We start from the raw sequence: 55,789 nt of genomic DNA, 5'->3' as shown, positions 1-55,789 counted from the left end.
GTGGACCGGGGGCGCATCGTCCGCGAGGCGGTCGCCGTGGTCCTCGCCGACCTGGAGAGCCGCGGGGACGCCAGCATCCTCGTACGACGACTTCGCGGGCGGTAGCGGTAGCCTGCGGGGGCCATGACCTCGAACGACGTTCCCGTCCCCGGCCCCGGCGCAGCAGCCGGCCGTCGGCGTGCGCTGGGGCGGGGGCCCGGGACGTCGCCGGTCCCCGCCGAGCCGGAGCCCGAGGCGGCCGAACGGGACGCGGACCCGGACCCCGTCGTGCCGGAACCCGCCGTACCGGAGTCCGTGGACCTGCAACCGGCAGGCCCGGAGTCCGTAGACCCGGGACCGGCAGGTCCGGGACCCGTCGTGTCCGTGCGGGCGTCGGAATCCGTGGGCGCGGAGCCCGTTCGTGAGTCCCATGAGGCTCCCGACGGGGTCTTCAAGGTCCGCCTCGCCAACTTCGAGGGGCCCTTCGACCTGCTGCTCCAGTTGATCTCCAAGCACAAGCTGGACGTCACCGAGGTCGCGCTGTCGAAGGTGACCGACGAGTTCATGGCGCACATCCGGGCGATGGGGCCCGACTGGGACCTGGACCAGACGACCGAGTTCCTGGTCGTGGCCGCCACCCTGCTCGACCTCAAGGCGGCCCGGCTGCTGCCTGCCGCGGAGGTCGAGGACGAGGCCGACCTGGCCCTGCTGGAGGCCCGGGACCTGCTGTTCGCCCGGCTGCTCCAGTACCGGGCCTACAAGCGGGTCGCCGACGTCTTCACGCACCGGCTGGAGAGCGAGGCCCGGCGCTACCCCCGTACCGTCGGTCTGGAACCGCACCACGCCGAGCTGCTGCCCGAGGTCGTCATCAGCATCGGCCCGGAGGGGTTCGCGAGGCTCGCGGTCAAGGCGATGCAGCCCCGGGCCAAGCCGCAGGTGTACGTCGACCACATCCACGCGCCGCTGGTGAGCGTGCAGGAGCAGGCCGGGATCGTCGTCGCGCGGCTCCGGGAGCTCGGCGAGGCCAGCTTCCGCACGCTGGTGGCCGACACCGAGGACACCCTCACCGTCGTGGCCCGCTTCCTGGCGCTCCTCGAGCTGTACCGGGAGAAGGTGGTCGCGCTCGACCAGGAGACCGCGCTCGGTGAGCTGCTGGTGCGTTGGACCGGCGGGGACGGGGACGTCCAGCCGGTGGTCACGGACGAGTTCGACCGGCCGCCCGAGGAGCCCGAGAAGGAGACGAAGACGTGACCGAGCAGAGCGTCGCCGCACTCGACCTCAAGCCGGCCCTGGAGGCCGTCCTGATGGTCGTCGACGAGCCCGCGACCGAGGAACACCTCGCGAAGATCCTCCAGCGGCCCCGGCGGAAGATCGCCGACGCGCTGCGCGAGCTGGCCGACGAGTACACCGTGCAGGGGCGTGGTTTCGAGCTCAGGCTCATCGCGGGCGGCTGGCGGTTCTACAGCAGGCCCGAGTACGCGGCGGCCGTCGAGGGCTTCGTGCTGGACGGCCAGCAGGCCCGGCTCACCCAGGCGGCGCTGGAGACCCTGGCGGTCGTCGCGTACCGCCAGCCGGTCAGCCGCAGCAGGGTCTCCGCGGTGCGCGGAGTGAACTGCGACGGCGTGATGCGCACCCTGCTCCAGCGCGGTCTGGTCGAGGAGGCGGGCGCGGAACCCGAAACAGGTGCGATCCTGTACGTGACGACGAACTACTTTCTGGAGCGGATGGGCCTGCGCGGTCTGGACGAGCTCCCGGAGCTCGCGCCCTTTCTCCCCGAGGCGGAGGCGATCGAGGCCGAGATGCTGGAAGGGGTCCCGTCGTTCGATCCGGACGCACCGGACGCAGATGCAGACGACACGACGACGACGGAACTTTGATGCGAAGCAGTGGCAGCGGCAGTGGCAGGAACAACGGGCGCGGCAAGCCCCGGGGGACCGGCGGGGGCGGTTCCCAGCCGAGGGGTGGCTCGGGAGGCCGCGACGACAGGTCGAGGGGCGGTTCCGGAGGCCGCGACGAGCGGTCGAGGGGCGGTTCCGGAGGCCGTGACGACAGGTCGAGGGGCGGTTCCGCGGGCCGTGACGGCCGGTCCACGGGCGCGGGGGGCCGCGACGACGGGCCGAAGCGTCCGAGCAATCCCCGTCCCGAGGAGCGTCGCTACGACGTGGGCCCCGGCGCCACCCATGAGGGCCCGAAGGCCGGGCGCGGCGGTGCGGCCCGGGGCGGCGCCAAGGGCGGTCCCAGGCAGAGCCAGCAGCGTGGCGGACGCACGGAGCCGGCGCGCTCCCGCGAGTACGAGACGCGGGCCGAGGAGCGCAACCGGGACCGGTACGCCGAGAAGAAGGACGTCAAGCTGCCCAAGACCTTCCCGGGCGCCGAGCAGGAGGGCGAGCGGCTTCAGAAGGTCCTCGCGCGCGCGGGCTACGGCTCCCGGCGTGCCTGCGAGGAGCTGATCGAGCAGGCGCGGGTCGAGGTCAACGGCGAGATCGTCCTGGAGCAGGGCAAGCGGGTCGACCCGGAGAACGACGAGGTCAAGGTGGACGGCCTGACGGTCGCCACCCAGTCGTACCAGTTCTTCTCGCTGAACAAGCCGGCCGGCGTCGTCTCCACGATGGAGGACACCGAGGGCCGTCAGTGCCTCGGCGACTACGTGACCAACCGCGAGACGCGGCTGTTCCACGTCGGACGGCTCGACACCGAGACCGAGGGCGTCATCCTGCTCACCAACCACGGCGAGCTGGCCCACCGGCTGACCCACCCCAAGTACGGCGTGAAGAAGGTCTACCTCGCGCACATCGTGGGTCCCATCCCGCGTGACCTGGGCAAGCGGCTGAAGGACGGCATCCAGCTGGAGGACGGGTACGCGAAGGCGGACCACTTCCGGGTCGTCGAGCAGACCGGTAAGAACTACCTGGTCGAGGTGACCCTGCACGAGGGCCGCAAGCACATCGTGCGCCGGATGCTGGCGGAGGCCGGCTTCCCGGTCGACAAGCTGGTCCGCGTCTCCTTCGGTCCGATCACCCTGGGCGACCAGAAGTCGGGCTGGCTGCGACGGCTGTCCAACACCGAGGTCGGCATGCTGATGAAGGAAGTCGAGCTTTAAGGATCCCTGGGGCTCCCAGGGCTTGTGCGTGACCGCACCCCCTTTTTATAGTCGTGGTGACTATTAAAAAGGGGGTGCTCGGCGTGCGGGGTTACGACAAGTACGCCCACGAGCCCTTCGCCGTCACCGTCGACCTCGCCGTCCTCACGCTCCGCGCGGGCACCCTGCACGTCCTGCTCGTCGAGCGCGGGCAGGAGCCGTACGCCGGGCGGTGGGCGCTGCCGGGGGGCTTCGTGCGGCCGGACGAGTCCGCGGAGACGGCCGCCCGGCGCGAACTCGCCGAGGAGACCGGCCTGAAGGACGTCTCCGGACTGCACCTCGAGCAGGTGCGCACCTACAGCGAACCCGACCGCGACCCCCGGATGCGGGTCGTCTCCGTCGCCTTCGCCGCGCTGCTGCCCGACGCCCCCGAGCCGACGGGCGGCGGCGACGCGGCCCAGGCCCGCTGGCTGTCGTACGACGACGCGAAGCCGCTCGCCTTCGACCACGACCGGATCCTGGCCGACGCCCACGACCGGGTCGGCGCCAAGCTCGAGTACACCTGCCTCGCCACGGCCTTCTGCCCGCCCGAGTTCACCCTCGGCGAGCTCCAGCAGGTCTACGAGACGGTGTGGGGGACCGGCCTCGACCGGCCCAACTTCCGTCGCAAGGTGCTCGCCACCCCGGGCTTCGTCGAGCCCGTGCCCGGCGGCGCGCGCCTCACCGGCGGCCGCGGCAAGCCCGCCGCCCTCTACCGTGCGGGCGCCGCCACCGCGCTCCACCCGCCCCTGCTGCGACCGCCCCGGGAAGGACGCTCCGCATGACCACCTCGACCACCGTCAGGAAGCGCGCCACCGGGTCCCTGCTGGGACTCGCGCTGGGGGACGCGCTCGGGTTTCCGACCGAGTTCAACGACATTCCGTCGATCCTCGCCAAGTGCGGGCCCTGGCGGGAGATGGAACTGCCGAAGCGCGCCTTCGTCTCCGACGACACCCAGATGACCCTGGCCGTGGGGCGGGCCATGCGGACCGCCATGGACCGGGGGCTGCTCGTGCCGACGGCGCTCGCGCGCCCGCTGCGCGCGGAGTTCGTCGACTGGTACCAGTCGCCGGACAACAACCGGGCCCCGGGGCGGACCTGCCTGAAGGCGTGCAACCTGCTCAAGGACGAGAAGCGCGACTGGGCGGACGCCAGCCAGATCGGTTCCAAGGGCTGTGGCGCCAACATGCGGGTGGCTCCCGTCGGACTCGCCCCCGGGCTCAGCGACGAGCAGCGTGCGGGCGCCGCCCAGCTCCAGTCCGCCCTCACCCACGGGCACCCCACCGCGCTCGCCGCCTCCGACCTCACCGCCCACGCCGTACGGCTGCTCACCCAGGGCGCCGAGCCGGCGGCCCTGGTCGGGCTGCTGAGGGCCTACGCCGTCGACAACCGCTCCCGCTACCACCACCGTTGGCTCGGCGACCTGTGGACCCGCAGCCAGGACCCCACCCCGGAGCACTTCATCGAGCGCGGCTGGGACGAGTGCCTCGGCGTGCTGGAGCGGCTCCGGGAGGCGCTGGGCGACCCCGCGCCCGAGACCGACCCGTGCCTGGCCACGGGGGCGGGGTGGATCGCCGAGGAGGCCATGGCGACCGGTCTGCTGTGCTTCCTGCTGTTCCCCGACGAGCCGGTGACCGCGCTGCGCCGGGCCGCCTGCTCCTCCGGGGACTCCGACTCCATCGCCTGTCTGACGGGCGCCTTCGCGGGCGCGTACGCCGGGGCCGACGCCTGGCCGACGGCGTGGGCGGACCGGATCGAGTACCAGGGGGAGCTGGTGACCCTCGGGGCGCTCTGGGACCACTGACCCGCCCCGGGCTCAGGTCAGTCTGATCGCGCCGCCCTCGACCGTGATCTGCTCCTCGGGCAGCGGCTTCGGCGCCGGGCCGCCGGCCACCGAGCCGTCGGCGATGCGGAACTCGCTCTTGTGACAGGGGCAGTGGATGATGCCGTCGGCGATGCTGCCGACGGTGCAGCCCTGATGGGTGCAGACCGCGGAGAACGCCTTGAAGTCGTCCTTCGTCGGCTGGGTGACGACGACCTTCTCCTCCGCGAAGATCTTGCCGCCGCCGACGGGGATGTCGGTGGTCTTCGCCAGCTCCTGGCCGGCGGAGGCCTTCGGCGACTGCTCGGACGAGGAGCCGTTCTCGTTGCCGTACTCGCCGCAGCCCGTGGCGAGCGCGGCTGCCGCGCCGCCCGTCGCCAGGAGGACCGTGCGCCGTGTCGCGGGGAGGGTCATGTCGTCACTCCGAAAGTGCGGAAGAACCAGAGGGCCGAGGTCAGCCAGATGATCGTGAGCACGGCGAAGACGAGCCCGCCGACGATCGGCAGCAACCATCCCGGAAGTCGCTCCGAGCGGAGCAGCAGCATCTTGGCACTGAATGCGCCGAAGAAGAAGCAACCCAGGAGGGAGTGCCACATAACACGCGTTTCGTATGTCTGATAGCCAAGCGCGTACAGGCAGTGCACCGCAACCGGGACCGCGATCAGAAAGGCGGCCCGGCCCGACCAGCGGTGCAGCGTGCCGGACCAGGCGGGCCCCGGCAGCTTGCCGTACAGCATCGAGGCCGAGACGAGCTGGACCAGCGCGAAGAACATCGCGGTCGTCGCCAGCCAGGACTTGACCGCGCCCGTGCTGCTGAAGCCGGCCAGGTTGAAGGCCGTCCCGGCCGGGTCGTGGACCTTGCCGTACACGCCCAGGGCGAGCGCCACGGCGGCGGCGACCAGCGCCGGGACGAGGTAGCGGGTGGGGTGCGGGCCGCGCCGCGCGGGATCGGGGCCGGGGAAACTCTGGGTGGCGGCGTTCGGGTCGACGGTCATGGTGGCTCCCTGCTCGAAGGGGTCAGGGCGTGGCGGGGCGGGCCGTGAGCTGCTGTCCGTCGACCGTCACCGCGCCGGTCTCCGGGTCGATGCGGGGCGCGGGGGAGGGCTTGCCGTCGCGGGTGAGGATGCCGACCTGGCTGCCGTCCTTCAGCACGATCCAGCCGCCGTCGATCTTCGCGGAGCGCACGGTGGCCGTTGCCTTCCACAGCCCGGACGGCTTCTTCGCCCGGTCCGCCGCGAAGGCATGCCGCCCACCGCCCACGGTGACCGTGCCGTCGATCCGCCTGCCGTCCTGGAGCGTGCCGTCCAGCTTCGCGCCGTTCTCGCCGGTCAGCCGCAGCGTGCCGTCGTCCTCGACGTCGCCCTTGAGCCAGGACTCCTCGGTGTGGCCGTCGCAGTAGTACGCGATCGCTTTGCCGTCGCGGACGGAGACGGCGATCGCCGCCGCGTCGTCGTCCGTGCGGCCGGCGTAGTCGGCGGCGGCGGCCGGGACGCGGGAGGGCGTGGGCGTGGGGGTGGGCGCGGTCGAGGGGGCGCTCCGGGCGGGGGCCGGGCTCGGTGACTTCTCCTGGTACGAGGACGAGGCGGTCTTCGTCCCCGTCGTCGCGTTGAGCGTCAGCAGGAACAGGCCGAGCACCAGTCCGGCGAGAAGAGTGAGCAGGGGTCCTGGACGCTTCATGTCGGGCCTTCCCCGATGAGGGTGTCCTGCCGTCAGAGTGTCATGAGAGCGCAGGTCGCACCCGCCGTAAAGGGCGTGCGGGGGCGTTCTCGTCTCGGCACTCGGGCGGCACGCACCGGACCGGCGCGGGCTGACTAGGCTGGCTGCGTCAGGAGCCGTAGTCGGCAGTCGGTACTTCAGCAAGGAGCAGCGCCGTGGCGGTACGAGCGGTCCGGGGAGCCGTCCAACTCGAGCGGGACGAGGCCGGCCACATGGACGAGCAGGTCGGAGCCCTGCTCACCGCCGTCCTGGAGCGGAACTCGCTCGGCGCCGACGACCTGATCAGCATCTGGTTCACGGCCACGCCCGACCTGCACAGCGACTTCCCGGCGGCCGCGGCCCGCAAGCTCGGCATCGTCGACGTGCCGCTGATCTGCGCCCAGGAACTCGACATCGCCGGCGCCATGCCGCGGGTCGTGCGCATACTCGCGCACGTCGAGACCGACACGGCGCGCGCCGACATCAACCACGTCTACCTCGGCGCCGCGGCCGCCCTGCGCCGGGACATCGCCCAGTGAGGACCGCGCTCGTCATCGGAACAGGGCTGATCGGCACGTCCGCCGCGCTGGCCCTCGCCCAGCGGGGTGTCGTCGTCCACCTCGCCGACCACGACCCCGGGCAGGCCCGTACGGCTGCGGCGCTCGGCGCCGGCACCGACGCGGAGCCCGAGGGCCCGGTCGACCTCGCGATCGTCGCCGCTCCGCCCGCCCATGTGGCCGGTGTCCTCGCCGACGCGATGCACCGCGGGGTGGCCCGCGGCTACCTCGACGTGGCCAGCGTGAAGGGCGGCCCGCGCCGCGAGCTGGAGGCACTCGGCCTCGACCTGTCGGCGTACATCGGCACCCACCCCATGTCCGGCCGGGAGAAGTCGGGGCCGCTGGCGGCGACCGGCGACCTCTTCGAGGGCCGGCCCTGGGTGCTGACGCCGACCCGGGACACCGACACCGAGGTGCTGAACCTTGCCCTGGAGCTGGTCTCGCACTGCCGTGCCGTCCCCGTGGTCATGGACGCGGACGCCCACGACCGCGCGGTGGCGCTGGTCTCCCACATGCCGCACCTGGTCTCCAGCATGGTCGCGGCGCGTCTGGAGCACGCCGAGGAGGCCGCCGTACGGCTGTGCGGGCAGGGCATCAGGGACGTCACCCGGATCGCCGCCTCCGACCCCGGCATGTGGATCGACATCCTGTCCGCCAACCCGGGGCCGGTCGCCGACCTGCTCACCGACGTCGCCGCCGACCTGGAGGAGACGGTCCGCTCCCTGCGCGCCCTGCAGTCCTCCGACGACGCCAAGCGCCGCGAGGGCGTCGACGGCGTCCAGGACGTGCTGCTTCGCGGCAACGCGGGCCAGGTCCGGGTCCCCGGCAAGCACGGGGCCGCTCCGCGGGCGTACGAGGTGGTGGCGGTGCTCATCGACGACCAGCCCGGTCAGCTGGCCCGCATCTTCGCCGACGCCGGACAGGCGGGCGTCAACATCGAGGACGTCCGCATCGAGCACGCGACCGGCCGGCAGGCGGGTCTGGTGCAGCTGATGGTCGAGCCGAAGTCCGCGGTGGTGCTGTCCTCGGCGTTGCGCGAGAGGGGCTGGGCGATCCGGCAGTAGGGCGTTCCCGCGGCCCTGGCGCCCGGCGCGGACCAGGTACCGGCCGGACGAGTGACGCGCGGCCGGTAACCTTGTGCGGGGCGCGGTCGCGTCCCGCACATCCACCGCCTCGCACCAGGAAGGTGTCCCCCCGTGGAAAACGGCGCCGCCCAGCCCGTGATTGTCGCCATCGACGGCCCCTCCGGCACGGGCAAGTCGAGCACGTCCAAGGCCGTGGCCGCCCAGCTCGGGCTGAGCTACCTGGACACCGGCGCCCAGTACCGGGCGATCACGTGGTGGATGGTGACCAACGGGATAGACATCGAGGACCCCACGGCGATCGCCGCCGTTGCCGGCAAGCCGGAGATCCTCTCCGGCACCGACCCGGCCGCCCCGACGATCACGGTCGACGGCATCGACGTGGCCGGCCCGATCCGCACCCAGGAGGTCACCGCCAAGGTCAGCGCGGTGAGCGCCGTACCCGAGGTGCGGGCCCGGATCACCGAGCTCCAGCGCTCGCTGGCGACCGCCACCGAGAAGGGGATCGTCGTCGAGGGCCGCGACATCGGCACGACCGTGCTGCCCGACGCCGACCTGAAGGTCTTCCTCACCGCCTCCGCGGAGGCCCGTGCCGCCCGGCGCAGCGGCGAGCTGAAGGGCGCGGACGTCCAGAGCACCCGGGAGGCGCTGATCAAGCGCGACGCGGCCGACTCCTCCCGCAAGACCTCCCCGCTCGCCAAGGCGGACGACGCCGTCGAGGTCGACACCACCGAGCTGACGCTGGACCAGGTCATCGAGTGCGTCGTCACCCTCGTCGAGGAGAAGCGGGCCGCGAAGTGAGCGCCGGGTCCACACCCTCCGAGAAGGGCGCCGAGGTCGGGCGGCGCATCGGCGTCGGCCTGATGTACGGGCTGTTCAGGCCCCGGGTGCTGGGCGCCTGGAAGGTGCCGGCGAGCGGCCCGCTGATCTTCGCGATCAACCACTCGCACAACGTCGACGGCCCGATGGTGATGGGCGTGGCGCCCCGGCCGACGCACTTCCTGATCAAGAAGGAAGCGTTCATCGGCCCCCTCGACCCGTTCCTGACCGCCATCGGCCAGCTCAAGGTCGACCGGGACACCACCGACCGGACGGCGATCACCCGCGCGCTGGGCGTGCTGGAGAACGGCGGGGTCCTCGGGATCTTCCCGGAGGGCACCCGCGGCGAGGGCGACTTCGCCGCCCTGCGCGCCGGGCTCGCGTACTTCGCGGTGCGCGGCGGGGCCCCGATCGTGCCCGTCGCCGTGCTGGGAAGTTCCGAACGGCGCGGACGGTTGATAAAGGCACTGCCCCCGCTGCGCTCCCGCGTCGACGTCGTCTTCGGCGATCCTTTCGACGCGGGCGACGGCAGCGGACTGCGTACCCGCAGGGCGCTGGACGCGGCCACCGAACGCATCCAGAAACAGCTGGCCGAACACCTGGAAAACGCCAGGCGCCTGACCGGGCGCTGAGCGACACTGGACACCGAGTAGTGGATCAACCCGAACAAAACGGCTGCTCCACCGATCACCACGAATGAACGACGAGGTACGGACTTCATGAACGACCACATCCAGCCCGACGGCTCGGAAGCCTTCGAGCACGATCACGGGGCGCTCGGCGACGCCGAGTACGCGGAGTTCATGGAGCTCGCCGCCGTCGAGGGCTTCGACGTCGAGGACGTCGAGGGGGCGATCGAGGCCGCCGGGCACGGGCCGCTGCCGGTGCTCGCCGTCATCGGCCGCCCGAACGTCGGCAAGTCGACCCTGGTGAACCGGATCATCGGCCGCCGCGAGGCCGTCGTCGAGGACAAGCCGGGCGTCACCCGCGACCGCGTCACCTACGAGGCCGAGTGGGCGGGCCGCCGCTTCAAGCTCGTCGACACCGGCGGCTGGGAGCAGGACGTCCTCGGGATCGACGCCTCCGTGGCCGCGCAGGCCGAGTACGCGATCGAGGCCGCCGACGCCGTCGTCTTCGTCGTCGACGCCAAGGTCGGCGCCACCGACACCGACGAGGCGGTCGTACGGCTGCTGCGCAAGGCCGGCAAGCCCGTCGTGCTGGCCGCCAACAAGGTCGACGGCCTGAGCGGCGAGGCCGACGCGACCTCCCTGTGGTCCCTGGGCCTCGGCGAGCCGCACCCGATCTCCGCCCTGCACGGCCGTGGCACCGGCGACATGCTGGACGCCGTCCTGGAGGCGCTCCCGGAGGCCCCCGCGCAGACCTTCGGCACCGCGGTCGGCGGCCCGCGCCGCATCGCGCTCATCGGCCGCCCGAACGTCGGCAAGTCCTCGCTGCTGAACAAGGTGGCCGACGAGGACCGGGTCGTCGTCAACGAGGTCGCGGGCACCACCCGCGACCCGGTCGACGAGCTGATCGAGCTCGGCGGCGTGACCTGGAAGTTCGTCGACACGGCGGGCATCCGCAAGCGCGTCCACCTCCAGCAGGGCGCCGACTACTACGCCTCGCTGCGCACCGCGGCCGCCGTCGAGAAGGCCGAGGTGGCGGTCATCCTGATCGACGCCTCCGAGTCCATCTCGGTCCAGGACCAGCGCATCGTCACCATGGCCGTCGACGCGGGCCGCGCCCTGGTCATCGCCTACAACAAGTGGGACACCCTCGACGAGGAGCGCCGCTACTACCTGGAGCGGGAGATCGAGACCGAGTTCGCCCAGGTCGCCTGGGCGCCCCGGGTGAACGTCTCGGCGCGCACCGGCCGGCACATGGAGAAGCTGGTCCCGGCGATCGAGGCCGCGCTGGCCGGCTGGGAGACCCGCGTCCCGACGGGCCGTCTCAACGCCTTCCTGGGCGAGCTGGTCGCCGCCCACCCGCACCCGGTCCGGGGCGGCAAGCAGCCGCGGATCCTGTTCGGCACCCAGGCCGGAACCAAGCCCCCGCGGTTCGTCCTCTTCGCCTCCGGCTTCATCGAGGCGGGCTACCGGCGCTTCATCGAGCGCCGTCTGCGCGAGGAGTTCGGCTTCGAGGGCACGCCGATCCACATCTCGGTGCGGGTGCGCGAGAAGCGCGGCGCCAACAAGAAGAAGTAGCGGCGAAGAAGTACCGGCGACACGGCTGGAGGGCGGCACCCGTCACGGGTGCCGCCCTCCAGCCGTGATCGGCGATCAGAAGGTCCTGCGGGGGGCCGGCGGGAGCGCCGCGGGGATGTGGTGCATCGCGGTCGGCGCGGGCTGCTGGCCGAGCTGCCCGACCCGCTGCCACTGGGACTGCTGGCCCACCCGCGCGCTCTGCGCCCCCGCGCTGTAGGCGCTGTAGGAGCTGCTGAACGACCCCGGGCGGGGTGCCGGGTAGGTGCTCGGGCTGTGCGGGATGTTCCCGAAGGCGGTGAACCCCAGATCGTCCTCGCCGCTGCGGTCGCCCGGCAGCGAACGGAACGTCTTGACGTACTCGGCGTAGAGCGCGTCGTAGATCGGGGTGGCCGATGGGCCGCCCTGAGCGTCCTGAGCCAGTCGTGCGGACGGGATCGACTGGAAGGACGGGCGGCGGGGAACGTCGTAGGTGTGCACGTATGTCCAAACGACGCGGCACGGGAAGAGATGCGGCTCGACAGGCCTCGTCAGGGGGGCGCGGGGCTGCGTCCATGGACGGCCTTTCAGCCGCCGTACGACCGCAGTCCCCGCCCGGTGGGCGAACTCAGGTGCCGGCGAGCGGAAGCGCCGCCCCGACCAACTGCCCGTTGGCCGCGGCCTTGTCCAGCGCGCCCCGCAGCAGGTCCTCCCGGGGCTGACGCCCGATCGAGCCCACCGGCGCCGCGAACATCAGCACCTGCTGGTGCTTGTTGGCGGCGGCCCGCCACCCCTCCGTCACCTGCAACGGCTGGTGCGCCTGCCACCAGGCGACCGGCTGCCCGCCGTTCACCGAGGGCTGGAGCACCGCGTGCAGCTGGCCCATCGCGAGCAGCACGGACCAGCCGTGCTGCACCGGCGGCACCTCGGTCAGCTCGGACAGCGGCATGAAGCCCTGCTCGATGAGCAGCGGCAGGAAGTCGTCGCCGGCGCCGGTCGTGCCGGGCCGCACGATGGGCGCGGTCGGCTCGACGACCAGGGCCGGGTGCAACTCCCCGGCGATCAGGACGAGTCCGCTGGTGACGCCGAGCACCGCCTGCTCGGGTGCCACCTTGTCGGGGTCCAGGTCGACGGTGTCGCCGCTGATGGAGCGGACCGCGCCCTGGAGCTGCTCCTCGGTGACCTGGACGACCTGTGAGGGTAGGCAGGTGGAGTGGGCGAAGGCGAGGACGGCGGTCTCGTCCCCGATGAACAGGACGGTGCTGGTGCGCTCGTTCTCGGAGTCGCCCGGGGTGCGGCAGGACGTGCAGTCGTAACTGCCCGGGGCGTTGTCTCCGGCGAGCAGCCGGTCGGCTTCTTCGTCGCCGATCTCGGCGCGTACCTCGTCGCTGACGTCGAGCATGCGCGGCACGGGTGGCTCCCTCGGATGCGGTGCGTGGGCGAGGCGGGTGGCCCCCGGCTCGTGGTCCGGGTCGGTCCCCGGCTCATGAAGAAGACAACGGGCGATCTGTGGCCAGGGTCACGCTGGACGGCGAACGGAATCGAACCATCCTGCGCGCGCAGTCACGATGTGTGCGGAATCCGCCACTCCATGTCAAGTAACGGGGAGGTCACGGAAGTTGATCCGGTGAGCTGACTCACAGTCCGCTCGGGCGAGTGGTCGACAAATCCAGAAATGAGGGAACGAAGTAGGTGGCCGAAATTCGCCGCTACCTACGGTAACTGCTAACTGGCCTGGGACAACGGGGAGTTGGTTGATAACGCCTCGTCAGCTGCCTAGATTGCTCCGCCGTGTGCAACGAGCACCGCTCGGGTACGTCCGCCGGCCGCGCAGAGTCAGACAGCGCGGAGCACCACCGCCGACGGACGGGGCCGGGCGCGACGACCGCGTCCCGCGCGGCCGACGCGCCCCGGCCAGGGGGAGCCCGGGTTCGTAGAGAGGGATCTACATGTCCGAATGTGCCGATATCCGCACCCGCACCTCGTCGCGAAAGACGGCGGTCCTCGCCGGGGCGATCCTGCTCGCCCCCCTCGGACTGCTCTCCGCGACCGGGGACGCCACGGCGGCCGACAGCGGGGTGTGGGACCGCATCGCCCAGTGCGAGAGCGGCGGCAACTGGTCGATCAACACCGGCAACGGCTACTACGGCGGGCTCCAGTTCTCCGCCGGTACCTGGCGCGCGTACGGCGGCACCGCCTACGCGTCGACCGCCGACAAGGCCAGCAAGGCACAGCAGATCTCCGTCGCCACCAAGGTGCAGAACGCGCAGGGGTGGGGCGCGTGGCCGACCTGCTCGGCGCGCGCCGGAGCGTCCGGCAGCGCACCGGGGGCCGGATCGTCCTCCGCCGAGTCGAGCTCCGCCAAGTCGGGTTCGTCGAAGTCCGGCACCTCGAACTCCTCGAAATCGAACTCCTCGAAGTCGGGCTCCTCGCGGTCCGGCTCCGGCTCCTCGCAGTCGGGTTCCTCGAATTCCGCGCAGGCGCCGGAGCGCTCGACGGGCCAGACCTCGCGCGGCACGAACCGTGGTGACTACACCGTCCGGACGGGCGACACCCTCAGCACCATCGCGAACCGCCACGGCCTGACCTGGCAGCGGGTCTACGCCGCCAACAAGGCCGTCGTCGGCGGCGACCCCGACCTGATCGTGCCCGGACAGCGCCTCACGCTCTGAGTCGCCGTCCCCTCCGGGACACGACGGCCCCATCCGGCGGGACGGCCGGATGGGGCTCGCCCACCTCGTGAGACACACTGGGCGCATGCTGGAGACCTCCGCCCGACTGCTGCGCCTGCTGTCCCTTCTCCAGGCCCACCGCGAGTGGTCCGGCGCCCAACTCGCCGACCGGCTGGGAGTCACCGCGCGCACCGTCCGCCGGGACGTGGACCGGCTGCGCGAGCTGGGCTACCCGGTCGACGCCAGCCCCGGCACCGGAGGCGGCTACCAGTTGGGCGCCGGCGCCGAGTTGCCGCCGCTGCTGCTGGACGACGACGAGGCCGTCGCCGTCGCGGTGGGGCTGCGGACGGCCGCGGGGCAGGGCATCGAGGGCATCGGCGAGAGCTCCGTACGGGCCCTGGCGAAGTTGGAGCAGGTGCTGCCGAACCGGCTGCGGCGCCGGGTGGGCGCCCTCAACGCCTTCACCGTGCCGATGCTGCGCGGCCCGCGGTCCTCCGCCGTCGACCCGGCCGTCCTCACCGAGCTCGCCCACCTCTGCCGGGACGCCGAACGCCTGCGCTTCGCCTACCGGGGGCACGACGGCACGGTGACCCGCCGCACCGTCGAACCGCACCGCCTGGTGTGCACCGAGCACCGCTGGTACCTGGTCGCCTGGGACCTCGACCGCGCCGACTGGCGTACGTTCCGGGTGGACCGCCTCACGCCGAGGCCGCCGCACGGGCCGCGCTTCGCACCGCGCGACCCGCCCGCCGAGGACCTCGCCGCCCACGTCTCGCAAGGCGTCTCCACCCGCGCGTACGCCACCCGGGCCACCGTCCGGCTGTTCGTGCCCCTGGCCGAGGCCGCCGAACGGATCTCGCCCTCGGCCGGGACGCTGGAGCCCGACGGCGACGGGGCCTGTGTGCTGCGCACCGGGGCCGCGAGCCTCGACGTGATGGTGATCCACGTGATGATGGCGGGCTTCGAGTTCGAGGTGCTGGAGCCCGTGGAGCTGATCGAGGCGATCAGGACGGCCCGTGACCGGCTTGATGGCGCTTTGGCTCGGGCTGCGGGGTCTCGGCCGCGTACTGCGGATAGCGCAGGTCGAACGCCGGGGACTCCGAGCGGATCCTCGGCAGCGTCGTGAAGTTGTGCCGGGGCGGCGGGCAGGACGTCGCCCACTCCAGGGAACGGCCGAAGCCCCAGGGGTCGTCCACCTCGACCCTGGCGCCGTACCGGGCGGTCTTCCAGACGTTGTAGAGGAACGGCAGGGTGGAGAGACCGAGCAGGAACGAGCCGATCGTCGAGACGGTGTTGAGCGCGGTGAACCCGTCGGCGGCCAGATAGTCGGCGTACCGGCGCGGCATGCCCTCGGCGCCCAGCCAGTGCTGCACCAGGAACGTGGTGTGGAAGCCGACGAACAGCGTCCAGAAGTGGATCTTTCCCAGCCGTTCGTCGAGCAGCTTCCCGGTGAACTTGGGCCACCAGAAGTGGAATCCGCCGAACACCGCGAAGACGACCGTGCCGAAGACGACGTAGTGGAAGTGGGCGACCACGAAGTACGAGTCGGAGACGTGGAAGTCCATGGGCGGTGACGCCAGGATCACCCCGGTCAGGCCTCCGAACAGGAACGTGACCAGGAACCCCGTCGCCCACAGCATCGGGGTCTCGAAGGAGAGCGAACCCCTGATCATGGTCCCGGTCCAGTTGAAGAACTTCACGCCCGTCGGGACCGCGATCAGGAAGCTCATCAAGGAGAAGAAGGGCAGCAGCACGGCGCCCGTGACGAACATGTGGTGGGCCCACACCACGATCGACAGCCCGGTGATCGCCATCGTCGCGCCGACCAGGGTGAGGTAGCCGAAGATCGGCTTCCGGCTGAAGACCGGGATGATCTCGGAGATGATCCCGAAGAACGGCAGCGCGATGATGTAGACCTCGGGATGCCCGAAGAACCAGAACAGGTGCTGCCACAGCAGCGCCCCGCCGTTGGCCGCCTCGAACACCGTCGAACCGAACCGCCGGTCCGCCTCCAGCACCAGCAGCGCGGCTGCCAGCACCGGGAACGCCATCAGGATCAGGATCGACGTGAAGAGCGTGTTCCAGGTGAAGATCGGCATCCGGAACATCGTCATGCCGGGCGCGCGCATCCCGATGATCGTGGTGATGAAGTTGACCGCGCCGAGGATCGTGCCGAAGCCGGCCAGCGCCAGGCCCATGATCCACAGGTCGGGGCCGATCCCCGGCGAGAACTGTCCGCTGTTCAGCGGCGCGTAGGCGAACCAGCCGAACGCCGCCGCGCCGTCCGGTGTCAGCAGCGAGCCCAGCACGGTCAGCCCGCCGAACAGGAACAGCCAGTACGAGAGCATGTTCAGCCGGGGGAAGGCCACGTCCGGGGCGCCGATCTGGAGCGGCATCAGCTCGTTGGCGAAGCCCGCGAAGGACGGGGTCGCGAACAGCAGCAGCATGATCGTGCCGTGCAGCGTGAACAGCTGGTTGTACTGGTGGCTGTCCACGATCTGCAGCCCGGGGCGGGCGAGTTCGGCCCGCATCAGCAGCGCCATGATCCCGCCGACGAGGAAGAAGGCGAAGGACGTGATCAGGTAGAGGTGGCCGATCCTCTTGTGGTCGGTGGTGGTCAGCCAGTCGACGACCACCCGGCCACGGCCACCGCGTCTGGTGCCCGCGGTCGGTGCCGCCGCCACGGTCTGGGTCCCCATCGCTCGCCCCTTCGCTCGCCCTGTCCCGGGCCCCCCGACGCCCCGGGTGCGTACGGAGGATGTGTGGGGGAGCCGTGTATTTCCTATGGGCAGTCAGCTCCCGCGATCCCGTACGGAATCGGAATGCGAGGGGGTCGGGGGACGGTTCTCCGCGAACTTTCCGCCGGGCTATTCAAGGTGGCCGCGCGACACGCGGGAATTACGTTCGAATTCGCGCGGAAGGCGCAGGGAACCGCTCATACGTGTGATGAAGCTCGACCGAAACGCATGTCGTGATCCTGTGACAGAAGTGTGACCCGGGTGATTCGTATCGCCGGCTCGGGGTTCCCGGGGCGGGGCTCGCCGCCTAGCGTGGCGGTATGGCACCGAATCCCACTCCGCCAGCGGAGCCCCAGGACAATCCGGACGGATACGTCGGTCTCGAGGCCGCACGGGCCGAGCGGCTCGCACGTGAACGGGGGTGGTCGACGGTGCGTGCGCTGGCCCCCGGGACGATCGTCACCATGGAGTACCGCTTCGGCCGGTTGAACTTCGAGGTGCGCGACGGGCACGTGGCGCGCGCCTGGAAGGGCTGAGGCGTCCGAGGAGGTCGAGGCGAGCACGGCGAAGGCCCCGGTTCCCGTCTTCGGGAACCGGGGCCTTCGGGTGCGGAACCGGGGGGTGCGTACCGAGGTCCCGCTGTTCGGGGAGGTCAGCCGCCGGTGAGCGGCCGGGCGGCGGAGGCCGCGGCGCCGCGCGGGAGGCGGTCGGCGTGCGGTGGGCGGCGACTGCCGACCGGGGTGACCGGGGTGCGCTCCGAACGGGTCGTGTGCGGGCCGGGCGCCAGATAGACGGGCGCGCGCGGCGAGCGGGCCGGGGCGGCCGGCTCGCGGGCCGTGGCGGCCTCCTCCTGGGCCGGCGCATCCGAGGCGAACGGCACGGGCACGGCGACGGGTGCGGCCGGAGCCGGGGCCGGGGCCGTACCGGCGCGGTGGTCGCGCCAGCGGTCGCGCAGATCGAAGATCGCGACCTCGGCGCGGGCGATCAGCGGCTCGCACCAGGGCAGCGCCAGCAGGATCAGCAGACCCGCGGTCCAGCCGAGCACCACGTCGCTGAGCCAGTGCGTGCCGAGGTAGACGGTGGCGAGGCCGACGCCGAGCGAGGTCACCGCGGAGAGCGCGGACAGCCAGCGGCGGGCTCTCGGGGTGGAGGCCAGATACGCCAGGATTCCCCAGGTCACGACCGCGTTGGCGGTATGGCCGCTGGGAAATATATCGCCGCCCAGGCCCATCTCGTTCGAGCCGATGGTGGTCGCGTAGTGGGGTCCCAGCCGGCCCATGCCGAGCTTGGCGGCGCCGACGGTGATGTTCAGCAGCAGCAGCGAGGCGCCGAGGGTGAGCATCGGCCGCAGGGTGTGCTGCCGCCAGGATCTCCAGCCGAGCCAGGCGGCGACCATCACGGCGGTCGGACCGCGCTGGCCGAGGACCACGTAGTAGTCGACGAACCAGTGGATGCCGGACCACTGCTGGTACGGCCGGAAGAACATGACCAGCCAGTCGAGGCGGACCAGCCATGAGGTGATCACCACGAGCCACACGATCGCCAGATAGAAGGCCAGGGTCGCCAGGACCAGCGCGACCCGGTGCCTGCTCATCTTCGGCACATCGATGTGGGCCGGTCGTTCCGGCTCCCGATCGAGCCTGGCGAACACCCGGTCCAGACGGGTGAGGTTTTGTTCGGTACGCACCTAAACGACGTTACAGCGAGTGAGCTCGCGGCCCGGCCGATTCCGCTGGTTTGTGATGACGATGTGATGTGGGATTGCTCTCAGAAGGGCAATCATTCCTGTGGAACCACTAATCGTCGAACGCTGTTCCCTTCAATTCCTTTGATCATTCCAGGAGATAGTTTTAGGGAACGTATGAAAGGGGTTCACCGAAAAGGCGGATTCTCTTACGGGGGACCGCTGCCGTTCAGCCACCACGCGCCGTACACGGCCGAGGCCGCCGCGAGGCACCCCACCACCAGCGCCGACCTGGACGTCCGCAGCCGGGCCAGGGCGAGGGCGAGCGGCAGCAGCAGCGGGAAGGCGGGCAGCAGCAGACGCGGCTTGGAACCGAAGTAGCTCGACGCACACAGGGCGAGCGCGAGGACCGCACCCGCGTACACCAGCAGCGCGAGCGGCTGGCGCTGCCGCACGCAGACGGTGTACAGCCACAGCAGCAGGGCGACGCCGACGATCAGTGCGACGCCGGCGAGGGCCGACGGGAATGACGTGAACTTGTCGGCGACGAAGCGGGCGAAGGCGTAGCCGCCGTCGAAGCCGTTGCGCCAGCCCGCCTGGACGTCGAGGTAGCCGAGAGGGCCCTTGCCGGTGTGGTGGCCGACCCACAGGACGTATCCGGCGACGCCGAGGGGCGCGAGGAGCATGCCGAGGACGCGTGACGCGGTGCGGGCGCCGGCCGCCGCCCCGCGCCGGGCAGGGGCGTCGGCGGTCGAGGTCTCCCGGTCGCGGACGAAGGACAGCACGGCTGCCGCCCATACCGCCGCGACCACCGCGAGCCCCACCGGACGGGTCAGGCCGGCCAGCGACGCGAGTGCCCCCGCGGTCACCCAGCGGCCGGTGAGCACCGCGTACAGCGACCAGGCGGCCAGCGCGGTGAACAGTGACTCGCTGTACGCCATCGACTGCACGATCCCGACCGGCAGGACGGCCCACACCAGCACCGCGCACACCCCGGCCCGGCGCCCGTACACCTGGTCGGCGACCGCGAAGACGCCCCAGGCCGCGGCGAACGAGGCGAGCAGGGACACGACGAAACCGGCGTCGGCGTACGACAGCGGGGTCACCGCGTGCAGCAGCCTCTCCAGCCACGGCAGCAGTGGGAAGAAGGCGAGGTTGGAGTGGACGTCGCCGTTCGGCAGACGGACCTCGTAGCCGTAGCCCAGCTCGGCGACCCTGGTGTACCAGAGGGCGTCCCAGCGGGCGGTCAGCAGCGGGTACGCGCTCTTGTCGCGGGCGGCGCTCCACAGCACGAGGGCGAGCAGACCCAGGGCACGCACGGCCGCGTACCCCAGGAGGGCGGGAGCCGCCCGGCGCAGGGTCGCGGAGCCGGGGGGCGTCACGCGCGTCTCAAGATCGGTCACGGGCCCGATTATCGACGGACCGCCCGGCGACCGGATCCGCCGGGGCGGTCGGGGCGCCCCGGGAGGCGGCACGGGGCGGGGTACGGGAGGTGGCCCGGAAGTGACAGGGGAGTGGCGTACGCCACATGGGTTGCCCATGGGTCGTGAGAGGTCCGCCACGTGGCCCTGGCGCGAACTCGCGTACGCTGCGTTCCACTCGTGTTCGTTTGCGCGGGCCGGAGACACCGCTCCTCTCCGGCCGAGCCGCGGGGAGTCCCCACCCCGTGAGCCCGCCGAACCGGGGGATCACCTGGGAGGTGCGTACATGTCCGGGACGACCACGGCCGCCGCTGGGCTGCGCCGTCGGGCGGCCGGGGCCGGTGCCAACCGCTGGGTCGTCCTGGTGGTGCTGTGCGTCAGCCTGCTGCTCGTCGCCGTCGACGCGACCGTGCTGCACGTGGCGGTGCCCGCCGTCACCGAGGACCTGCGGCCCGGCGCGATCGAACTGCTCTGGATCGTCGACACCTATCCGCTGGTCTGCGCCTCGCTGCTGATCCTGTTCGGCACGCTCGGCGACAAGGTCGGCCGCAGACGCATCCTGCTGCTCGGTTACGCCCTGTTCGGCGTCGCCTCCGCGCTGGCGGCCTTCGCGGACAGCGCGCAGACCCTGATCGTGGCGCGGGCGCTGCTGGGCGTGGGCGGCGCGATGATCATGCCCGCGACGCTGTCGATCCTGCGGCAGGTGTTCCCGGAGCGGCGTGAGCGGGCGCTCGCGATCGGCATCTGGAGCGCGGTGGCCGCGGTGGGCGCGGCCGTCGGCCCGCTCCTGGGCGGCTTCCTCCTCGAGCACTTCTGGTGGGGCTCGGTCTTCCTCGTCAACATCCCGCTGATGCTGGTCAGCCTGCCGGTGGGGCGGCTGCTGCTGCCCGAGTCGCGGGGCACGGTGAACGGCCCCTGGGACGTGGTCGGCGCGCTGATGGCGGCGGCCGGCCTGTTCGGCGTCGTGCTGGGCGTGAAGCGGCTCGGCGGCGGGGAACTCGGGCTGTTCACCGTCGTGCCGCTCCTGGTGGGCACGGTGCTGATCGTGCTGTTCGTCCGCCGTCAGCGGCGTCGCCTGCATCCGCTGGTGGATCTGCGGATGTTCGGGCGGCCGGCGTTCAGCACCTCGGTCGGGTGCATCGTGCTGGCGATGCTGGCGCTGGTGGGTCTCGAACTGATCGCGGCGCAGTATCTGCAGCTGGTGCTGGGGCTGTCTCCGCTGGAGACGGGCCTGCGACTGCTGCCCCTGACCTTCGCCGCGATGGCGGCCGGGCTGGCCGGGGCACGGCTGCTCCGGCAGTTCGGGCCGCGCCGGATGGTGTGCGGGGGGTTCGTCCTCACGGCGCTGGCGGTGCTGACGCTGACCGGGATGGGCGGGTCGGACAACACGGGGCTGCTGCTGTTCGGGTTCCTGCTGCTGGGCTTCGGCCTGGAGACGACCTTGTTCGCGGCGTACGAGTCGATGCTGAGCGTGGCTCCGCCGGAGCAGGCGGGCGGCGCGGCGGCGATCGGGGAGACGTCGTACCAGCTGGGCGCGGGGATCGGGATCGCGCTGCTCGGAAGCGTGATGAACGCCGCGTACGCGCCCGGGCTGAAGTCGGTGCCGGGGGTGCCGGCGTCGGCGTCGGACGCGGCGGGGCATTCGCTGGGCGAGGCGTACGAGGTCGCCGGGCAGTTGGGCGGGCCGGTCGGGGTCGCGCTGCGGCGGGTCGCGAGGGACAGCTTCGTGCACGGGTTGCATGTCACGCTGCTGGTGAGTGCGGGCTTGTTGCTGCTGGGGGCGCTGATGGCGTTGCGGTTGCCGCGGGTCATGCAGTGCGAGGCGCCGCCGACGGGGGTGGAGCTTCCTTCGCCCCGGGAAGTCGCGGAGTCCCGCGTCTCGGCCTGACCCTCCCACCCGCGCGCCAACCGTTTGACCCTCCCACCCGCGCGCCAACCGTTTGCCGTCGGTCGAGGGGTGAGCGTTTCCTGTAGGGGGCGCGTCGCCGGCGGCGGCTTGCGGTAGCGTCCGGGGCATCGTAATTAGCGGTGCTAGTTTTACTGTGGCGGAGGGTTTGCCGATGTCTGCGTCCTCGAAGTTGCCCCCGTTCGACCCCGCCGACCCCCTCGGGATCGACGATCTGCTGGAGCCGGAGGATCTCGCGATCCGTGACACCGTGCGGAACTGGGCCGCGGACCGGGTGCTGCCCCAGGTCGCCGAGTGGTACGAGCGCGGGGAGCTGCCGGAGATCCGGGAGCTGGCGCGCGAGCTCGGCGCCATCGGGGCGCTCGGGATGTCGCTGAGCGGGTACGGATGCGCCGGCGCCAGCGCCGTGCAGTACGGCCTCGCCTGTCTCGAGCTCGAAGCCGCCGACTCCGGCATCCGGTCCCTCGTCTCCGTGCAGGGCTCTCTCGCCATGTACGCCCTGCACCGCTTCGGCAGCGAGGAGCAGAAGCGGACCTGGCTGCCGGGGATGGCCGCGGGCGAGATCATCGGATGCTTCGGGCTCACCGAACCCGATCACGGCTCCGACCCGGCCGGCATGCGGACGTACGCCAAGCGGGACGGCACGGACTGGGTGCTCAACGGCCGCAAGATGTGGATCACCAACGGGTCCGTCGCCGGGGTGGCCGTCGTCTGGGCGCAGAGTGACGACGGGATCCGCGGCTTCGTGGTGCCGGCCGGCACTCCGGGGTTCTCCGCGCCCGAGATCAAGCACAAGTGGTCCCTGCGGGCCAGCGTGACCAGCGAGCTCGTGCTCGACGACGTGCGGTTGCCCGCCGACGCCGTCCTGCCGGAGGTCACCGGGCTGCGCGGACCGCTCAGCTGTCTGTCCCACGCGCGCTACGGCATCGTGTGGGGTGCGATGGGAGCGGCGCGCTCCTGCTTCGAGACCGCCGTCGAGTACGCGAAGACCCGCGAGCAGTTCGGGCGGCCCATCGGGGGGTTCCAGCTCACCCAGGCCAAGCTCGCCGACATGGCGGTGGAGCTGCACAAGGGGATTCTGCTCGCCCATCATCTGGGGCGGCGCATGGACGCCGGCCGCCTGCGTCCCGAGCAGGTCAGCTTCGGCAAGCTCAACAACGTACGGGAGGCGATCGAGATCTGCCGGACCGCCCGTACCGTCCTCGGCGCCAACGGGATCTCGCTCGAATACCCCGTCATGCGGCACGCGACCAACCTCGAGTCGGTGCTCACCTACGAGGGCACCGTCGAGATGCATCAGCTCGTGCTGGGCAAGGCGCTCACCGGACTCGACGCCTTCCGCTGACCCGGCCCGGGGGCCGAGGCAGGGCCGGTGAGCGGCCCTGCCTCAGCTCTGGTTGAAGAAACCGTCCGTCCGATGCGCGGACGGGTCTCCGTTCACGACCTCCGTGTTGGCGGGGCTCAGCAGGAACACCCGGGTGGACACCCGCTCGATCGAACCCCGCAGGCCGAAGATCAGCCCGGCCGCGAAGTCGACGACGCGCTTGGCGTCGCCGGCCTCCATGGCCGTGAGGTTCATGATGACCGGCACGCCCTCGCGGAACAGTTCACCGATCGCCCGTGCGTCCCGGAAGCTGTCCGGGGTGACGGTGCCGATCCGGCGGCCCTTCTCCTCGGCCGTGTCCGTCGCCACCTTCACACGGGGGTCCGTGACCCAGGCGTCGCCGGAGTCGGTCCCCTCGGAATAGTCGTCGTCGTAGTAACGCTCGTCATCGTTGTCGTCGACGAGGCCAAGCCAGGCACTCGCCTTGCGCACCGATCCCATGGACGCCTCCTCTCACAGCGGTCTTTCTGCTTTCCGCATTCCCCATGGTCGTCCATGATGCGGATGTCGCGCCAAGTGGATAGACGCCGCGCGGGGGGTTTGTGACGGTACTGGTGCACAGCGAATCCGTCGAGAGCCCGCGTCTCCCAAGGGTCGTACCGCATACGGCTGCTGACTGTGAGTGAAATATGATTCTTCATGGCGAATGAGTGACGCACGGTGCGTCCGGGTGAACCGAGTGCCCCCGATCCGGCATGACAATCGGTCGATAGCATGCCGCAGCTGAATGTCACAAGGATGACGGGGGTTGTCGTGTTCGGAGTCGTCAGGCCGTGCAGTCACCGGCTCGGAGAAGGCCTCAAGACCCAGTGGATGGCGCACCTGTGCGGGCTGTGCCTCGCGCTGCGCGGCGATCACGGGCAGTTCGCGCGGGTCGTCACCAACTACGACGGCCTGCTCATATCGGTTCTGACGGAGGCTCAGGCGGCCCGGGGCACGGCCGACGGATGGCGGCGGACGGCGGGACCGTGCCCGCTGCGCGGGATGCGCACCGCCTCCGTCGCGCAGGGCGAGGGCGCCCGGCTCGCGGCCGCCGTCTCGCTGGTGCTCGCCTCGGCCAAGGTGCGCGACCACGTCGCCGACGGGGACGGGCTGCTGGCGCGGCGGCCCGTCGCCGTCGCCGCGCGCAGGGTCGCCGCGAGCTGGGGCCGGGCCGGAGAACGCGGCGGGGCCGCCGTCGGATTCGACACCGCCGTTCTCGTCGACGCCGTGGACCGGCAGGTCGGCGTCGAGGCGCTCGCCGGCCTCGGCACCCCGCTGCGAGCCGTCACCGAGCCGACCGAGACCGCGACCGCCGCCGCCTTCGCGCACACCGCGGTGCTGGCGGGCCGGCCCGGCAACGCCGCTCCGCTCGCCGAGGCCGGCCGCCTGTTCGGACGCCTGGCACATCTGCTGGACGCGGTCGAGGACCGGGAGGCCGACGCGGCGGCCGGCGCCTGGAACCCGCTGACGGCCACCGGCACCCCGCTCACCGAGGCCCGCCGGCTCGCCGACGACGCCCTGCACGGCATCCGGCTCGCGCTGCGCGACGTCGAGTTCGTCGACGGCAGGCTCGCGCATCTGCTGCTGGCGCACGAACTGGAGCGGTCGGTCGACCGGGCGTTCGGGACGTCGTCCTGCGGGCACGCGCATGCGCCGGAGGGCTCCTTCGGGCCGCCGACCGGCCCGTACGCCCCCCGGGGACCGGTGGACCCCCACGCGCCCGGCAACCCCTACGGGGGCAACCCCTTCGGCGGTGAGCCGCCGCGGCCCGGGAAGCGGGGCTTCTGGGCCGGGTGCGCGGTCGCGCTCGGGCTGTGCTGCACCTGCAAGGCCTGCTGCGCCGACGAGTTCGAGGGGCCCTGGTCACGGAAGAAGCACGAGGGCTGGTGCAGAGACGGCTGCGACGGCTGCGATTGCTGCGACGGGTGTGAGTGCTGCGAGTGCTGTGAGTGCTGCTCCTGCGACTGCTCCTGCTGACGCGGCGTCACCATTTCGGGCCCCCGGCGACCCGTAGGGGACGCGTCGGTGAGCGACGGGCATCCCCGGAACGTATCTCTGGTCGAGGACGCGGACTTCGTACGGCCGTCCATCGTCACCGGCGGTCGGCCGCTCGCGTGCCGGTAACCCGCGGAGCGGTCGCTCCGGATGCGCGAAAGGATCAATGATCATGCCCGGGCGCTCTGACAAAACCGTTCCGCTGGCCGTGAAGATCGTGGTGAGCGGCGGGCTCGGGGTCGGCAAGACGACCTTCATCGGGGCCGTCTCCGAGATCGACCCGCTCGACACCGAGGCGCCGATCACCCAGGTGTCGGTCGGGGTCGACTCGCTCGAGGGCGTGGAGTCCAAGACCACCACCACCGTCGCGCTCGACTTCGGGCGGATCAGGCTCGACCCGGCCATCGCGCTCTACCTGTTCGGCACGCCGGGGCAGGACCGGTTCTCCTTCCTGTGGGACGACCTGGTGGAGGGCGCGCTCGGAACGGTGGTCCTCGCGGACACCCGGCGGATCGAGGAGTGCTTCCCGGCCGTCGACTACTTCGAGGCCCAGGGCGCGCCGTTCGTCCTCGCGGTGAATCGCTTCGACGGGGCCGAGCACTTCGAACTGGAGGAGGTGCGGGCCGCGTTGGGGCTGAGCGCCGAGGTGCCCGTGCTGGAGTGCGACGCGCGCGAACGCGGCTCCGTGCGGGACGTGCTGGAGGCGTTGATGGATCGGGTGGTCGGGTTTCGCGCCGCTCCGGGACGGAGGGCGGTGGGGGCGCGCTGATCGCCGCAGGGCAGGTGCGAAATACGATGAAAGCGGTGGAAAAGGTGCGTCTCGAGGGGGGAGCGCGGGTGTGAAGGCGGAGCTGGGGGAGGGGAGTACGCGAGAAGGGCGCCCCGGGAGCGGGGGCCGCAGTGGGTCAGCTCAACAGGAACAGGACCACACGCGACCGAAGTCGATGTGGGAGCGGGTGACCAGACACTGCTGCGGATGCATGGGCCAAGTGGAACAGGTCTCCGGTTAGGCGTCAACCGACTTGAGACGTACCGCTCACAGTGTGGACGGCCTTGACAGTGAGGGGAAACGCCCACGTACTCTCGCTGCACGGCCCTGCTGAGGGGCTCGGCCGTATCTGCGCCGCGCGGCGCGCCTCATTCGGTGTGTGAAGGCACCTACCCGTGTTCGATCCCAGCTGTCACGGAGCCTTCGCATGTCTTCCGAAACCCTCGACCCCGAAGCCCCCGCCACCCTCGTGATCGTCGGGGCCGGGCCGCGGGGGACCGGCCTCATCGAGCGGATCGCCGCCAACGCGTCGGAGCTGTACGCCGGTTCGGGGCTCGACATCCATCTCGTCGACCCGCATCCGCCGGGCGCCGGGCGCATCTGGCGCGCCGCCCAGTCGCCGCTGCTGTGGATGAACTCGCACGCCGAGGACGTCACCATGTTCACCGACGAGACGGTGGAGATGGCCGGGCCCGTGCGACCCGGCCCGACGCTGCACGAGTGGGCCGGCATCGACGGGCGCACCTTCGCCGACCGGCAGCTCCAGGGCTCCTATCTGCGCTGGGTGCACGAGCAGGCGGTCGCCGCCCTGCCCCCGGAGATCACCGTCCACCACCATCCGGGGCGCGCTCTGCGGGTGAGCGGCCCCCGGGCGGGACGCCAGCAGGTGTGGCTGGAAGGCCGGGACCAGCCGCTGTCCGCCGACCTCGTCGTCCTCGCCCTCGGCCATCTGGACGCCGAACTCGACCAGGAACAGCGCGCGTTGGCGGCCTACGCGGAGGAGCACGGGCTCGTCCATCTGCCGCCGGACTTCACGGCCGACAGCGACCTGTCCGCACTGCTGGCCGGCGAGCCCGTGCTGGTGCGTGGTTTCGGGCTCGCCTTCGTCGACCTGATGGCGCTGCTCACCGAGGGGCGCGGCGGCCGGTACGAGGGGGACGCCTATGTGCCCTCGGGGCGGGAACCGGTGCTGTACGTCGGCTCGCGGCGCGGTGTGCCGTACCACTCGAAGATCGGCTACGACTGGACCGGTGAGCGGCCGCCGCTGCCCCGGTTCCTGGGACCCGCCGAGATCGACGGACTCCTCGCGCGGCCCGAGGGCTTCGACTTCCGGCGGGACGTGTGGCCGTTGGTGGAGAAGGAACTGGGCTTCGCCCACTACCACCGGCTGTTCACGGTGCACGCCGAGCGGACCGCGATCGCCTGGACCGACTTCGAGGAGAAGTACGAGGCCGCCTCCGAGGGCGCCGAACGGGAGGCCCTGGTGGCGTCCGCCGTGCCCGATCCGCGGGACCGGCTCGACCTGGCCGCGCTCGACCGGCCGTTGGACGGGGTGACGTACGGGTCCTTCGAGGAGTTCCAGGAAGGGCTGCGCGGTTATGTGGAGGGCGACCTGAGCCGCCGTCACGACGCCGCCCACAGCACCGACCTGGCCGTGTTCCTGGGACTGCTGTCCGTGTACGGGCAACTGATCCGGCTCGGGGGCATCGGCTCCTGGTGGCACGGATTCTTCAGCTACCTCGCCTCCGGGCCGCCGGGCCCCCGGCTGAGACAGCTGCTCGCGCTGTCCCGGGCCGGCGTGCTGAAGTTCGTCGGCGCCGACATGGCCGTACACGCGCGGGACGGGATGTTCCGGGCGTCGAGCCCCACCGTGCCGGGCTTCTCGGTCGAGGCGCGGGCGCTGGTGGAGGCCCGGCTGCCGGAGCCGACGCTCCGGCGCGCCCTCGACCCGCTGCTGCGGGAACTGCACACCGAGGGCGCCGGCGAGACCCCGGACGGGTTGCTGCGGGTGGACCGCGCCGACGGCCGGATCCTGGACCGGGCCGGCCGGCCGCACCCACGGCGCTTCGCGCTCGGGCCGCACACCGACGGCCGTACGCCGGGCGCGTTCACCCGGCCGCGCACCGGCGGCCCCGCGTTCCGGCAGAACGACGCCACCGCCCGAGCCGTCCTGGTGTTCCTGCGGGACCTGGGCGCCGATGCCGTCGGGTGAACCGCTCCACTTCGAAGCGTCACGGAAGAAAGGGTTCTCCCCCATGACCTCATCGCACGGCCGGGGCCCGCTGCACCTGGCGGCCGCCGTCGACCAGCCGGGGGCGTACGACGCCGGCCCCTACGTCGAGCTGACGCGGCTCGCCGAGCGGGGCGGACTCGACTTCGTGACGCTGGACGACACCTTCGCCAGGCCCGGGCCCGACGCGCCGGCCGTGCTGTCCCGGGTGGCGCCCGCCACGCAGCGCGTCGGACTGGTGCCCACCCTCACCACCACCCACACCGAGCCCTTCCACGTCCAGGCCACGGTCGCCACGCTCGACTGGGTCAGCCGGGGCCGGGCCGGCTGGCGGATCGACGTCTCCACCACGGAGGGGGAGGCCCGTCTCTTCGGCCGCCGGCACTCCGCGCCGCTGGACGCGCTGTGGCAGGAGGCCGGTGAAGTCGCCGACGTGGCGGCGAAGTTGTGGGACAGCTGGGAGGACGGCGCCGAGATACGGCACGTGCCGACCGGCCGTTTCCTCGACCGCGACAAGCTGCACCACGTCGACTTCACCGGCGCGGCCTTCTCCGTGCGGGGCCCCTCCCTGGCGCCCAGACCTCCGCAGGGACACCCCGTGCGCGTGGTCGACGCCACCGAGGGACACGCCCGGTCCACCGCCGCCCGCCACGCCGACGTGGCCCTCGTACGGGTGGTGACTCCCGCGCAGGCCCGCACCGTCCGCGACCGACTGCGGGCCGACGCGGCCGGAGCGGGGCGCGACCCGAACTCCCTGCTCGTCCTGGTGAGTCTGCTGATCGACCTCGGGGACGGCGAGCACGCCGCCGAACCCGGCCACGGCGGAGGCGGCCCCCGGCAGACCGGGCAGGGCCCGCTCTACCGGGGCGGCCCCGTCGACCTCGCCGACCTGATCGCCTCCTGGTACAAGGACGGCGCCGCCGACGGCTTCCACCTCATCCCCGTCGAACCGCGCCGCGATCTGGAACGGCTGGTCAACGGCACGGTCGCGCTGCTCCAGCACCGTGGTCTGTTCCGCACCTTCTATCCGGGCAGCACGCTCCGCGAGCACCTGGGGCTGACCCGGCCCGCCAACCAGTACGCGGGGGGAGCGGCATGAGCGGCCGGAAACCCTACGGCCCGGGGCAGCCCGGCAAGCGCTGCCACCTGGCCGCGTACTTCCCCGGTGCCGACACCACCACCGTCTGGACCGGCCCCGACGCGAAGTCGCCGATCGAGTTCTCCTCCTTCGAGCACCTCGCCCGGACCGCCGAACGCGGCCTGTTCGACTTCTTCCTCCTCGCCGAGGGGTTGCGGTCGCGCGAACACCAGGGCCGTATCGACGACCTGGACGGGGCGGGCCGCCCCGAGCCGCTCACCGTCCTCAACGCGCTCGCCGCCGTGACCGGGCGCCTGGGGCTGGCCGCCACGGCCGACGCCACGTTCAACGAGCCGTTCGAACTCGCCCGCAGACTGGCCACCCTGGACCATCTCAGCGACGGCCGGGCTGCCTGGCACGTGGTGACCTCCTCGGACGACCTCACCGGCGGGAACTTCCGCCGAGGGGGCTACCTCGAACGCGCCGACCGGTACCCGCGGGCCGCCGAGTTCGTCGCCACCGCGAGAAAGCTGTGGGACTCCTGGACACCGGACGAGGCGCCCCGGCCGTTCGCGCACCAGGGCCGGTACTTCGACATCGCCGGGGAGTTCACCGTGCCGCGCTCACCGCAGGGACACCCGGTGGTGATCCAGGCGGCGGGCTCCGGCGAGGGCCGGGAGTTCGCGGCGGCCACCGCCGACGTCGTCCTCGCGCGGCACGGCACGCCGGAGGCCGGGCGCTCCTTCTACGCCGACGTCAAGCGGCGGCTGGCCACGTACGGCCGTGCCGCCGACGATCTGAAGATCCTTTCCGGCGTCACCGTCGTCCTCGGGGACACCGCCGCCGAGGCGCAGGAACGGGCCGCCACGATCAGACGGCAGCAGGTCTCCCCGCAGCGCGCCGTCCTCACCCTGGAGCGGCTCTGGGGCGTCGACCTGTCGGCGTACGACCCCGACGGGCCGCTGCCCGAGTTCGACCCGGTGGCCGACCCGCGGCCCGCGCGGGGCCGTGTCCGGCACGGCGAGGCCGTCGCGACGGCCGGGAAGCTGCGCGCGCTGTCCAAGGAGAAGGGGCTGTCCATCCGGCAGACCGTGATCGAGACGAGCGACCGGCAGTCCCTCGTCGGCACGCCCGAGGCGGTCGCCGCCGAACTGGCGCGGTCGGTGCGCGAGGACGCCGCCGACGGCTTCGTCCTCGTACCGCAGCTCACGCCCGGCGGGCTCGACGAGTTCGTCGACCGGGTGGTGCCGCTGCTCCAGGAGCGCGGCGTCTTCCGTACGGAATACGAAGGACACACCCTGCGCTCCCACCTCGGACTGCCCGACCCGATGGGGACGGGCGGACCCCATGACGACAGGGCGGATCACATGACGACAGGGCCGACCCCATGACGGCGGACACGGCGATCGACGCGGCGGACGCGGCGGACGCCTGGCGGCAGTGGCACGAGCGCCGCGTGGAGACGGTCTCGGCGCCCTACGGCCCGCTCGCGCGCACCGGAACGTTCCCCCAGTGCCTGAAACGGCCTGGGGGGACCCCGGGCTCGAGGACTTTCCGGACGGTCGACTTCCGGACACTCCCGGGACCTGGGTGGCGGAAGAGGACGCCGTGGTGCTCACCGCGACCGGCTCCGACGGCCTGACCGTGGACGGAAAGCCGTTCAGCGGGGAGGCACGGCTCGGCGCCGACACCGGAGCGACGGACGCGGCCCGGGTCGCGCACGGTGACCGGCGGCTGGTCGTGCTGGTCCGTGAGGGCGTCTGGGGGGTACGCGACTTCGACCCCGGCTCCGCGGCCCGGCGCCGCTTCCCGGGCATCGACGCGAGCCCCTAAGACGCGCGCTGGGCGGTGCCCGGCCGCTTCACCCCGTACGGCGAGGACCGAACCGTCCGGGTGCCGAACGCCGACGGGCGGGAGCGTGCTCTCGGGCTCGGCGGGGAACTGGCGTTCGTCCTGGCCGGGCAGCGGCTCACCCTCCAGGTGAGCGTGCAGGGCGACGGTTCGCTGTGGGCCGTGTTCGCCGACGCCACCAGCGGGGTGAGCAGCTACCGGTTCCGGTTCCTGTACTCCGGCGCACCCGACGCGGACGGACGCACGACGGTCGACTTCAACCGGGCCGTACTGCCTCCGTGCGCCTTTGTGGATGCTTTCCTCTGCCCCTTCCCGCCGCCGGGGAACACATATGACGTGGCGGTCGAGGCAGGGGAGCGCAACCTGGTCTGAGCTGGGGCAAGAGGCTGCAAGAGGGCTCAACTCACGCAGTTCGTTGAAGGTCTGACGGCCGAAAGGCGCCCTTGCGCCGACCGGCCGTTCGGCCGAATACTCCCCCTCAGCGCTTGTCAGGGTCACGACGTGTCCGCAATCCGGACGCACGTCGGTCCCTGGCTGCGCCTCACGGGCCCCGACCCCACACGACGGGCCCCCGACTTCCCCTGGGAGGGAACGAAACGTGAGGATCAAGCGCACCACCCCCACCACCCCCACGAGCGGTGTCTCGAGACGGACCCGGCTGACCGCCGTCGCCACCGGCCTCATGGCCGCCGCCGCCATCGCCATCCCCCACGCAAGCGCGGCCGACACCGCCACCTTCAGCACCGCCGAACTCAAGAGCGCCGGCGACTCGGTGCTCCAGGCGGACATCCCGGGCACCGCCTGGGCGGTCGACAGCAAGACCAACCGTGTCGTCCTCACCGCCGACAGCACCGTCTCGCAGGCCGAGATCGCGAAGATCAAGGAGCAGGCGGGTGACAACGCCGGCGCCATCACGGTCAAGCGCACCCCGGGCCAGTTCAAGAAGCTGATCACCGGTGGCGACGCCATCTACGGCGGCGGCTACCGCTGCTCGCTCGGCTTCAATGTGCACAGCGGGAGCACCTACTACTTCCTGACCGCCGGCCACTGCGGCGAGGTCGCCTCCACCTGGTACTCCAACTCGGGCCAGTCCTCGACGCTGGGCACGAACGTCAGTTACAGCTTCCCGACCAACGACTTCGCCCTGGTGCGGTACACCAACACGTCGGTCGCGCACCCGAGCTCGGTCGGCAGCCAGTCCATCACCAGTGCGGCCACCCCGAGCGTGGGCACCACGGTCTACCGCCGCGGTTCCACCACGGGCACCCACAGCGGCCGCGTCACCGCGCTGAACGCCACCGTCAACTACGGCAGCGGTGACGTCGTCTACGGCATGATCCAGACCACGGTCTGCGCCGAGGGCGGCGACAGCGGCGGTCCCCTGTACGGGGGCACCGTGGCCTACGGTCTGACCTCGGGCGGCAGCGGCAACTGCACCTCCGGCGGCACGACCTTCTTCCAGCCTGTCACCGAGGCGCTGAGCTACTACGGCGTGAGCGTCGGCTGACGATCCCGCTCCACAGGTGAGGGGCGAGCCCCCGTACGCAACCGGCGTGCGGGGGCTCGCTCTTGCCGGAGGGCGGGGTTACCGTCGGAGTACAGGCAGTGATGCGCGGGCAGTGCGGTGGACCCTTGGGGGCCGGCCATGGTCGAGGAGCTGGTGGTGGCGGGCGTCGCGCTGGTGTCCGCCGGAGCGGTGTACGCGGCGGCGGCGGCGCGGGTCGTCAAGCAGTACGAGCGGGGCCTGGTCTTCCGGCTCGGGAAACTCCGGCCCGAGGTGCGCGGCCCCGGGCTCACCCTGATCCTTCCGGGCGTCGACCGGCTCCGGAAGGTCAACATGCAGATCGTCACGATGCCGGTGCCCGGACAGGAGGGCATCACCCGGGACAACGTCACCGTGCGCGTGGACGCCGTCGTCTACTTCAAGGTGACCTCGCCGGCCGAGGCGGTCGTCCGGGTGGAGGACTACCGGTTCGCCGTCTCGCAGATGGCGCAGACCTCGCTGCGTTCGATCATCGGCAAGAGCGATCTGGACGATCTGCTGTCCGACCGCGAGAAGCTGAACCAGGGACTGGAGTTGATGATCGACAGCCCTGCCGTGGAGTGGGGCGTCACCATCGACCGGGTGGAGATCAAGGATGTCTCCCTGCCCGAGACGATGAAGCGGTCGATGGCCCGGCAGGCCGAGGCCGACCGTGAGCGGCGGGCCCGGATCATCAACGCCGACGCCGAGCTCCAGGCGTCGAAGAAGCTCGCCGAGGCGGCGAAGGAGATGTCCGAGCAGCCCGCCGCGCTCCAGCTGCGGCTGCTCCAGACGGTGGTGGCGGTCGCCGCCGAGAAGAACTCCACCCTCGTCCTGCCGTTCCCGGTGGAGCTGCTGAGGTTCCTGGAGCGGGCCCAGCAGCAACCGCTTCCTCCGACGACCTCCACACCCCCGACGACCTCCACACCTCCGCCGCCCGGAGCGGAGTCGGGTTCCGGCCAGGACTAGACCTCATCGCCGTGTAAGTGATTACTCACGCGTAGCGTTTGCAGTGCGAATTCTCCTGTGGTGGCCAAGGCATGGCCCGGAGTGGTGGAGGCGCGGAGGGCGCGCGGTGTCCACCCTGTGCGCGTCCTGAAGTCGACCTTGTGTGCTCCCTGTGCGGTTCGGAAGAGTGAGCGCCCGTCAACCAGCCTTCCGGCCCGGCGCTGTCCCCATAACCGCCCGGGCCGCCCCCCCCACAGGAGGACGCGAGTTGAAGCACCGACGCATACCCGGGCGGCGGATGGTCATGACGGGTGCGGGTATCGCCGCGCTCGTCGCAGCCGGAGTCACCTTCCAGACTGCGAACGCCAGTGAGCCTGCGAAGACCTCGCAGCCCGCCCCCCTCTCGGCCCTCGCGGCCGGAAAGCTCGCCTCGACCCTCGGCCAGGACCTCGGCGCCGACGCGGCGGGCACGTACTACGACGCGAAGAGCAAGAGCCTCGTGGTGAACGTTCTCGACGCGGTCGCCGCGAAGACCGTCGAGGCGGCCGGCGCCAAGGCCAGAATCGTCGAGAACTCCCTCGCCGAACTGACCGGCGCCCGTACGACGCTCACGGCGGACGCGTCCGTCCCGGGCACCGCCTGGGTGACCGACCCGACCACCAACAAGGTCGTCGTCACCGCCGACCGCACCGTCTCCGACGCCGAGTGGGCCAAGCTCGCCAAGGTCGTCGACGGGCTCGGCCAGGTGGCCGAACTCCAGCGCACCAAGGGGGAGTTCAAACCCTTCATCGCCGGCGGCGACGCCATCACCGGCGGCACCGGACGCTGCTCCCTCGGCTTCAACGTGGTCAAGGGCGGCGAGCCGTACTTCCTGACCGCCGGGCACTGCACCGACGCCATCTCCACCTGGTCGGACTCCTCCGGCGCCCAGATCGGCGCCAACGAGGTGTCCAGCTTCCCGGACAACGACTACGGCCTGGTCAAGTACACCGCCGAGGTCGACCACCCGAGCGAGGTCGACCTCTACAACGGCTCGGCCCAGCAGATCACCGGCGCCGCCGAGGCCACCGTCGGCATGAAGGTCACCCGCAGCGGCTCGACCACCCAGGTCCACTCCGGCACGGTCACCGGCCTGGACGCCACGGTGAACTACGGCAACGGCGACATCGTCAACGGCCTCGTCCAGACCGACGTCTGCGCCGAGCCCGGCGACAGCGGCGGCTCCCTCTTCTCGGGCAGCAGCGCCGTCGGCCTGACCTCGGGCGGCAGCGGCGACTGCACCTCCGGCGGGGAGACGTTCTTCCAGCCGGTGACGGAGGCGCTGTCGGCGACGGGGACGCAGATCGGCTGACGGTCCCGTAGCGCAGCCCTCTGGGCAGCCGAAGTCCCGCCCCGCACGAGAGGGGCGGGACTTCCTGCGTCGAGGAGTCGTCGGGGGCCGCAGGACGCGTCGGCGCCGGTGGTCGGTGTCATGTCCCCGCAGTCCGGGGTACGGGGTGTTTCCGCAGGTGGGAGGCGTCCGAACGGTTGTCGTACAGACGTTCGGGAATTGGTCTATGGTGGGGGTGAGCGAGTAGGGAACTGATGTTCGATTAGTGGGAGGTGCGGATGTCGGGGTTCACACATCTGCACACCGTCTCCGGGTTCTCCCTGCGCTACGGCGCCTCGCACCCGGAGCGGCTGGCCGAGCGCGCCTCGGAGCGGGGGATGGACGCCCTCGCCCTCACCGACCGCGACACCCTCGCCGGCACGGTCCGCTTCGCCAAGGCCTGCGCGAAGGCGGGTGTGCGCCCGCTGTTCGGGGTGGACCTGTCGGTGGCGCCCCCCGAGCGGCCGCAGGGCGACGCGTCCGTACGACGGGACAGGCGCCGTACCCCCGTGCGCGGCGGCGCCTTCATCGACGAGTCGGCACCCCGTGTCACCTTCCTCGCCCGCGACGGCGCCCGGGGTTGGGGCGACCTGTGCAGGATCGTCACGGCCGCGCACGAGGGCGAGGGCGCCCCGTCGCTGCCCTGGGCCGGGAATCACGGCTCCGGCCTGACCGTCCTGCTCGGTCCCGCCTCCGACGTCGGCCGCGCGCTCGCCGCGGGCCGACCGGACCGCGCGGCGAAGCTCCTCGCCCCCTGGCGGGAGGTGTACGGCGACGCCCTGCGGCTGGAGGCCGTCTGGCACGGGCGCACCGGTACCGGGCCCGGTTCCCTGCGGCTGGCCGCCCGCACCGTCGGCTTCGCCGCCGAACAGCGGATCCGGCCCGTCCTCAGCAACGCCGTCCGGTACGCCGATCCCGGTCAGGGCCCGGTCGCGGACGTCCTGGACGCCGCCCGTCGGCTGGTCCCCGTCGACCCGGCGAAGGGACTGGACTCGGGGGAGGCCTGGCTCAAGGACGCGGGCGCGATGCTGGGCGCGGCCGAACGGATCGTCGAGGCCGCGGGCTATCGGCGCGACACCGCGTACCACCTGCTGGAACAGACGCGGGCGACGGCCGCCGAGTGCCTGGTCGACCCCGAGGACGACCTCGGCATGGGCGCCGTCCACTTCCCCGAGCCGCACCTCGTCGGCGCGGGCCGCCGCACCGCCCAGCGCACGCTGGCCTCCCGGGCGGCGGCCGGGATGGTGCTGCGCGGGCACTCCGGGAAGCGCGCCTACTGGGAGCGGATGCACCGGGAGCTGGACATCATCGCCCACCACGGCTTCGCCTCGTACTTCCTGACGGTCGCTCAGGTCGTGGACGACGTGCGGGGGATGGGCATCCGGGTCGCGGCCCGCGGCTCCGGCGCGGGCTCGCTGGTGAACCACCTGCTCGGCATCGCGAACGCCGACCCCGTCGAGCACGGGCTGCTGATGGAGCGCTTCCTGTCCAAGGAGCGGGTCGTGCTGCCCGACATCGACATCGACGTGGAGTCCGCGCGCCGGCTGGAGGTCTACCGGGCGATCATCGGCCGGTTCGGCACCAAGCGGGTCGCGACGGTCGCGATGCCGGAGACCTACCGGGTCCGCCACGCCATCCGGGACGTCGGCGCGGCCCTGTCCATGGACCCGGCCGACATCGACCGCATCGCCAAGTCCTTCCCGCACATCCGGGCGCGCGACGCCCGGGCGGCGCTGGAGGAACTGCCCGAACTCAGGTCGCTGGCGGAGGAGAAGGAGAGGTACGGGCGGCTCTGGGAGCTGGTCGAGTCCCTCGACGCCCTCCCGCGCGGAGTCGCCATGCATCCGTGCGGGGTGCTCCTCTCCGACGCCTCCCTGCTCTCCCGTACGCCGGTCATGCCGACCAGCGGCGAGGGGTTCCCCATGGCCCAGTTCGACAAGGACGACGTCGAGGACCTCGGGCTGCTCAAGCTGGACGTGCTGGGCGTGCGGATGCAGTCGGCGATGGCGCACGCGGTGGGCGAGGTGGCGCGGGCGACGGGGGAGCGGATCGACCTGGACACGCTGAAGGGCGGCGATCCGGCGACCTACCGGCTCATCCGGTCCACCGAGACGCTGGGGTGCTTCCAGATCGAGTCGCCGGGGCAGCGGGACCTGGTGGGGCGGCTCCAGCCTGCCACCTTCCACGATCTCGTCGTCGACATCTCCCTCTTCCGGCCCGGGCCGGTCGCCGCCGACATGGTGCGGCCGTTCATCGAGGCGCGGCACGGGCGGGCGCCGGTCCGGTATCCGCATCCGGATCTGGCGGAGCCGCTGCGGGACACCTACGGGGTCGTCGTCTTCCACGAGCAGATCATCGACATCGTCGCCATCATGACCGGCTGCGGGCGCGGTGAGGCGGACCGGGTCCGGCGCGGGCTGTCGGACCCCGAGTCGCAGGGGCGGATCAAGGTGTGGTTCGCGCAGCACGCGGCGGCCGGCGGATATGACGCAGAAACGATTCAGCGGACCTGGGAGATCATCGAGGCGTTCGGCTCGTACGGCTTCTGCAAGGCGCACGCGGTCGCCTTCGCCGTGCCGACCTACCAGTCGGCGTGGCTGAAGGCGCACCACCCGGCCGCCTTCTACGCCGGGTTGCTCACCCACGACCCCGGGATGTACCCGAAGCGGCTGCTGCTGGCGGACGCGCGGCGGCGGGGGGTGCCGGTACTGCCGTTGGACGTGAACAGGTCGGCGGTCGCCCACCGTATCGAACTGGTGTCTGATTCAGGGTCTGGCCCATCCGGTTCAGGGGCTGATTCACCAGGCACAGGGTCTGGCCCGTCCGGTTCAGGGTCGGATTCACCCGGTACAGGGGCTGGTCCATCCGGTTCAGGAGTCTGGGGACTGCGGCTCGCCCTCTCCGACGTGCACGGCATCACCGAGGCCGAGGCGGCACGCATCGCGGACGGGCAGCCGTACGCCTCGCTGCTGGACTTCTGGGAACGGGCGCGGCCGAGCCGTCCGCTCGCCGCGCGGCTCGCGCAGGTCGGCGCGCTGGACGCGTTCGGCGCCAACCGGCGTGATCTGCAACTGCACCTGACCGAACTGCACCGGGGCGCCCGGGGCGCGGGCGGTGGCCAACTCCCCCTGGCGGGCGGCCGGAAGACCGACCCGGCCGGACTGCCGGACCTGTCCTCCGCCGAGAAGCTCAGTGCCGAACTGGGCGTGCTGTCCATGGACGCCTCGCGCCATCTGATGGACGACCACCGGAGCTTCCTCGACGAACTGGGCGTGGTGTCGGCGCGCCGGCTGCGCGAGACCCGGCACGGCGAGACGGTCCTCGTGGCGGGCGCCAAGGCGGCCACCCAGACCCCGCCGATCCGGTCCGGCAAGCGGGTCATCTTCACCACCCTGGACGACGGCGCCGGCCTGGTCGACCTCGCCTTCTTCGACGACTCCCACGACGCCTGCGCGCACACCGTCTTCCACTCCTGGCTGCTGCTGGTGCGCGGGGTGGTGCAGCGGCGCGGCCCGCGCAGCCTCAGCGTGGTGGGCGCCGCCGCCTGGAACCTCGCCGAACTGCTGGAGGTGCGCCGGGACGAGGGGCTGGAAGGGGTCGCGGCCCGGCTGGCCGACCCCGGTGGCGCCCCCGGCGGGGACACCCCCGACAAGGACACCCCCGACGCGGGCTCCCCCGCCGCGGGCGCCGACGGCCCGGCGCGTAGCCGGCTCGCCGGTTCGGACGGGCTGCCCGCGCCGGCGGGCTCGGCCGCCCAGGACGCGGGCGAACAGCGTCGCATCCGCATGTCCACGGGGTACGAGATGCACCCCTGGGCCGATCTGCGCCCCGCGGGCGAAGGGCCCGCGGTGGGAAGGAAGTTGTGGCACCAGAGTCCGGGGAGTGCGGGATGACCATCCTCTGCGTACGTTTCCAGCTGCCTTCGACGGACGAGACCGCCCTGCCGGCGCTGCTCGGGTTGCTGGAGGAGTTCACGCCGGTCGTCGAGGCGTTGCCGCCGGACGGGGCGCTGGCCGATCTGCGCGGCGCCGAACGGTACTTCGGGCGCAGCGCGGTCGAGCTGGCGTCGGTGATCAGGGTGCGCGCGCTCGCGCTGCACGGGGTCGACTGCGTGATCGGCGCGGGGCCCGGCCCGATGTCGGCCCGCATGGCGCTGCGGGGCGCCCGGCCCGGGGTGACGTGCGCGGTCCCCGAGGGCGGGGTGCGGGAGTTCCTCGCCGAGAAGCCGGTCGTCGCGCTGCCCGGTGTCGGCAAGGCGACCGCCCGCACCCTGTGCGAGTACGGCCTCGACACCCTCGGCCGGGTCGCCGCCGCACCCCTGTCCACGCTCCAGCGCCTGGTCGGCGCGAAGGCGGGCCGGGAACTGCACGAGAAGGCGAACGGCGTCGACCGCGGCCGGGTCGTGCCGAACGCCGTGTCCCGATCACTGGCCACCGAACGCCCCTTCGGGCGCGACGAGTTGGACCCCGACCGGCATCGCCGCGCGCTCCTCTCGGCCGCCGGGGAACTGGGCGCCCGGCTGCGTGCCGTGGAGAAGGTCTGCCGCACCCTGACCCTCACCGTGCGCTACGCCGACCTCTCCTCCACCACCCGCAGCCGCACCCTCGGGGAGCCGACCGCGCGCTCGGCGGCTCTGACGAGAACGGCGTACGGCCTGTACGAGGCGCTCGGCCTCCAGCGCGCCAGGGTCCGCGCGATCGTCCTGCGCGCCGAGGCTCTCGGCCCGGCGGACCAGGCCTCCCACCAGCTCACCTTCGATCCCGTGGACGAGAAGGTCCGCCGGATCGAGGAGGTGGCCGACCGGGTGCGGGCGAAGTTCGGGCCGGGCGCGCTGAAGCCCGGGACGCTGGCGGCGTGACGGAACGGCGGCCGGGGCGAGGTCAGTTGGCCCACGGGGGAGTGATCCGGGTCCCGTCGGCCAGCTCCGCCTCCAGGCCGATGGACGTGGTGACCCAGGAGAGCGCGGTGTGATCGGTCGGGTTCTCGACGGCCAGGGTCGCCCCCGGATTGACGATCACGGTGTCTCCGGCGCTGATCCGCTCGGCGCTGCCGTCGAGCGTCAGGATCAGCTCGCCGACGAGCAGATGGAAGATCTCCTCCCGGTTGACGGTGTGCGCGGGAGCCTTCGTCCCGGGGGGAATCTCGCCCCTCCAGGCGCACAGCTCCTTGCTGCCGGTGAGGGGAGTGGCGTACGAGACGAAGCGGGCGCCGTGGATCTCGTGGGTGACGGCGTCGGACGAACGGATGACGGGCATGGGTGTCTCCTGTCGGTTTCGGCTTCTGAGGCACGACGCTGCTGGACGCACGCGCGAAGATGGTCAAGCAGCTTGACCATCTGCCCCTATGGTCAAGCTGCTTGACCAATCTGTCAAGAATGTTTCAATGCGGAGGTGCAGAACTCCGAAGCCCTTGCCCTGAGCGCCGCCCTGCTCGCCGCCGCCGGTGACCTCACCCAGCGCATCAACGACGGCGTGGTCGCCCGCGGGTTCGAGGTGCGGCCCGCCCACGGTTTCGCCTTCACCCGGCTCGCCCCGGGCGGCGCCACGGTCACCGAGCTGGGCGTCCACCTCGGGGTCACCAAGCAGGCGGCGAGCCAGCTCGTCGAGGAGCTCGTGCGGAAGGGGTATGTCGAACGCCGGCCGCACCCCGAGGACGCGCGGGCCCGGTTGATCGTGCTCACCGAGCGCGGCTGGGAGTGCATCAGGGCGGCGGAGGAGGCGGCCGCCGAGGCGGTGCGGGCGTGGGTCGCCGTGCTCGGCGAGGGTGAAGTGCGCGTTCTGCGCGACCAGTTGTCGCGTATCGCACCCCATGGCCCCATTCGGCCCGCTTGGTGACGGCATATCAGTGATCCCGGGCGACCGCGGCTATCACTGGAAGTTTTTACTGACGCGTAACTTCACAGTTCAGCTACTCGCCCGTAACTTGACGAGTGAACAGCATCCTCGTGATCCGGGTCACAGGGCGTAAGGCCTCGCATCCTCCCTTGAGCCGCAAGGAGATCACCCGATGCTGCCCTGGAAACGCGCGCTCAGACCACTCGCCGCTCTGCTGCTGGCCGCCGCGGCCGCCACCGTCCCCGCCGCCGCGGCCCACGCCGACTCCGCCGCCACCGCCTCGGCGAGTGGCTGGAACGACTACCACTGCAAGCCCTCCGCCGCCCACCCCCGCCCCGTCGTCCTCGTGCACGGCACCTTCGGCAACTCGGTCGACAACTGGCTGGCCCTCGCCCCCTACCTCACGGTCCGCGGATACTGCGTCTTCTCCGTCGACTACGGCCAACTCCCGGGCGTCCCGCTCTTCAACGGCCTCGGCCCCATCGACACGTCGGCCGCGCAGCTCTCCACCTTCGTCGACAAGGTGCTCGCCGCGACCGGCGCCGCCGAGGCCGACCTCGTCGGACACTCGCAGGGCGGCCTGATGCCCCGCTACTACCTGAAGTTCCTCGGCGGAGCCGCCAAGGTCAACGCGCTCGTCGGCATCGCCCCCGACAACCACGGCACCACACTGAGCGGACTCGCCAACCTGCTGCCCTACTTCCCGGGCGCCGAGGACCTGCTGTCGGCAGCCACCCCCGGCCTCGCCGACCAGGTCGCCGGATCGGCCTTCCTCACCAAGCTCAACGCGGGCGGCGACACCGTCGCCGGCGTCCGTTACACCGTCATCGCCACCAAGTACGACGAAGTGGTCACGCCGTGGCGCACCCAGTACCTCAGCGGATCCGACGTGCACAACGTCCTGCTCCAGGACCTGTGCCCGGTGGACCTCTCCGAGCACCTGGCGATCGGTCTGTTCGACCGGATCGCCTTCCACGAGGTGGCCAACGCGCTCGATCCGGCCCGTGCCACCGCCACCACCTGCGCGTCCGTCTTCAGCTGACACGCTGACGCGCAGGTGTTCCGCCGGGGCCTGTCCGACCTGAGCCGCCGGTCAGGCCCCGGAGTACTGAAGGGGACGGCGGCTCAGCGGCCGTGGCGTCCGCGGCTCACCGCCCGCCTGTGCACCGAGCCGAACAGCAGCGCCGCGCCCAGCGCGAGGACGGCCGCGCCGCCGACCGCGAGATACGGGGCGCTGCCGTCGCCGCCGGTCTCCGCGAGGTTCTCGCCCGTACCCGATCCGGCACCCGCCGCCCTCGGCTCGTTGGCCGAGGCGGGCGACCCGGCCGTGGCGGACGCCCCGCTCGTCGGGTCGCTCGTCGGGTCGGTGGTCGGGTCCGTCGTCGTGGTGGCGTCGTCGTCCCCGTGACCGTGGTGCTCGATCGTCGACTTGTCGGCGCCGTCCTCGATCTGCTCCTCGGAGGGCGCGGAGGCGGAGGGCGCGGTACCGGCCCCCGCTCCCGCGCCCGTTCCGGATCCTGTGCCCGTTCCGGCTCCTGTGCCCGTTCCCGTGCCGGTTCCCCCGAACGTCACGTCCGAGCAGGAGTAGAAGGCCTCCGGGCTGTCCGAGCGCTGCCAGATCGCATACAACAGCTGCTTGCCGGAACGCTCGGGCAGGGTTCCGGAGAAGGTGTAGAAGCCGCCCGTCGCGACCGGGTCGGTGGCCGTCGCGACCGGGTGCTCGAGGTCGAGGTCGGACCAGGCCAGCGGCCCGGCGGGGTCGTAACCGGCCTGGGTGAGGTAGACCTTGAAGGTGCCCTTGTGCGGGGCGGTCACCCGGTACTTGAAGGTGTACGGGCCGCTGCTGACGCTCGTCGCCGGCCAGTCGGCGCGGGCCAGGTCCAGGCCCTTGAACTCGTCGTTGTTCGCGCTGCACAGCCTGCCGTCCGGGATCAGCTCCTGGTGGCGGCCGTTCGCGTCGCCGACGCGGATCCCGTTCCAGTCGTACAGCGCCTGGGTCCCGCCCGCCGCGACCGCGGCCCTGCACGCGTCCGACCTGGGGCTCTCCGGGCCTTCCGCGTAGCACTGGGCGACCCGGCTGACCGGATCGCCCATCGACCCGTGCGCGGCGGCGGGCGCGGCGGCCAGCACGGTCAGGGCCGGCGGGATCAGCCCGACGGAGGCGGCGAAGGCGACGGCGGCGGCCTTGCGGCGTGCGGGCATGGGGGAACTCCTCGGAACCGGAACAGGCGGTGGCGTGATGTGCGCCGGAACCAAGAAACCGCGAAATCGCCTGCTCGGGACGGTCCGTGGCGATCTTTAGGGTCGCCTTAAGGCAGCGCTGAGACGGGGATCAGGTAGGTAACGTCCAGGGCATGACGAGCGAGGAGATCCGGCCCGCCACGGCGGCCGACGTACCAGCCGTGAAGGCCGTGACGGACGCGGCGTACACGCACTACATCGAACGCATCGGGCGGGTTCCGCAGCCCATGGAGGCGGACCACGCGGCGAACGTGGCCGCGGGCAAGGTGTTCGTGACCGGCGACCCGCTCGCCGACGGGGTGGCCGGCCTCGTGGTGGTCGAGGCGTTCACCGACCACCTGTTCCTCGACAGTATCGCCGTCCGTCCCGACGCCCACGGAAGGGGCGTCGGGCGGCGGCTGCTGCACTTCGTCGAGGCACACGCGCGTGCGCTGGGCCTGCCCGAAGTCAGGCTCTACACGAACGCGATGATGTGGGAGAACCAGGAGATCTATCCGAAGTACGGCTACGTGGTCGTGGAGCGCCGTGTGGACGGACCGTACGACCGCGTTCACTACCGCAAGCGGCTCGACTGAACGCGGCGTCGCTCAGCCGTCCGGCCACCACGTGCGTGCGATGTCCTTGCGCACCTCGGGGCGCCCGGCCGGCCGTTCGTCGACCTCGTCACGGATCCGGCGGGAGTCCGTCTTCTTCAGGGGCTTCTGCACGGTCGTACGGCGCATGGCTGCCTCCTTCAGGTGCTACCGGGTTCCGCGTTCGCACGGAGGTAGACCCTTTGGGGGAGAGTTCCTCATCGGCACCCCTTCTGTCAGTGGCGACTGTCACGATTCGATTGTCAGTGGTGGGTGTCACTCTTGGGCACATGAGGAAAAAGAGTGACGAACCGACCGCGCCGAGTATCGACTGGGACCTGGCGGCGGCCGCCTTCGACGAGGAGCCGGACCACGGCCTGCGCGATCCCGAAGTGCGCGCCGCCTGGGCCCGGCGGCTGCGCGCCTGGCTGCCGGAGCGCGGCTGTGACCTCCTCGATCTCGGCTGCGGAACCGGCAGTCTGTCGCTCCTCGCGGCTGAGCAGGGACACCGGGTGACGGGGGTCGACCTGTCCCCGGCCATGATCGACCTGGCCCGCGCCAAACTCGCCGGGCGTGACGCGGTGTTCCTCCTCGGTGACGCGGCGGCGCCGCCGGTCGGTGAGCAGCGCTTCGACACCCTGCTCGTACGGCACGTGCTGTGGACCCTGCCCGACCCGGCCCGGGTCCTGCGGCACTGGCGCGGCCTGGTGCGCCCCGGAGGGCGGCTCGTGCTGGTGGAGGGCGTGTGGGGGACCGTCGCCCCGGTCGGCATGGCGGCGGACCGGCTCACCGCCCTGCTGGCCCCGCTGACCGAGCAGGCGCGCGTCGAGCGGCTGTCGCAGGACGCGGGGCTGTGGGGCGGGGCCGTGACGGACGAGCGGTACGCGGTGGTGGCGACGGTGTGAGGAGGCAGCTGCCAGGGACGGCTGTGAGGCGGCGGCTGTGAGAAGGCGGCTGTGAGGCGGCGGCCCGACGGCCCCTCACGCCAGCAGCGACTCCAGGCCGCCCTCGACGGTGGCGAGCGCCTCCAGTTCGTCGAGGGCGGTCACCGCGGCGGCCGCGGCCGCCGGGTCCCGCTCCGCCAGCCCGCTCTCCTCGAACTCGTCCTCGTCCAGTCGCCGTACGTCCGTCCCGTCGGCGGAGCGCCACAGGTCCAGGTCGAGGTCCTCTACGACCAGTTCGCCGCCGGACAGCGTGGCCGGGCGGGTGATGTCGCAGTACCAGCCCTTCAGGGCGCCCGTCGCGTCGCGCACCTCCTTCACCGCGTACCAGCGGTCCCGCCAGTAGTACTCGGTGAAGACGTCACCCGCCTCGAAGCGGACGAAGCCGAAGTCGCGTACGGCGTCACCGGCCCAGGGGGCGCGCACGGTGATCCGAGTGCCGTCGTCGGACAGCAGCCCCGCCTCGTAACGGATCTTCGTCCGGCCGCCCTTGACCAGGACGACGTCCACCGAACCCGCCGGCTCAGCCGAGTTCACGGACATACCGCACCTCCGTCGCGCAGATCTCGTACCCGAACCACTTGTTGATCGCGAGCATCGGCCCGTTGTCCGCGTCGTTGCCCGTGCGGGCCTCCGTGTACCCCGCCGCACGGGCCCGGTGCAGCGAATCGTTCTTGACGAGCTTGGCCAGCCCCCGGCCGCGGTGGCCGCGCGCGGTGCCGGTCATGCCGGTGGTGTACCGGCCGCCGTCGTGGGTGTGGGCCACGGTGAAGGCGACGGGGCGGCCGTCGGCCACGGCGACCGAGGACAGCTCCCGGTCCAGATGGGGATGCTTCCAGTACTCGTCGACCCAGGCCGGGTAGTCCGTGAACTCGGTGGCGATGTCACCGGGTTCGTCCGAACCCGCCTCCGCGTCCAGGGCGAACAGCGGGCGCGGGTCGTCGGCGAAGTCGGCGGCCGTGCGCAGCTCGACGCCCGGCGGGGGGTCCTGGAGCGGGGGCAGCGCGGCGCGGGCCAGGTCCAGGCGGAGGAAGTGCGCGGAGCGGCTCGACCGGTAGCCGTGCCGTTCGGCGAACGCGCGGTCGGCCGGCTCGTCCAGGACCCAGGCGAACAGCTTCGTCGCCCCGTGGGCCGCCAGATGCTCCTCGGCGGTGCGGACCAGCAGGGCGCCCGCGCCGCGCCCGGTGCGCGCGGGGTCCACGTACACGTTGAGGGACCCCTGGCCGGGCTCCGGGCTGTCCTGGGCGAGGCCCACCTGGGCCGTGCCGATGATCTCGCCGTCCTCCACGGCGACCAGCTTGCGGGCATGGGCGTCGGGGCGGGACAGCGAGAGGCCGTGCAGCACGGAGGCCGGGCTGAAGAACACATGGGGCAGAGCGAGGTGCCGGACCCGGATGAAGCCCTCGATGTCGGCGGGCGCCCCGGGGCGCAGGTCGCGCACGATGACGGTCATGTGAGCGCACGCTACGGTCGGGCGGCGCCCGGGTGCCTCCCATTTTCGGCTCCGCCCGCGCGCCCGTTCCCCGGCGGGGTGCGGGACAATCGGCCCGTGACCTTGAAGATCCACATCGATGAGAGCGCCGCGCCCTACGAGCAGGTGCGGGCGCAGATCGCCGAGCAGGCGCGGTCGGGGGCGCTGCCGGTCGGCTACCGGCTGCCGACGGTGCGGGGACTGGCCGAGTCGCTCGGCCTCGCCGCGAACACCGTCGCCAAGGCGTACCGGGCGCTGGAGGGGGACGGGGTGATCGAGACCCGGGGGCGCAACGGCACGTTCGTCGCCGCGGCCGGACCGGCGGCGGAGCGGGAGGCGGCGGGCGCCGCGCAGGCCTACGCCGAGCGGGTGCTGCGGCTGGGACTCACCGAGGACCAGGCGTCGGCCGCCGTGCGGGACGCCCTGCGGGCGGCCTACGAGCGGTGACCGGCGGCGAGCGGTGATCTCGGTGTGCGGTGTGCGGTGTGCGGTGTGTGAGACGTGCGGTGTGCGGAATGGGGCGTGTGCGGGTGTGCGGTGCTCAGTGGTGGGCGGGGAGCGCGCCCGGCGTACGGGTCGCCCTCAGCCCCGCCCGCTGTGCCGTCCGCCCGAACAACGCCGCGTTCTCCACCGCCGCTCCGCCGGGGTCGTTGTTGAAGTAGGCGTAGACGTCTGCTCCGGCCGCCCAGGTCGTCGCGATGCGGTCCAGCCAGGTCTCCAGGGCACGGCGGCCGTAGTGCGGCCAGGGGTGGGCGCGGCCCTGGTGGAAGCGGACGTACCCCCAGTCGGCGGTGCGCCACAGCGGGGTGACCGGGCGGGAGCGGACGTCCGCCCAGCACAGGGCCGCGCCCCGGGCCTCGAGGACGGCGCGCACATCGGACGTCCACCATGACTCGTGCCGTGGCTCCACCGCGACGCGCGTACCCGGCGGGAAGCAGGACAGACACGCGTCCAGGAGCCCGGCGTCGGCCCGCAGGGTCGGCGGTAGCTGGAGCAGCACCGGACCGAGGCGGTCGCCGAGACCGGCCGCGTGGGTCATCAGGCGCCGAACCGGCTCCTCGGGGTCCTTCAGCCGCTTGATGTGGGTCAGATAGCGGCTCGCCTTCACCGCGACCACGAAATCCGGCGGGACGCGCTCGGCCCAGGACGCGAACGTCTCCCGCGAGGGCAGCCGGTAGAAGGCGTTGTTGATCTCGACGGTGGCGAAGTGCCCGGTGTACTCCTCCAGCCACCGCCGCACGGGCACGCCGGCCGGGTACAGGACGCCCTTCCAGTCCTTGTACTGCCAGCCGGACGTACCGACGTACAGCGTCATACCCCCATCAGAACACCTACAGGTACAGTCCGGCGTCCGCCCGCCCCCGCGGTTCCGGCAGCGAGGTCGGGGAGGTGCCCCGGCGCAGGGCGTACAGCTCGGCCAGGGTCGCGCCCTCGTGGCCGACACCCTCCTCCGTACCCAGCCAGTCGACGGCCTCCCGGCGGGTCAGCCGGCCGACCTCGATACGGGCCAGACAGCGGCCGGGGCGGACGACGGCGGGGTGCAGACGCTCCAGGTCCTCGTTGGTCGTCACCCCGACCAGGACGTTGCGGCCCTGGCCGAGGAGCCCGTCGGTGAGGTTCAGCAGCCGGGACAGGGCCTGGCCCGCCGTGTGCTTGGCCTCGCCGCGGATCAGTTCGTCGCAGTCCTCCAGGAGCAGCAGCCGCCAGCGGCCCTTGCCGGTGCCGTCGTCCTCGCCGATCGCGATGTCCATCAGATAGCCGACGTCGGAGAAGAGCCGCTCGGGGTCCAGGACGCAGTCGACCTGGCACCACTCCCGCCAGGAGCGGGCCAGCGTGCGCAGCGCCGAGGTCTTGCCGGTGCCGGGCGGGCCGTGCAGCAGGAGCAGCCGGCCGGCGATGTCCTGCGGGGTCGTCCCCATCAGCTGGTCCAGCGCCTCGGCGACAGGCGCCGTGTAGTTGGGACGCACCTCGTCCCAGGTGCCCGCGGAGATCTGCCGGGTGGTGCGGTGCGGGCCACGCCGCGGTGAGACGTACCAGAAGCCCATGGTCACGTTCTCGGGCTGCGGCTCGGGTTCGTCCGCCGCGCCGTCGGTGGCCTGGTCGAGCACCTGGGCGGCCAGTTCGGCGGTGGTCGCGGTGACCGTGACGTCGGCCCCGCGGTTCCAGCGGGAGACCAGCAGCGTCCAGCCGTCGCCCTCGGCCAGGGTGGCGCTGCGGTCCTCGTCGCGGGCGACGCGCAGTACGCGGGCGTGTGGTGGCAGCAGGGTCGCGCCGGAGCGCACGCGGTCGATGTTCACCGCGTGCGAGTACGGCTGTTCACCCGTCGCGAAGCGGCCGAGGAACAGCGCGTCGACGACATCGGACGGGGAGTCGGAGTCGTCGACGTTGAGCCGGATCGGCAGTGCGTCGTGCGGGGGTGCGGACATGCCGCCATGATCCGGCACCGGGGCGTCCCCCGCACCCGGTTTCCGCGGTCCGCGAGGTACGCCCGGTGTGTCGGGTGTGCCGGATGGATCAGACCGCTCCCGTTCCGCGCGCGTGGCCCCGACGGGCTCGGCCGGGGCCACCCCTCAGACCGGTCGTCGGAGTCGGCGGGTCCGCCGCACCACGGCGTACCCCTTGGTGAGCGCGCGGTCCCTGGCGAACGTCCGGCCGATCGCCCGACCCTCGACGAGCCGTTCGAACTCCTCGGCGTCCGTGGTACGCCGGACCGTCACCCGCCGCAGGGCGTACGGCCCCTGGGCGCGCCGGGCGAGGGAGTTGCCCACGGCGAGCGCCTGGGCGAACCCGTGCCCGCGCACCGCCGTACGCACCCGGCGGCTGGAGTAGCCGTACGGGTAGGCGAACGACACGGGCGGGGAGCCCAGTTCGGCGGCGACGACGTCCCGGCAGCGGGTCAGCTCGGCGCGCAGCCGGGCGTCGTCGATCCGGTCGAGCTGCGGGTGGGTGTGGCTGTGGCCGCCGATCTCCACGCCGCTGTCCGCCAGTGCGCGCACCTGCCGCCAGTCCAGCATGGTGTCCAGGCCGCCCCCGGTGTCGTAGGCGCCCCGGACCCAGCCGGTGGTGACGAACAGGGTGGCCGGGAAGCCGTGCTTCGCCAGCGCCGGGAGGGCGTGCCGGTGCACGCCCTCGTAGCCGTCGTCGAAGGTGATCAGGACCGGGCGGTCCGGCAGCGGCCGGCCGGACCGCCAACGGGCTGCCAGGTCGGCGGTGGTGAGCGGGGTGAGGCCCCGGTCCGCGAGCACCGCCAGCTGCCCGGCGAACGCCTCGGGCGTGACCGAGAGGGTGCGGGTGGCGTCGTTCGGGTCGGCACTCACCGCGTGGTACATGAGGATCGGCACGCGCGTCTCTGTCATACGGCCCGCTCCACCTGGTCGACGGAGATCGGCACCACGGCGAACGTCGTCCCCGCCCGGCGCGCCCGCGCGCTGCCGACCAGGTACCCGCCGGCCGCCGTCAGCACCCCGGTGACGATCGCGGCCGCCCGCCGGGCCCCGCCGGGCCGGGCCAGCAGTTGGTCGCGCAGTCCGCGGACCACGCCGGCCGGCAACACCCGGGTGGCGTACCGGCGTTCGGACTCCAGGCCCTTGTCGACGCCGACGCTGCGCGCGACCAGGGCCTTGGACAGGCCCTCGGCGTAGGTGCGGGTGCGGAAGTACCCGAAACGCTCGCGCGCCTCGGGCACCTTGTGGTGGATCACCGCGCGGTCGTCCATCAGCAGGATGGCGTCGGGTCTCGCGCGGCTGAGCCGGATGCACAGGTCCGTCTCCTCGCCGCCCATCGGGCGTTTGCTGCCGTCGCGTCCGATACCGGTGGCGAAGCCGCCCACGAAGTCGAACGCGGTGCGCCGGAAGGAGGCGTTCCCGCCGAGAATGTTGCGCACCCTGACCCGGCCGGGCGGCAGGCCCCGGTAGGAGCAGCCCACCACCCAGTCGAACTCCTCGGGGAACCAGTCGGGCCGCCGGCCGGAGGACCAGACGGGCACCGCCCGGCCGCCCACGGCCAGGACCCGGGGATCGGAGTACGGGTCGGCGAACCGGCGCAGCCAGTCCCGTTCGGCGACGGCGTCGTCGTCGAGGAAGGCGACGACCTCGCCCCGCGAGCCGGCGATGCCGGTGTTGCGGCCGGCCGACAGACCGCGCGGGCCCGCGTTGGGCAGCACCCGCACCTCGTCGGTCTCCTTGTACTCGCTCCTCAGCCGCTCCAGGAGCGTCGGGTTGTGGTCGACGACGAGCAGGGTCTCCAGGGCCGGGTGGGTCTGCGCCCGCACCGAGGCGACCGCCGCGAGGACGTCCTCCCAGCGGTCCTCGGTGTACGCGCAGATCACGACGGAGACGTCGATGGTGCTCAAGACACCTCTCCCCGTGCCGAGTCGAGCATCGGCGAGCGGCGGGTCACCCGGCGCAGCGCGCGCCGGTTGGACCGCTCCTGGAGGATCACCCGCAGCACGCGCAGGCCGTCGCGGACGGCGCGCAGATTGCTGACGCCGTGGATGCGCAGGTACTCGTGGCTGGGGATCTCCTGCACCTTCAGGCCGGCCTTGACGACCCGGATGTTCATCAGGGTCTCGACCTCGAAGCCGGTGCAGTCCAGCTCGATCTTGTCCAGGCAGTGCCGCCAGAACGCGTTGTAGCCGTAGCACAGGTCGGTGTAGCGGGCGCCGAACTTGCGGTTGACGATGGCGCACAGGACCGCGTTGCCGAGCCGGCGGATGAAGGTCATGTCGTCGGTGCCGCCGCCGTTGGCGAAGCGGGAGCCCTTGGCGAAGTCCGCGCCGGAGACGAGGGCGCAGACGTACGACACGATCTCGTTGCCGTCGGCCGAGCCGTCCGCGTCGACCATCACGATGATGTCGCCGCTGCACGCCTCGAAGCCGGTGATCAGGGCGTCGCCCTTGCCCCGGCCCTGCTGTCCGACGACCTTGACGCCGGGCCACAGCTCACGCGCGACCCGCACCGTGTCGTCGGTGGAGTTGCCGTCGACCAGGACCACCTCGTGGATCCAGTCCGGCAGGGTCTTGAACACGTACGGAAGGTTCTCGGCCTCGTTCATCGCGGGGATGACCACGCTCACCGGTGGCGCGATGGCCAGGTGGGAGGAGATGGGCCGGTACTTGCCGACGGTCGACGGGCTTTCGAGATCCTGGCCCGATGTCGCCGGTTGCAGAACGGAACTCATGAGTCTGGTCCCTCTCGTCCGGTGGGCCGCCCGCCCCTGGGCGGCCCGGAATCCACGTCCGGTTCGAAAGGGGGGTTTCTCACCCATGGCGGAGTGATCTCCGCGCAGACACGGGTGAGCTGGCAATACTTACCGGCCACCGTCGAAGGACGGCAGCCGACCGCGCGGCACGGCCCGGTCACCAGTGCGGTCACCGAGCTCGGCACCCCCCTACCGCGCTCCCGCCCCGATACCGCCGCGGTCCCTGAGCCCTCCCCTGGAGCCGTTGCCGACGGTCCGATGCGAGTGAGATGTATGACGGTATTGATGATTACGCCCGGATGGCAACCCCTTGGCGGCTCGCTCACCTTTTTGTTCGTTTGACCGTTACAGAATGATGCGTCCCCTCGAAAGCAATTGGCACAAGAACGGTCACAGGAACGGACAGAAGTGTTCCCCGCAGGCCACGGAGCCTGCGGGGAACGGTGGTTCGGATCAGTACCGCGCCGGTCAGGGGACGATCTTGAGGAGCTTGTTCGGTGAGCCGGTGCCCGGGCCGGTGACCACGTTCGAGGTCGCGCCGTTCACCAGCGCCGTGGCCACCTGGGCCGGGGTGGCCGAGGTGTGGCCCGCCAGGTAGACCGCGGCCGCGCCCGCGACGTGCGGGGTCGCCATCGACGTGCCGGAGATGGTGTTCGTGGCGGTGTCGCTGGTGTACCAGCCGGCGGTGATGGAGGAGCCGGGGGCGAAGATGTCCAGCCGTTCCGTTCGCGGCTGAGGTAAAGCCTCGGCCGTCTACGTTCGTAGAACAAGGGAGTTGAGGAGCTGTCAACAACCTTGACACGGGCACGCAATGTCCCGCGCGCAAAGGGGTCGCGAACAATCCCGCTCGGCGCCGAAAGTCTTGGCATGGACACTTCCGGTCAACACGCGTAGTTGGTACGACAGTTAAGGCAGAGATCCTGCTAAAGGAGGTTCCATGAGACGTTCCCGACTTGTCGTATTCGTGAGCTCACTCCTCCTCGCCCTCGGCACCGCCCTCACCGGGGCGGCCTCGGCGCAGGGTGCCCAACTCGCGGCCACAGGTGGCTATGTGGCGCTGGGGGACTCCTACTCCTCCGGTGTCGGCGCGGGCAGCTACATCAGCTCCAGCGGCAACTGCAAGCGCAGCACCAAGGCGTATCCGTACCTCTGGAACGCCGCCCACGCCCCCTCGTCGTTCACTTTCGCGGCCTGCTCGGGCGCCCGAACGGATGAAGTTCTGGCGAGTCAGCTCGGCGGCCTCAACTCCTCGACCGGCCTGGTCTCCGTCACCGCCGGCGGCAACGACGCGGGCTTCGCCGACGTCATGACGACCTGCGTCACCGGCTCCGACAGCACGTGCCTGTCCCGCATCGACACGGCCAGGGCCTACGTCGACTCGACGCTCCCCGGCAAACTCGACACCGTCTACTCCGCCATCCGCGCCAAGGCGCCCAACGCCCGCGTCATCGTCATCGGCTACCCCCGCTTCTACAAGCTCGGCACGGTCTGCCTGGGCCTGTCCGAGACCAAGCGCTCCGCCATCAACGACGCGGCCGACTACCTCGACGCCGCGACCGCCCGGCGCGCCGCCGCCCACGGCTTCGTCTTCGGCGACGTCCGCACCCCGTTCGCCGGCCACGAGATCTGCTCCGGCAGCTCCTGGCTGCACAGCCTCAACTGGCTGAACATCGGTGAGTCGTACCACCCGACCGCGTCCGGCCAGTCGGGTGGCTACCTGCCGGTCCTGAACAGCGCCGCCTGATCCGTCACTCCGAGGCAGAAGGTGAGGGGGAGGCCCCGTCCGTCGGGGTCTCCGTCTCGCAGGTGACCGAGAACGGCACCGAGTTGGACGTCGTCTTCACCGGCTCCCGGATCTCGACGGAGATCGAGTTCCGGTACGTCCCGCTCTCGGCGTACGTCGACACGATCACCTTGTCCTGCTGGGACTTCCCGCCGCCGGAAGGGAAGTCGAGCGTCTTCCAGGTCTGGCCGGAGAGCTCGCCGTCCTTCGACACCCAGCGGTAGGACACCGTGGCGGGCAGCCGCCCCACCGTGATGGTCGCGGTGAAGGCGGGCGCGTCGCCGTCCGGCGGCGGACAGCTGCCCGAGTAGTCCGTGTGCGCACCGGCGACGGTGACCGAGACGGTCTGCGCCGGCGCCTCGGAGCTCGCGCTCTCGCTCGGACTCGGACTCGGGCTCGGCGAATCGCTGCCCTCCTCGCTCGTCTGCGGCTGCGTCGGCGGCGAACTCAGGATCTCCGTCGCGCTGTCGGTGACCCCGCCGCCCGTGTCGCCACCACCGTCGTCGTGGTTCAGCAGCCCGTACGTCAGCCCGGCGACCGCCAGCGCCAGCACCACCACGCCGGCGACGAGGACCGCACCGGCGCGCCGGCTCCGGTCCGGACCCCGCGAGCCGGTCGTCGTCGCCGGGGCGGCCGACCAGGACTGGGGCGGGGTCGGGGCAGGCGGCTCCTGGCGGAACGGCTCCGCCGGGGTCGAGGCCGTCGGCGGATACGGCGCGAACGGCGCCGGTGGCGTCGAACGGATCGTGTCGCGGCGGGGGGCGCCGCCCGCGGCGACGAGCCGCAGGTCCTGCTCGGCCCGGTCGGCCGGCAGCCGCTCGGCCGGGTCCTTGCGCAGCAGCCCCTCGATCACGGGCGCGAGCGGACCGGCCCGGCGCGGCGGCGGCAGCTCCTCGTCCACGATCGCGCGCAGGGTGCTCAACGGAGTGTCGTGACGGAACGGGGAGTTGCCCTCCACCGCCGCGTACAGCAGCACGCCCAGCGACCACAGGTCCGACTCGGGCCCCGGCGTGCGCCCCAGCGCCCGCTCCGGCGCGAGGAACTCGGGGGAGCCGATGACCTCGCCGGTCATCGTCAGCGCGGAGGTGCCCTCGACGGTCGCGATACCGAAGTCGGTGAGCACCACCCGGCCGTCGTTCGACATCAGCACGTTCGCCGGCTTCACGTCCCGGTGCAGCACTCCGGCCTCGTGCGCGGCCCGCAGCGCGGACAGCACCTCGGCGCCGATGTGCGCGGCCCGCGCCGGTTCGAGCGGCCCCTCGGCGTCCAGCAGTTCGGCGAGGGAGATCCCGCGCACGATCTCCATGACGATCCACGGCCGCCCGTCCTGCGTGGCCACGTCGTACACCGTGACGACGTTCCGGTTCGCGACCCGGGCCGCGGCCCACGCCTCGCGCTCCAGCCGCGCGTACATCCGCTCGACGTCCGAGGCAGCCAGTCCGTGCGGTGCACGCACCTCCTTGACGGCGACCTCGCGGTGCAGCACCTCGTCACGGGCCCGCCACACCGTGCCCATGCCGCCCTCGCCCAGCGGGGTCAGCAGTCGGTAGCGTCCCGCGATCAGACGTTCACTGCCCGGTTCTTCGGACACCGCGCCCCCATTTCGCTCTTCGTATCCGGGCGAAAACCTCCGCAACCCCACAAACGTAGCTCAGCCGAGTACGGATGCGGCCCCCTTGAACACCAGTCCTGCGCCGAGGGCGACGACGAGGAACGCGGACCACAGGGGCAGGTTGCGGCGGACCAGCGTCACGATCGGATGGGCCGTCCAGCGCGGCTGCCGGTCCAGCAGACGGGTCGCCCCCGCGCCCAGCCTGACCACGGCGAACCCGGCGGCGGTCAGGGTCAGGGCGAGCCCGACGCCGTACGCGACGACGAGCAGCAGCCCGAACCAGGCGTGTCCCAGCGCCGCGGCGCCGACCAGGACGACCACGGCGGACGGACTGGGGACCATGCCGCCGGCGAAGCCGAGGAGGAGCGTGCCGCGGAGGGTGGGGGCGACGGCGTGGGTGTGGGTGTGGCCGCCGTGGGAGTGCGTGTGGGTGTGGCCGTGGTCGTGACCGTGCTCGTGGGGGCGGTCGTGGCCGTGGTCGTGAGGGTGCCCGTGGTCGTGCCCGTGGTCATGCCCCTGGTCGTGCTCGCGGTCGTGTCCGGCGTCCTGATGGGCATGGGTGTGCGGGGTGGGGGCGCCGACGAGGGCGAGTTGACGGTCGGGGGTCTTCGCGGGCTCGTGGCTGTGGGGGGGTCCGCCGTCGGGCTGGGGATGCGGATGTGGGTGCGGGTGGGTGTGTCCGTGGGGGCTGTCGGGGCCCCGGCCGCGCCAGGCCCGTCGGGCGAGGCTCGCGCCCGCGAAGAGCACCAGCGCGCCGCTCGCCAGGCCCAGCCAGGCGATCACCGAAGGCGCCGCGGCCGAACCGGCGGTGACGAGGAGGCCGAGGGCGACGACGCCCAGGGTGTGGGTGATGGTGACGGAGGCGGCCAGGGGAAGGACGTCCTTCATCCGGGCCTTGCCGCCCCGCGCGGCAGCCGTCGCCGCCATGATGGTCTTGCCGTGGCCGGGGGCGACCGCGTGCAGCGCGCCGAGGACGATGGCGATCACCAGGGCCAGCGCGGCGAAGCCGACGGTGAGGTCCTGTCGGGCGACCAGGTCGTCCAGGGCCCGCGTCCAGCGGTCGGCGCCCCGGGGCAGCACGGACGCCGCCGGCGCGTCCCGGTCCGCCTCGACGAGTGCCGCGCCACCGGGCCGCACCCGCACGGAGGCGATCGAGGTGTCGGCGGGCGAGGAGAGCAATTCCTTGGGATAGCTGGTGAGTTCCGACGAGACCGACTTCTTCGGCACGTCGGAGTCGGTGAGCGTCATCCGGTCGCCGCGCGCGGTGATCTCACGCCAGCCGGGCCCGGAGGTGGCGCCCTCGCTGTGGAAGGCGAGGGAGACGGTGTCCTCGCC

52 protein-coding genes and 3 pseudogenes (2 of these 55 cut by a window edge) are annotated in these 55,789 nt (G+C 72.0%); 33 read left to right on the top strand and 22 right to left on the bottom strand.

Going from position 1 to position 55,789, the window contains the following annotated elements; all coding sequences use genetic code 11:
* The 6 genes in view from ACIRPU_RS16255 to ACIRPU_RS16230 are tightly spaced (at most 56 nt apart) and all read left to right on the top strand, a layout consistent with a single transcriptional unit that may run on beyond the window.
* Positions 1-105: the 3' portion of a hypothetical protein gene (locus ACIRPU_RS16255; protein ID WP_384120502.1), read on the top strand. The gene continues 468 nt to the left of window position 1, outside the view; only the last 105 of its 573 coding nucleotides appear in the window; its start codon lies beyond the left edge, outside the window; its stop codon occupies positions 103-105.
* Positions 106-123: 18 nt separating this feature from the next.
* A complete protein-coding gene (locus ACIRPU_RS16250; RefSeq protein ID WP_403867149.1) occupies positions 124-1,230 on the top strand; it encodes a segregation/condensation protein A in 1,107 nt (368 codons plus the stop codon).
* Positions 1,231-1,283: 53 nt separating this feature from the next.
* A complete protein-coding gene (gene scpB / locus ACIRPU_RS16245) occupies positions 1,284-1,856 on the top strand; it encodes an SMC-Scp complex subunit ScpB (protein ID WP_355705095.1) in 573 nt (190 codons plus the stop codon).
* A complete protein-coding gene (locus tag ACIRPU_RS16240) occupies positions 1,856-3,079 on the top strand; it encodes a pseudouridine synthase (protein ID WP_403867146.1) in 1,224 nt (407 codons plus the stop codon). The genes scpB and ACIRPU_RS16240 overlap by 1 nt, the downstream gene beginning before the upstream one ends.
* Before the next feature lie 56 nt (positions 3,080-3,135).
* On the top strand, positions 3,136-3,882 hold the full coding sequence (locus ACIRPU_RS16235; protein ID WP_403867143.1) for an NUDIX hydrolase: 747 nt from the start codon (positions 3,136-3,138) through the stop codon (positions 3,880-3,882).
* A complete protein-coding gene (locus ACIRPU_RS16230) occupies positions 3,879-4,901 on the top strand; it encodes an ADP-ribosylglycohydrolase family protein (RefSeq protein WP_403867141.1) in 1,023 nt (340 codons plus the stop codon). The genes ACIRPU_RS16235 and ACIRPU_RS16230 overlap by 4 nt, the downstream gene beginning before the upstream one ends.
* A 12-nt stretch (positions 4,902-4,913) precedes the next feature.
* Here the strand turns inward: ACIRPU_RS16230 and ACIRPU_RS16225 are convergent, their stop codons facing one another.
* The 3 genes from ACIRPU_RS16225 to ACIRPU_RS16215 are packed head-to-tail and all read right to left on the bottom strand — an operon-like array spanning position 4,914 to position 6,596.
* Positions 4,914-5,333 (bottom strand): Rieske (2Fe-2S) protein, encoded by a 420-nt coding sequence (locus tag ACIRPU_RS16225; RefSeq protein ID WP_403867138.1) that lies wholly within the window; start codon positions 5,331-5,333, stop codon positions 4,914-4,916.
* Positions 5,330-5,914 (bottom strand): DUF6529 family protein, encoded by a 585-nt coding sequence (locus ACIRPU_RS16220; protein ID WP_384120514.1) that lies wholly within the window; start codon positions 5,912-5,914, stop codon positions 5,330-5,332. The genes ACIRPU_RS16225 and ACIRPU_RS16220 overlap by 4 nt, the downstream gene beginning before the upstream one ends.
* Before the next feature lie 22 nt (positions 5,915-5,936).
* The gene (locus ACIRPU_RS16215; protein ID WP_403867135.1) at positions 5,937-6,596 is read right to left on the bottom strand and encodes a hypothetical protein; all 660 of its coding nucleotides are present in this window, start codon (positions 6,594-6,596) and stop codon (positions 5,937-5,939) included.
* A 194-nt stretch (positions 6,597-6,790) separates the two neighbouring features.
* On the opposite strand from ACIRPU_RS16215, the gene aroH reads away from it, so the two are divergent.
* The 5 genes from aroH to der all read left to right on the top strand — a co-directional run bounded on the left by aroH (position 6,791) and on the right by der (position 11,276).
* On the top strand, positions 6,791-7,153 hold the full coding sequence (aroH, locus tag ACIRPU_RS16210) for a chorismate mutase (protein ID WP_351768370.1): 363 nt from the start codon (positions 6,791-6,793) through the stop codon (positions 7,151-7,153).
* Positions 7,150-8,235 (top strand): prephenate dehydrogenase, encoded by a 1,086-nt coding sequence (locus ACIRPU_RS16205; RefSeq protein WP_403867132.1) that lies wholly within the window; start codon positions 7,150-7,152, stop codon positions 8,233-8,235. The genes aroH and ACIRPU_RS16205 overlap by 4 nt, the downstream gene beginning before the upstream one ends.
* Positions 8,236-8,367: 132 nt before the next feature.
* Complete coding sequence (gene cmk / locus ACIRPU_RS16200; protein ID WP_403867129.1) at positions 8,368-9,054, top strand: (d)CMP kinase; 687 nt, start codon at positions 8,368-8,370, stop codon at positions 9,052-9,054.
* Positions 9,012-9,704, top strand: a complete 693-nt coding sequence (locus ACIRPU_RS16195; RefSeq protein ID WP_403867126.1) for a lysophospholipid acyltransferase family protein — start codon at positions 9,012-9,014, stop codon at positions 9,702-9,704. The genes cmk and ACIRPU_RS16195 overlap by 43 nt, the downstream gene beginning before the upstream one ends.
* Positions 9,705-9,791: 87 nt before the next feature.
* Positions 9,792-11,276, top strand: coding sequence for a ribosome biogenesis GTPase Der (der, locus tag ACIRPU_RS16190; RefSeq protein ID WP_355704965.1), 1,485 nt, complete (start codon positions 9,792-9,794; stop codon positions 11,274-11,276).
* Between the two features lie 75 nt (positions 11,277-11,351).
* Here the strand turns inward: der and ACIRPU_RS16185 are convergent, their stop codons facing one another.
* Both ACIRPU_RS16185 and ACIRPU_RS16180 read right to left on the bottom strand, forming a co-directional pair.
* A complete protein-coding gene (locus tag ACIRPU_RS16185) occupies positions 11,352-11,753 on the bottom strand; it encodes a hypothetical protein (RefSeq protein ID WP_403867123.1) in 402 nt (133 codons plus the stop codon).
* A gap of 127 nt (positions 11,754-11,880) precedes the next feature.
* The gene (locus ACIRPU_RS16180) at positions 11,881-12,663 is read right to left on the bottom strand and encodes a hypothetical protein (RefSeq protein WP_351762857.1); all 783 of its coding nucleotides are present in this window, start codon (positions 12,661-12,663) and stop codon (positions 11,881-11,883) included.
* A gap of 538 nt (positions 12,664-13,201) precedes the next feature.
* On the opposite strand from ACIRPU_RS16180, the gene ACIRPU_RS16175 reads away from it, so the two are divergent.
* Entirely contained in the window at positions 13,202-13,924 is a 723-nt protein-coding gene (locus tag ACIRPU_RS16175; RefSeq protein WP_403867120.1) for a transglycosylase family protein, read from the top strand.
* Positions 13,925-14,009: 85 nt separating this feature from the next.
* Positions 14,010-15,050: a helix-turn-helix transcriptional regulator gene (locus tag ACIRPU_RS16170; RefSeq protein WP_403867117.1), complete on the top strand. Its 1,041-nt coding sequence runs from the start codon at positions 14,010-14,012 to the stop codon at positions 15,048-15,050.
* A 43-nt stretch (positions 15,051-15,093) separates the two neighbouring features.
* Here ACIRPU_RS16170 and ctaD read toward each other — a convergent pair.
* Positions 15,094-16,623: pseudogene (gene ctaD / locus ACIRPU_RS16165) on the bottom strand (cytochrome c oxidase subunit I); the annotation flags it as partial.
* 359 nt (positions 16,624-16,982) lie between these two features.
* Here ctaD and ACIRPU_RS16160 point away from each other — a divergent pair.
* On the top strand, positions 16,983-17,198 hold the full coding sequence (locus ACIRPU_RS16160; RefSeq protein ID WP_351762849.1) for an I78 family peptidase inhibitor: 216 nt from the start codon (positions 16,983-16,985) through the stop codon (positions 17,196-17,198).
* 116 nt (positions 17,199-17,314) lie between these two features.
* Here ACIRPU_RS16160 and ACIRPU_RS16155 read toward each other — a convergent pair whose 3' ends face one another.
* Together ACIRPU_RS16155 and ACIRPU_RS16150 are read right to left on the bottom strand one after the other, a co-directional pair.
* A complete protein-coding gene (locus ACIRPU_RS16155) occupies positions 17,315-18,349 on the bottom strand; it encodes a phosphatase PAP2 family protein (RefSeq protein WP_403867114.1) in 1,035 nt (344 codons plus the stop codon).
* A gap of 206 nt (positions 18,350-18,555) precedes the next feature.
* Complete coding sequence (locus ACIRPU_RS16150; RefSeq protein WP_403867111.1) at positions 18,556-19,749, bottom strand: mannosyltransferase family protein; 1,194 nt, start codon at positions 19,747-19,749, stop codon at positions 18,556-18,558.
* Positions 19,750-20,053: 304 nt separating this feature from the next.
* Between ACIRPU_RS16150 and ACIRPU_RS16145 the strand changes: the two genes are divergently transcribed.
* Together ACIRPU_RS16145 and ACIRPU_RS16140 are read left to right on the top strand one after the other, a co-directional pair.
* Entirely contained in the window at positions 20,054-21,655 is a 1,602-nt protein-coding gene (locus ACIRPU_RS16145; protein WP_403867108.1) for an MFS transporter, read from the top strand.
* A 172-nt stretch (positions 21,656-21,827) separates the two neighbouring features.
* Entirely contained in the window at positions 21,828-23,018 is a 1,191-nt protein-coding gene (locus ACIRPU_RS16140; protein ID WP_384114420.1) for an acyl-CoA dehydrogenase family protein, read from the top strand.
* Positions 23,019-23,060: 42 nt separating this feature from the next.
* On the opposite strand, the gene ACIRPU_RS16135 is transcribed toward ACIRPU_RS16140, so the two are convergent.
* Positions 23,061-23,498 carry a cell division protein SepF gene (locus ACIRPU_RS16135; protein ID WP_355704974.1) on the bottom strand — a complete coding sequence of 146 codons (438 nt, stop codon included), beginning with the start codon at positions 23,496-23,498 and terminating at the stop codon, positions 23,061-23,063.
* A 297-nt stretch (positions 23,499-23,795) separates the two neighbouring features.
* Between ACIRPU_RS16135 and ACIRPU_RS16130 the strand changes: the two genes are divergently transcribed.
* The 11 genes and pseudogenes from ACIRPU_RS16130 (at position 23,796) to ACIRPU_RS16080 (ending at position 39,659) form a co-directional block, all read left to right on the top strand.
* Entirely contained in the window at positions 23,796-25,016 is a 1,221-nt protein-coding gene (locus ACIRPU_RS16130; protein ID WP_403867105.1) for a DUF5685 family protein, read from the top strand.
* Between the two features lie 184 nt (positions 25,017-25,200).
* On the top strand, positions 25,201-25,803 hold the full coding sequence (locus ACIRPU_RS16125; protein WP_384114425.1) for an ATP/GTP-binding protein: 603 nt from the start codon (positions 25,201-25,203) through the stop codon (positions 25,801-25,803).
* A gap of 427 nt (positions 25,804-26,230) precedes the next feature.
* Positions 26,231-28,015: an FAD/NAD(P)-binding protein gene (locus ACIRPU_RS16120; RefSeq protein ID WP_403867102.1), complete on the top strand. Its 1,785-nt coding sequence runs from the start codon at positions 26,231-26,233 to the stop codon at positions 28,013-28,015.
* A gap of 43 nt (positions 28,016-28,058) precedes the next feature.
* The gene (locus tag ACIRPU_RS16115; RefSeq protein WP_403867099.1) at positions 28,059-29,132 is read left to right on the top strand and encodes an LLM class flavin-dependent oxidoreductase; all 1,074 of its coding nucleotides are present in this window, start codon (positions 28,059-28,061) and stop codon (positions 29,130-29,132) included.
* Positions 29,129-30,502, top strand: a complete 1,374-nt coding sequence (locus ACIRPU_RS16110; RefSeq protein ID WP_403867096.1) for an NtaA/DmoA family FMN-dependent monooxygenase — start codon at positions 29,129-29,131, stop codon at positions 30,500-30,502. Before ACIRPU_RS16115 ends, ACIRPU_RS16110 begins: the two co-directional genes overlap by 4 nt.
* A pseudogene (locus ACIRPU_RS16105) lies at positions 30,499-31,334 on the top strand (DUF1684 domain-containing protein). The gene ACIRPU_RS16110 and the pseudogene ACIRPU_RS16105 overlap by 4 nt, the downstream one beginning before the upstream one ends.
* Positions 31,335-31,560: 226 nt before the next feature.
* Positions 31,561-32,469, top strand: a complete 909-nt coding sequence (locus tag ACIRPU_RS16100; protein WP_355704980.1) for a S1 family peptidase — start codon at positions 31,561-31,563, stop codon at positions 32,467-32,469.
* 138 nt (positions 32,470-32,607) lie between these two features.
* Positions 32,608-33,453, top strand: a complete 846-nt coding sequence (locus ACIRPU_RS16095; RefSeq protein WP_403867092.1) for a slipin family protein — start codon at positions 32,608-32,610, stop codon at positions 33,451-33,453.
* A gap of 247 nt (positions 33,454-33,700) precedes the next feature.
* On the top strand, positions 33,701-34,783 hold the full coding sequence (locus tag ACIRPU_RS16090; RefSeq protein ID WP_403867089.1) for a S1 family peptidase: 1,083 nt from the start codon (positions 33,701-33,703) through the stop codon (positions 34,781-34,783).
* Positions 34,784-35,040: 257 nt separating this feature from the next.
* Positions 35,041-38,694, top strand: a complete 3,654-nt coding sequence (locus ACIRPU_RS16085) for a DNA polymerase III subunit alpha (RefSeq protein WP_403867087.1) — start codon at positions 35,041-35,043, stop codon at positions 38,692-38,694.
* Positions 38,691-39,659 (top strand): DNA polymerase thumb domain-containing protein, encoded by a 969-nt coding sequence (locus ACIRPU_RS16080; protein WP_403867084.1) that lies wholly within the window; start codon positions 38,691-38,693, stop codon positions 39,657-39,659. The genes ACIRPU_RS16085 and ACIRPU_RS16080 overlap by 4 nt, the downstream gene beginning before the upstream one ends.
* A 22-nt stretch (positions 39,660-39,681) precedes the next feature.
* On the opposite strand, the gene ACIRPU_RS16075 is transcribed toward ACIRPU_RS16080, so the two are convergent.
* Positions 39,682-40,056, bottom strand: coding sequence for a cupin domain-containing protein (locus tag ACIRPU_RS16075; protein ID WP_384114452.1), 375 nt, complete (start codon positions 40,054-40,056; stop codon positions 39,682-39,684).
* A 135-nt stretch (positions 40,057-40,191) separates the two neighbouring features.
* Here ACIRPU_RS16075 and ACIRPU_RS16070 point away from each other — a divergent pair, with 135 nt between their 5' ends.
* Both ACIRPU_RS16070 and ACIRPU_RS16065 read left to right on the top strand, forming a co-directional pair.
* The gene (locus ACIRPU_RS16070; protein ID WP_403867081.1) at positions 40,192-40,635 is read left to right on the top strand and encodes a MarR family winged helix-turn-helix transcriptional regulator; all 444 of its coding nucleotides are present in this window, start codon (positions 40,192-40,194) and stop codon (positions 40,633-40,635) included.
* Between the two features lie 172 nt (positions 40,636-40,807).
* Entirely contained in the window at positions 40,808-41,677 is an 870-nt protein-coding gene (locus ACIRPU_RS16065; RefSeq protein WP_403867079.1) for an esterase/lipase family protein, read from the top strand.
* Between the two features lie 83 nt (positions 41,678-41,760).
* On the opposite strand, the gene ACIRPU_RS16060 is transcribed toward ACIRPU_RS16065, so the two are convergent.
* The gene (locus ACIRPU_RS16060; protein ID WP_403867076.1) at positions 41,761-42,837 is read right to left on the bottom strand and encodes a lytic polysaccharide monooxygenase; all 1,077 of its coding nucleotides are present in this window, start codon (positions 42,835-42,837) and stop codon (positions 41,761-41,763) included.
* Between the two features lie 152 nt (positions 42,838-42,989).
* Between ACIRPU_RS16060 and ACIRPU_RS16055 the strand changes: the two genes are divergently transcribed.
* Positions 42,990-43,451 (top strand): GNAT family N-acetyltransferase, encoded by a 462-nt coding sequence (locus ACIRPU_RS16055; RefSeq protein ID WP_403867073.1) that lies wholly within the window; start codon positions 42,990-42,992, stop codon positions 43,449-43,451.
* Between the two features lie 12 nt (positions 43,452-43,463).
* Here ACIRPU_RS16055 and ACIRPU_RS16050 read toward each other — a convergent pair whose 3' ends face one another.
* A complete protein-coding gene (locus ACIRPU_RS16050; RefSeq protein WP_020128204.1) occupies positions 43,464-43,598 on the bottom strand; it encodes a hypothetical protein in 135 nt (44 codons plus the stop codon).
* 140 nt (positions 43,599-43,738) lie between these two features.
* On the opposite strand from ACIRPU_RS16050, the gene ACIRPU_RS16045 reads away from it, so the two are divergent.
* Positions 43,739-44,353 (top strand): class I SAM-dependent methyltransferase, encoded by a 615-nt coding sequence (locus tag ACIRPU_RS16045; protein ID WP_403867070.1) that lies wholly within the window; start codon positions 43,739-43,741, stop codon positions 44,351-44,353.
* Positions 44,354-44,428: 75 nt separating this feature from the next.
* Here ACIRPU_RS16045 and ACIRPU_RS16040 read toward each other — a convergent pair whose 3' ends face one another.
* A complete protein-coding gene (locus ACIRPU_RS16040; protein ID WP_403867067.1) occupies positions 44,429-44,932 on the bottom strand; it encodes a DUF402 domain-containing protein in 504 nt (167 codons plus the stop codon).
* The gene (locus ACIRPU_RS16035) at positions 44,913-45,842 is read right to left on the bottom strand and encodes a GNAT family N-acetyltransferase (protein WP_403867064.1); all 930 of its coding nucleotides are present in this window, start codon (positions 45,840-45,842) and stop codon (positions 44,913-44,915) included. Before ACIRPU_RS16035 ends, ACIRPU_RS16040 begins: the two co-directional genes overlap by 20 nt.
* 96 nt (positions 45,843-45,938) lie before the next feature.
* On the opposite strand from ACIRPU_RS16035, the gene ACIRPU_RS16030 reads away from it, so the two are divergent.
* Positions 45,939-46,307, top strand: a complete 369-nt coding sequence (locus ACIRPU_RS16030; RefSeq protein ID WP_384114468.1) for a GntR family transcriptional regulator — start codon at positions 45,939-45,941, stop codon at positions 46,305-46,307.
* 94 nt (positions 46,308-46,401) lie between these two features.
* On the opposite strand, the gene ACIRPU_RS16025 is transcribed toward ACIRPU_RS16030, so the two are convergent.
* The 6 genes and pseudogenes from ACIRPU_RS16025 to ACIRPU_RS16000 all read right to left on the bottom strand — a co-directional run.
* On the bottom strand, positions 46,402-47,175 hold the full coding sequence (locus ACIRPU_RS16025) for a DUF72 domain-containing protein (protein WP_403867061.1): 774 nt from the start codon (positions 47,173-47,175) through the stop codon (positions 46,402-46,404).
* A gap of 16 nt (positions 47,176-47,191) precedes the next feature.
* Positions 47,192-48,286 (bottom strand): DUF5925 domain-containing protein, encoded by a 1,095-nt coding sequence (locus ACIRPU_RS16020; protein WP_403867058.1) that lies wholly within the window; start codon positions 48,284-48,286, stop codon positions 47,192-47,194.
* A 144-nt stretch (positions 48,287-48,430) separates the two neighbouring features.
* On the bottom strand, positions 48,431-49,216 hold the full coding sequence (locus ACIRPU_RS16015) for a polysaccharide deacetylase family protein (protein WP_403867055.1): 786 nt from the start codon (positions 49,214-49,216) through the stop codon (positions 48,431-48,433).
* A complete protein-coding gene (locus ACIRPU_RS16010; protein WP_403867053.1) occupies positions 49,213-50,211 on the bottom strand; it encodes a glycosyltransferase family 2 protein in 999 nt (332 codons plus the stop codon). The genes ACIRPU_RS16015 and ACIRPU_RS16010 overlap by 4 nt, the downstream gene beginning before the upstream one ends.
* Positions 50,208-51,038: a glycosyltransferase family 2 protein gene (locus ACIRPU_RS16005; protein WP_403867050.1), complete on the bottom strand. Its 831-nt coding sequence runs from the start codon at positions 51,036-51,038 to the stop codon at positions 50,208-50,210. The genes ACIRPU_RS16010 and ACIRPU_RS16005 overlap by 4 nt, the downstream gene beginning before the upstream one ends.
* A 489-nt stretch (positions 51,039-51,527) precedes the next feature.
* Positions 51,528-51,776: pseudogene (locus tag ACIRPU_RS16000) on the bottom strand (S8 family serine peptidase); the annotation flags it as partial.
* 220 nt (positions 51,777-51,996) lie between these two features.
* Between ACIRPU_RS16000 and ACIRPU_RS15995 the strand changes: the two are divergent.
* Complete coding sequence (locus ACIRPU_RS15995) at positions 51,997-52,803, top strand: SGNH/GDSL hydrolase family protein (RefSeq protein ID WP_403867047.1); 807 nt, start codon at positions 51,997-51,999, stop codon at positions 52,801-52,803.
* A 4-nt stretch (positions 52,804-52,807) separates the two neighbouring features.
* Here ACIRPU_RS15995 and ACIRPU_RS15990 read toward each other — a convergent pair whose 3' ends face one another.
* The gene (locus tag ACIRPU_RS15990; RefSeq protein ID WP_403867044.1) at positions 52,808-54,433 is read right to left on the bottom strand and encodes a serine/threonine-protein kinase; all 1,626 of its coding nucleotides are present in this window, start codon (positions 54,431-54,433) and stop codon (positions 52,808-52,810) included.
* Between the two features lie 60 nt (positions 54,434-54,493).
* Positions 54,494-55,789: the 3' portion of a nickel transporter gene (locus ACIRPU_RS15985; RefSeq protein ID WP_403867041.1), read on the bottom strand. 405 nt of this gene lie beyond the right edge of the window; 1,296 of the gene's 1,701 nt are visible here — the last part of the coding sequence; its start codon lies off the right edge, out of view; the stop codon is at positions 54,494-54,496.

This window comes from Streptomyces sp. NPDC102259, from assembly GCF_044766465.1.
GTDB lineage: Bacteria > Actinomycetota > Actinomycetes > Streptomycetales > Streptomycetaceae > Streptomyces.
The sequence above is the reverse complement of the archived record's forward strand: the minus strand, read 5'-3'. Positions and strand labels throughout refer to the sequence as shown.

Bases quoted from the DNA above. Each gene is read 5' to 3' on its own strand.
- ACIRPU_RS16015 (WP_403867055.1), bottom strand. From the start codon at position 49,216: ATGACAGAGACGCGCGTGCCGATCCTCATGTACCACGCGGTGAGTGCC.
- ACIRPU_RS16005 (WP_403867050.1), bottom strand. From the start codon at position 51,038: ATGAGTTCCGTTCTGCAACCGGCGACATCGGGCCAGGATCTCGAAAGC.
- ACIRPU_RS16240 (WP_403867146.1), top strand. From the start codon at position 1,856: ATGCGAAGCAGTGGCAGCGGCAGTGGCAGGAACAACGGGCGCGGCAAG.
- ACIRPU_RS16220 (WP_384120514.1), bottom strand. From the start codon at position 5,914: ATGACCGTCGACCCGAACGCCGCCACCCAGAGTTTCCCCGGCCCCGAT.
- ACIRPU_RS16160 (WP_351762849.1), top strand. From the start codon at position 16,983: ATGGCACCGAATCCCACTCCGCCAGCGGAGCCCCAGGACAATCCGGAC.
- ACIRPU_RS16075 (WP_384114452.1), bottom strand. From the start codon at position 40,056: ATGCCCGTCATCCGTTCGTCCGACGCCGTCACCCACGAGATCCACGGC.
- ACIRPU_RS16170 (WP_403867117.1), top strand. From the start codon at position 14,010: ATGCTGGAGACCTCCGCCCGACTGCTGCGCCTGCTGTCCCTTCTCCAG.
- der (WP_355704965.1), top strand. From the start codon at position 9,792: ATGAACGACCACATCCAGCCCGACGGCTCGGAAGCCTTCGAGCACGAT.
- ACIRPU_RS16140 (WP_384114420.1), top strand. From the start codon at position 21,828: ATGTCTGCGTCCTCGAAGTTGCCCCCGTTCGACCCCGCCGACCCCCTC.
- ACIRPU_RS16230 (WP_403867141.1), top strand. From the start codon at position 3,879: ATGACCACCTCGACCACCGTCAGGAAGCGCGCCACCGGGTCCCTGCTG.
- ACIRPU_RS16085 (WP_403867087.1), top strand. From the start codon at position 35,041: ATGTCGGGGTTCACACATCTGCACACCGTCTCCGGGTTCTCCCTGCGC.
- ACIRPU_RS16055 (WP_403867073.1), top strand. From the start codon at position 42,990: ATGACGAGCGAGGAGATCCGGCCCGCCACGGCGGCCGACGTACCAGCC.
- ACIRPU_RS16045 (WP_403867070.1), top strand. From the start codon at position 43,739: ATGAGGAAAAAGAGTGACGAACCGACCGCGCCGAGTATCGACTGGGAC.
- ACIRPU_RS16120 (WP_403867102.1), top strand. From the start codon at position 26,231: ATGTCTTCCGAAACCCTCGACCCCGAAGCCCCCGCCACCCTCGTGATC.
- ACIRPU_RS16020 (WP_403867058.1), bottom strand. From the start codon at position 48,286: ATGTCCGCACCCCCGCACGACGCACTGCCGATCCGGCTCAACGTCGAC.
- ACIRPU_RS16145 (WP_403867108.1), top strand. From the start codon at position 20,054: ATGTCCGGGACGACCACGGCCGCCGCTGGGCTGCGCCGTCGGGCGGCC.
- ACIRPU_RS16175 (WP_403867120.1), top strand. From the start codon at position 13,202: ATGTCCGAATGTGCCGATATCCGCACCCGCACCTCGTCGCGAAAGACG.
- ACIRPU_RS16110 (WP_403867096.1), top strand. From the start codon at position 29,129: ATGAGCGGCCGGAAACCCTACGGCCCGGGGCAGCCCGGCAAGCGCTGC.
- ACIRPU_RS16065 (WP_403867079.1), top strand. From the start codon at position 40,808: ATGCTGCCCTGGAAACGCGCGCTCAGACCACTCGCCGCTCTGCTGCTG.
- ACIRPU_RS16225 (WP_403867138.1), bottom strand. From the start codon at position 5,333: ATGACCCTCCCCGCGACACGGCGCACGGTCCTCCTGGCGACGGGCGGC.
- ACIRPU_RS16025 (WP_403867061.1), bottom strand. From the start codon at position 47,175: ATGACGCTGTACGTCGGTACGTCCGGCTGGCAGTACAAGGACTGGAAG.
- ACIRPU_RS16080 (WP_403867084.1), top strand. From the start codon at position 38,691: ATGACCATCCTCTGCGTACGTTTCCAGCTGCCTTCGACGGACGAGACC.
- scpB (WP_355705095.1), top strand. From the start codon at position 1,284: ATGGTCGTCGACGAGCCCGCGACCGAGGAACACCTCGCGAAGATCCTC.
- ACIRPU_RS16130 (WP_403867105.1), top strand. From the start codon at position 23,796: ATGACGGGGGTTGTCGTGTTCGGAGTCGTCAGGCCGTGCAGTCACCGG.
- ACIRPU_RS16050 (WP_020128204.1), bottom strand. From the start codon at position 43,598: ATGCGCCGTACGACCGTGCAGAAGCCCCTGAAGAAGACGGACTCCCGC.
- ACIRPU_RS16040 (WP_403867067.1), bottom strand. From the start codon at position 44,932: ATGTCCGTGAACTCGGCTGAGCCGGCGGGTTCGGTGGACGTCGTCCTG.
- ACIRPU_RS16035 (WP_403867064.1), bottom strand. From the start codon at position 45,842: ATGACCGTCATCGTGCGCGACCTGCGCCCCGGGGCGCCCGCCGACATC.
- ACIRPU_RS16115 (WP_403867099.1), top strand. From the start codon at position 28,059: ATGACCTCATCGCACGGCCGGGGCCCGCTGCACCTGGCGGCCGCCGTC.
- ACIRPU_RS16060 (WP_403867076.1), bottom strand. From the start codon at position 42,837: ATGCCCGCACGCCGCAAGGCCGCCGCCGTCGCCTTCGCCGCCTCCGTC.
- ACIRPU_RS15995 (WP_403867047.1), top strand. From the start codon at position 51,997: ATGAGACGTTCCCGACTTGTCGTATTCGTGAGCTCACTCCTCCTCGCC.
- ACIRPU_RS16125 (WP_384114425.1), top strand. From the start codon at position 25,201: ATGATCATGCCCGGGCGCTCTGACAAAACCGTTCCGCTGGCCGTGAAG.
- ACIRPU_RS16215 (WP_403867135.1), bottom strand. From the start codon at position 6,596: ATGAAGCGTCCAGGACCCCTGCTCACTCTTCTCGCCGGACTGGTGCTC.
- ACIRPU_RS16095 (WP_403867092.1), top strand. From the start codon at position 32,608: ATGGTCGAGGAGCTGGTGGTGGCGGGCGTCGCGCTGGTGTCCGCCGGA.
- ACIRPU_RS16250 (WP_403867149.1), top strand. From the start codon at position 124: ATGACCTCGAACGACGTTCCCGTCCCCGGCCCCGGCGCAGCAGCCGGC.
- ACIRPU_RS16135 (WP_355704974.1), bottom strand. From the start codon at position 23,498: ATGGGATCGGTGCGCAAGGCGAGTGCCTGGCTTGGCCTCGTCGACGAC.